The 54,630-nt window shown below is 38.1% G+C and carries 51 protein-coding genes; 19 read left to right on the top strand and 32 right to left on the bottom strand.

Annotation, left to right across the window (positions count from 1 at the left end; translation table 11 throughout):
* Positions 1-286: 286 nt before the first annotated feature.
* From MTCD1_RS13605 to MTCD1_RS13570, 7 genes are all read right to left on the bottom strand, one after another.
* On the bottom strand, positions 287-1,261 hold the full coding sequence (locus tag MTCD1_RS13605) for a transposase (RefSeq protein ID WP_057181416.1): 975 nt from the start codon (positions 1,259-1,261) through the stop codon (positions 287-289).
* A 631-nt stretch (positions 1,262-1,892) separates the two neighbouring features.
* Positions 1,893-2,660, bottom strand: a complete 768-nt coding sequence (locus MTCD1_RS13595; RefSeq protein WP_057181418.1) for a hypothetical protein — start codon at positions 2,658-2,660, stop codon at positions 1,893-1,895.
* 417 nt (positions 2,661-3,077) lie between these two features.
* Positions 3,078-3,536 carry a hypothetical protein gene (locus tag MTCD1_RS13590; RefSeq protein ID WP_057181419.1) on the bottom strand — a complete coding sequence of 153 codons (459 nt, stop codon included), beginning with the start codon at positions 3,534-3,536 and terminating at the stop codon, positions 3,078-3,080.
* Positions 3,537-4,181: 645 nt separating this feature from the next.
* Entirely contained in the window at positions 4,182-4,478 is a 297-nt protein-coding gene (locus MTCD1_RS13585; RefSeq protein ID WP_057181420.1) for an ArsR/SmtB family transcription factor, read from the bottom strand.
* A 12-nt stretch (positions 4,479-4,490) separates the two neighbouring features.
* On the bottom strand, positions 4,491-4,916 hold the full coding sequence (locus tag MTCD1_RS13580; RefSeq protein WP_057181421.1) for a YeeE/YedE family protein: 426 nt from the start codon (positions 4,914-4,916) through the stop codon (positions 4,491-4,493).
* Positions 4,917-4,919: 3 nt separating this feature from the next.
* Complete coding sequence (locus MTCD1_RS13575) at positions 4,920-5,342, bottom strand: YeeE/YedE family protein (protein WP_057181422.1); 423 nt, start codon at positions 5,340-5,342, stop codon at positions 4,920-4,922.
* Between the two features lie 59 nt (positions 5,343-5,401).
* Complete coding sequence (locus MTCD1_RS13570) at positions 5,402-6,292, bottom strand: MBL fold metallo-hydrolase (RefSeq protein WP_057181423.1); 891 nt, start codon at positions 6,290-6,292, stop codon at positions 5,402-5,404.
* A 90-nt stretch (positions 6,293-6,382) separates the two neighbouring features.
* On the opposite strand from MTCD1_RS13570, the gene MTCD1_RS13565 reads away from it, so the two are divergent.
* From MTCD1_RS13565 to hspQ, 3 genes are all read left to right on the top strand, one after another.
* Positions 6,383-7,132 carry a sulfite exporter TauE/SafE family protein gene (locus MTCD1_RS13565; protein WP_082606531.1) on the top strand — a complete coding sequence of 250 codons (750 nt, stop codon included), beginning with the start codon at positions 6,383-6,385 and terminating at the stop codon, positions 7,130-7,132.
* Positions 7,133-7,158: 26 nt separating this feature from the next.
* On the top strand, positions 7,159-7,545 hold the full coding sequence (locus MTCD1_RS13560; protein WP_057181425.1) for a rhodanese-like domain-containing protein: 387 nt from the start codon (positions 7,159-7,161) through the stop codon (positions 7,543-7,545).
* A 158-nt stretch (positions 7,546-7,703) separates the two neighbouring features.
* The gene (hspQ, locus tag MTCD1_RS13555) at positions 7,704-8,033 is read left to right on the top strand and encodes a heat shock protein HspQ (RefSeq protein WP_057181426.1); all 330 of its coding nucleotides are present in this window, start codon (positions 7,704-7,706) and stop codon (positions 8,031-8,033) included.
* 44 nt (positions 8,034-8,077) lie between these two features.
* Here hspQ and MTCD1_RS13550 read toward each other — a convergent pair whose 3' ends face one another.
* The 6 genes from MTCD1_RS13550 to MTCD1_RS13525 all read right to left on the bottom strand — a co-directional run bounded on the left by MTCD1_RS13550 (position 8,078) and on the right by MTCD1_RS13525 (position 11,286).
* On the bottom strand, positions 8,078-8,737 hold the full coding sequence (locus MTCD1_RS13550; protein ID WP_057181427.1) for a LiaF domain-containing protein: 660 nt from the start codon (positions 8,735-8,737) through the stop codon (positions 8,078-8,080).
* A 455-nt stretch (positions 8,738-9,192) separates the two neighbouring features.
* On the bottom strand, positions 9,193-9,609 hold the full coding sequence (locus MTCD1_RS13545; RefSeq protein WP_057181701.1) for a hypothetical protein: 417 nt from the start codon (positions 9,607-9,609) through the stop codon (positions 9,193-9,195).
* Positions 9,610-9,628: 19 nt separating this feature from the next.
* Entirely contained in the window at positions 9,629-9,991 is a 363-nt protein-coding gene (locus MTCD1_RS13540) for a hypothetical protein (protein ID WP_057181428.1), read from the bottom strand.
* Between the two features lie 130 nt (positions 9,992-10,121).
* Complete coding sequence (locus tag MTCD1_RS13535; protein WP_057181429.1) at positions 10,122-10,571, bottom strand: GyrI-like domain-containing protein; 450 nt, start codon at positions 10,569-10,571, stop codon at positions 10,122-10,124.
* A gap of 71 nt (positions 10,572-10,642) precedes the next feature.
* Positions 10,643-10,903: a DUF6868 family protein gene (locus tag MTCD1_RS13530; protein WP_235013370.1), complete on the bottom strand. Its 261-nt coding sequence runs from the start codon at positions 10,901-10,903 to the stop codon at positions 10,643-10,645.
* 137 nt (positions 10,904-11,040) lie between these two features.
* Entirely contained in the window at positions 11,041-11,286 is a 246-nt protein-coding gene (locus MTCD1_RS13525) for a hypothetical protein (protein WP_057181430.1), read from the bottom strand.
* Positions 11,287-11,895: 609 nt separating this feature from the next.
* On the opposite strand from MTCD1_RS13525, the gene MTCD1_RS13520 reads away from it, so the two are divergent.
* Positions 11,896-12,552, top strand: a complete 657-nt coding sequence (locus tag MTCD1_RS13520) for a Qnr family pentapeptide repeat protein (RefSeq protein WP_057181431.1) — start codon at positions 11,896-11,898, stop codon at positions 12,550-12,552.
* Between the two features lie 354 nt (positions 12,553-12,906).
* Here MTCD1_RS13520 and MTCD1_RS13515 read toward each other — a convergent pair whose 3' ends face one another.
* Both MTCD1_RS13515 and MTCD1_RS13510 read right to left on the bottom strand, forming a co-directional pair.
* Positions 12,907-13,479: a tRNA-(ms[2]io[6]A)-hydroxylase gene (locus MTCD1_RS13515; protein WP_057181432.1), complete on the bottom strand. Its 573-nt coding sequence runs from the start codon at positions 13,477-13,479 to the stop codon at positions 12,907-12,909.
* Between the two features lie 191 nt (positions 13,480-13,670).
* A complete protein-coding gene (locus MTCD1_RS13510; RefSeq protein WP_438819288.1) occupies positions 13,671-14,240 on the bottom strand; it encodes a sulfotransferase in 570 nt (189 codons plus the stop codon).
* A 304-nt stretch (positions 14,241-14,544) separates the two neighbouring features.
* On the opposite strand from MTCD1_RS13510, the gene MTCD1_RS13505 reads away from it, so the two are divergent.
* Both MTCD1_RS13505 and MTCD1_RS13500 read left to right on the top strand, forming a co-directional pair.
* Entirely contained in the window at positions 14,545-16,398 is a 1,854-nt protein-coding gene (locus tag MTCD1_RS13505; protein ID WP_057181434.1) for a GNAT family N-acetyltransferase, read from the top strand.
* 192 nt (positions 16,399-16,590) lie between these two features.
* The gene (locus MTCD1_RS13500) at positions 16,591-17,550 is read left to right on the top strand and encodes a histone deacetylase family protein (RefSeq protein WP_057181435.1); all 960 of its coding nucleotides are present in this window, start codon (positions 16,591-16,593) and stop codon (positions 17,548-17,550) included.
* Positions 17,551-17,707: 157 nt separating this feature from the next.
* Here MTCD1_RS13500 and MTCD1_RS13495 read toward each other — a convergent pair whose 3' ends face one another.
* On the bottom strand, positions 17,708-18,061 hold the full coding sequence (locus MTCD1_RS13495; protein WP_057181436.1) for a hypothetical protein: 354 nt from the start codon (positions 18,059-18,061) through the stop codon (positions 17,708-17,710).
* Between the two features lie 239 nt (positions 18,062-18,300).
* Between MTCD1_RS13495 and MTCD1_RS13490 the strand changes: the two genes are divergently transcribed.
* A complete protein-coding gene (locus tag MTCD1_RS13490) occupies positions 18,301-18,483 on the top strand; it encodes a hypothetical protein (protein ID WP_057181437.1) in 183 nt (60 codons plus the stop codon).
* A gap of 179 nt (positions 18,484-18,662) precedes the next feature.
* Here the strand turns inward: MTCD1_RS13490 and MTCD1_RS13485 are convergent, their stop codons facing one another.
* Positions 18,663-18,881 carry an NRDE family protein gene (locus tag MTCD1_RS13485; RefSeq protein WP_231733046.1) on the bottom strand — a complete coding sequence of 73 codons (219 nt, stop codon included), beginning with the start codon at positions 18,879-18,881 and terminating at the stop codon, positions 18,663-18,665.
* A gap of 124 nt (positions 18,882-19,005) precedes the next feature.
* On the opposite strand from MTCD1_RS13485, the gene MTCD1_RS13480 reads away from it, so the two are divergent.
* On the top strand, positions 19,006-19,980 hold the full coding sequence (locus tag MTCD1_RS13480; RefSeq protein ID WP_057181439.1) for a hypothetical protein: 975 nt from the start codon (positions 19,006-19,008) through the stop codon (positions 19,978-19,980).
* Positions 19,981-20,245: 265 nt separating this feature from the next.
* Positions 20,246-20,515 (top strand): hypothetical protein, encoded by a 270-nt coding sequence (locus tag MTCD1_RS13475; RefSeq protein ID WP_057181440.1) that lies wholly within the window; start codon positions 20,246-20,248, stop codon positions 20,513-20,515.
* Positions 20,516-20,943: 428 nt separating this feature from the next.
* Here MTCD1_RS13475 and MTCD1_RS13470 read toward each other — a convergent pair whose 3' ends face one another.
* The 8 genes from MTCD1_RS13470 to MTCD1_RS13435 form a co-directional block, all read right to left on the bottom strand.
* Positions 20,944-21,888: an FAD:protein FMN transferase gene (locus MTCD1_RS13470; RefSeq protein WP_057181441.1), complete on the bottom strand. Its 945-nt coding sequence runs from the start codon at positions 21,886-21,888 to the stop codon at positions 20,944-20,946.
* Positions 21,889-22,005: 117 nt separating this feature from the next.
* Positions 22,006-23,862, bottom strand: a complete 1,857-nt coding sequence (locus tag MTCD1_RS13465; RefSeq protein ID WP_057181442.1) for a protein-disulfide reductase DsbD — start codon at positions 23,860-23,862, stop codon at positions 22,006-22,008.
* Between the two features lie 103 nt (positions 23,863-23,965).
* Complete coding sequence (locus tag MTCD1_RS13460) at positions 23,966-25,930, bottom strand: WD40 repeat domain-containing protein (RefSeq protein ID WP_057181443.1); 1,965 nt, start codon at positions 25,928-25,930, stop codon at positions 23,966-23,968.
* An 11-nt stretch (positions 25,931-25,941) separates the two neighbouring features.
* A complete protein-coding gene (locus MTCD1_RS13455; protein WP_057181444.1) occupies positions 25,942-27,216 on the bottom strand; it encodes a DUF3570 domain-containing protein in 1,275 nt (424 codons plus the stop codon).
* A gap of 41 nt (positions 27,217-27,257) precedes the next feature.
* Positions 27,258-27,497, bottom strand: coding sequence for a DUF4266 domain-containing protein (locus tag MTCD1_RS13450; RefSeq protein WP_057181445.1), 240 nt, complete (start codon positions 27,495-27,497; stop codon positions 27,258-27,260).
* Positions 27,497-27,964 carry a TlpA family protein disulfide reductase gene (locus MTCD1_RS13445; protein WP_057181446.1) on the bottom strand — a complete coding sequence of 156 codons (468 nt, stop codon included), beginning with the start codon at positions 27,962-27,964 and terminating at the stop codon, positions 27,497-27,499. Before MTCD1_RS13445 ends, MTCD1_RS13450 begins: the two co-directional genes overlap by 1 nt.
* Positions 27,965-28,064: 100 nt before the next feature.
* The gene (locus MTCD1_RS13440) at positions 28,065-31,154 is read right to left on the bottom strand and encodes an immunoglobulin-like domain-containing protein (protein WP_057181447.1); all 3,090 of its coding nucleotides are present in this window, start codon (positions 31,152-31,154) and stop codon (positions 28,065-28,067) included.
* A gap of 731 nt (positions 31,155-31,885) precedes the next feature.
* A complete protein-coding gene (locus MTCD1_RS13435) occupies positions 31,886-32,566 on the bottom strand; it encodes a substrate-binding periplasmic protein (protein ID WP_057181448.1) in 681 nt (226 codons plus the stop codon).
* 332 nt (positions 32,567-32,898) lie between these two features.
* On the opposite strand from MTCD1_RS13435, the gene MTCD1_RS13430 reads away from it, so the two are divergent.
* Both MTCD1_RS13430 and MTCD1_RS13425 read left to right on the top strand, forming a co-directional pair.
* The gene (locus MTCD1_RS13430) at positions 32,899-33,510 is read left to right on the top strand and encodes a methyltransferase (RefSeq protein ID WP_057181449.1); all 612 of its coding nucleotides are present in this window, start codon (positions 32,899-32,901) and stop codon (positions 33,508-33,510) included.
* A gap of 585 nt (positions 33,511-34,095) precedes the next feature.
* A complete protein-coding gene (locus MTCD1_RS13425; RefSeq protein ID WP_057181703.1) occupies positions 34,096-35,400 on the top strand; it encodes an inosine/guanosine kinase in 1,305 nt (434 codons plus the stop codon).
* A 347-nt stretch (positions 35,401-35,747) separates the two neighbouring features.
* Here the strand turns inward: MTCD1_RS13425 and MTCD1_RS13420 are convergent, their stop codons facing one another.
* Positions 35,748-36,122, bottom strand: coding sequence for an RNA-binding S4 domain-containing protein (locus MTCD1_RS13420; RefSeq protein WP_057181450.1), 375 nt, complete (start codon positions 36,120-36,122; stop codon positions 35,748-35,750).
* Positions 36,123-36,355: 233 nt separating this feature from the next.
* Here MTCD1_RS13420 and MTCD1_RS21250 point away from each other — a divergent pair, with 233 nt between their 5' ends.
* Complete coding sequence (locus tag MTCD1_RS21250; RefSeq protein ID WP_157447808.1) at positions 36,356-36,514, top strand: hypothetical protein; 159 nt, start codon at positions 36,356-36,358, stop codon at positions 36,512-36,514.
* Positions 36,515-36,568: 54 nt separating this feature from the next.
* On the opposite strand, the gene MTCD1_RS13415 is transcribed toward MTCD1_RS21250, so the two are convergent.
* Positions 36,569-37,468 carry a JmjC domain-containing protein gene (locus MTCD1_RS13415; RefSeq protein WP_057181451.1) on the bottom strand — a complete coding sequence of 300 codons (900 nt, stop codon included), beginning with the start codon at positions 37,466-37,468 and terminating at the stop codon, positions 36,569-36,571.
* Positions 37,469-37,763: 295 nt separating this feature from the next.
* On the opposite strand from MTCD1_RS13415, the gene MTCD1_RS13410 reads away from it, so the two are divergent.
* The 6 genes from MTCD1_RS13410 to MTCD1_RS13385 all read left to right on the top strand — a co-directional run bounded on the left by MTCD1_RS13410 (position 37,764) and on the right by MTCD1_RS13385 (position 44,343).
* Positions 37,764-38,636, top strand: a complete 873-nt coding sequence (locus tag MTCD1_RS13410; RefSeq protein WP_057181452.1) for an NAD-dependent epimerase/dehydratase family protein — start codon at positions 37,764-37,766, stop codon at positions 38,634-38,636.
* Positions 38,637-39,127: 491 nt separating this feature from the next.
* Positions 39,128-39,745 (top strand): PH domain-containing protein, encoded by a 618-nt coding sequence (locus MTCD1_RS13405; protein ID WP_231733047.1) that lies wholly within the window; start codon positions 39,128-39,130, stop codon positions 39,743-39,745.
* Positions 39,738-41,297 carry a PH domain-containing protein gene (locus tag MTCD1_RS13400; protein ID WP_057181454.1) on the top strand — a complete coding sequence of 520 codons (1,560 nt, stop codon included), beginning with the start codon at positions 39,738-39,740 and terminating at the stop codon, positions 41,295-41,297. The genes MTCD1_RS13405 and MTCD1_RS13400 overlap by 8 nt, the downstream gene beginning before the upstream one ends.
* 180 nt (positions 41,298-41,477) lie before the next feature.
* Positions 41,478-41,759: a helix-turn-helix domain-containing protein gene (locus tag MTCD1_RS13395; RefSeq protein WP_057181455.1), complete on the top strand. Its 282-nt coding sequence runs from the start codon at positions 41,478-41,480 to the stop codon at positions 41,757-41,759.
* Positions 41,760-41,762: 3 nt separating this feature from the next.
* Complete coding sequence (locus MTCD1_RS13390; protein WP_057181456.1) at positions 41,763-43,139, top strand: HipA domain-containing protein; 1,377 nt, start codon at positions 41,763-41,765, stop codon at positions 43,137-43,139.
* A gap of 814 nt (positions 43,140-43,953) precedes the next feature.
* Positions 43,954-44,343, top strand: coding sequence for a helix-turn-helix domain-containing protein (locus MTCD1_RS13385; RefSeq protein WP_082606535.1), 390 nt, complete (start codon positions 43,954-43,956; stop codon positions 44,341-44,343).
* A gap of 126 nt (positions 44,344-44,469) precedes the next feature.
* On the opposite strand, the gene MTCD1_RS13380 is transcribed toward MTCD1_RS13385, so the two are convergent.
* A complete protein-coding gene (locus tag MTCD1_RS13380) occupies positions 44,470-45,657 on the bottom strand; it encodes an MFS transporter (RefSeq protein ID WP_057181457.1) in 1,188 nt (395 codons plus the stop codon).
* Between the two features lie 367 nt (positions 45,658-46,024).
* Here MTCD1_RS13380 and MTCD1_RS13375 point away from each other — a divergent pair, with 367 nt between their 5' ends.
* Positions 46,025-49,246: a DUF3427 domain-containing protein gene (locus MTCD1_RS13375; protein ID WP_057181458.1), complete on the top strand. Its 3,222-nt coding sequence runs from the start codon at positions 46,025-46,027 to the stop codon at positions 49,244-49,246.
* A 340-nt stretch (positions 49,247-49,586) separates the two neighbouring features.
* Here MTCD1_RS13375 and MTCD1_RS13370 read toward each other — a convergent pair whose 3' ends face one another.
* The 4 genes from MTCD1_RS13370 to MTCD1_RS13355 form a co-directional block, all read right to left on the bottom strand.
* Entirely contained in the window at positions 49,587-51,773 is a 2,187-nt protein-coding gene (locus MTCD1_RS13370; RefSeq protein WP_057181459.1) for a ThiF family adenylyltransferase, read from the bottom strand.
* Positions 51,770-52,828 carry a ComEC/Rec2 family competence protein gene (locus tag MTCD1_RS13365; RefSeq protein ID WP_057181460.1) on the bottom strand — a complete coding sequence of 353 codons (1,059 nt, stop codon included), beginning with the start codon at positions 52,826-52,828 and terminating at the stop codon, positions 51,770-51,772. The genes MTCD1_RS13370 and MTCD1_RS13365 overlap by 4 nt, the downstream gene beginning before the upstream one ends.
* A 112-nt stretch (positions 52,829-52,940) precedes the next feature.
* Positions 52,941-53,567 (bottom strand): hypothetical protein, encoded by a 627-nt coding sequence (locus MTCD1_RS13360; RefSeq protein WP_057181461.1) that lies wholly within the window; start codon positions 53,565-53,567, stop codon positions 52,941-52,943.
* 200 nt (positions 53,568-53,767) lie between these two features.
* Positions 53,768-54,109, bottom strand: coding sequence for a hypothetical protein (locus tag MTCD1_RS13355; protein WP_057181462.1), 342 nt, complete (start codon positions 54,107-54,109; stop codon positions 53,768-53,770).
* Between the last annotated feature and the right edge of the window lie 521 nt (positions 54,110-54,630).

Genomic DNA, 54,630 nt, shown 5'->3' with positions numbered 1-54,630 from the left:
GTTAAACCGCCCAAACAGCAAGTAATTCAAGCGGTATTATCACTTAACGAAGTGGCGGCGATTATCAATACCACCCGAAAACAGAAGACACCCCTCTCTAAATAATCACCATAGGCTATCACAAACCCGTTATTTTTTTATCATTAAATCTACCTGACACTTGGCTTTTTTAGGTAAAATAAAATGAATGATTTGGCAGTTATAAGAAATATCAACTTTGGTTGATTTCAGGCGTGTTTAAGCTTTAATACTCAATTAACAGGATAAATTTGTTATGAAGTGGTCGCTAAGCGAATAGCTTGTGACAAACAGATACAGAGGCACGTTTTTTAAGGTGTTGATGTTGGCAAAATTCAGTTAAGGCTTCAGGCTTGCCTACCGCGCCATGAAATACCTTTCTAAATTGTGTGGTTAATATTAACCAGTTTTCTGAACTTATGTTTAATCGCGTTAATATGCTGGGCAAATTATTATCAATATAACCTCGTTTATCTTCTCTAATGCAACGACCGGTTAAGTCTACCAACTCAATATAATCTTTTAGCTCAAACGCTAAGCCTTCAGGCGAATTTTGTCGGGGGTTACCGACAAAGGGGCAAAGTAAGGTGGGTTGTTCTGCTTTTTTAGCGGCTCTTATACGCTGTTGAATACTGGTGTGATTCGAGCTCTCAGGGGTTTCTGCTATTTTGGCTCTTATTGGATTTAAATCAACATACGCCATGCAAGCAATAACGGCGGCTTCATCTAATAAGGCTTGAGATTTAAAACGCCCTTCCCAGAACCTACCTGTGCATTTATCTTCTTTATTGGCTTGTATGGCAATGCTTTCATTTAGAATTCGCATAAACCAACTAATGTCGGTTAACCGTGCTCGATACACTTGTGCGGTTTCTGCCAATATTTGTTGCAGTGGTTTAATCAGTTTATCGCCACGTAGGTATTGTTGGGTAACGAGTGTTCCTTTAAATAATTGATGCCAACGGGTAACAACTTCATGCAGTGACCATGTTTTGGCTTGTTCAACATCAACACACAACACAATATGGGTATGATTACTCATTACCGCATAAGCACATACCTCAATAGCAAACGTTTGGCTTAACGCTAATAATTTTTCTTCAACCCAACCGCGCCTATGCTCAAAGCTTTGTCCTGTGACTTTATCTTCGCCACATAAAAAAGCACGACGAACACAACGGGAAATACAGTGATAATAAGGCGTATCAATTAAACTGACTTGCTGTTTTCTTGCCGTTGCCATAGTAACCTCCACTAGTTTATTTGCTGATTAAATAAGCATAGTTGAGGTGACTATTTATTTCCATTGAGAGGGGTGTCTGCTATTTTTTTATTTAAAGTCGATTCGAATTAGATTCTGTATGGATAAAAATTAATAAATAAAGCGCGACACTATCCATTTATTAATTCATTTTTTTATCTATTTTTAGACTTAATATTCGAATGACGTCTTATGTAATAGTTTCTTTCTAAATAAAGACTCACTAAAAACCAAAGAGAAGTCAAAAGCACCATAAATACTCGTCCCCAGTATACAATGACATCCTGTTCCCAATACATAAATATATTATTATTGATACTTTCAAAATCTGTTGAGAAAAAAATGTAAATTGCACCGAGTATAGGGTACAAAAACTTTAAATTTTTGTAGAATGATGCCAAGCAATACTGCTCCCTACGTAATCTCAATGCTTGATTCATAATATTTCTAGTTTTAAGGGATTTCATTATCTTAAACAATTACTTTATTCCTTATTAAATTGGTTATAACGGCTATTACCACAAAGAAAATATAAGCTATTACAGCTAATTGGACAGGTTAGATTAGGTTTTGTAGTAATTAAATATGGTTTAAATTATCACCTATCAAAACTTCAATCTTCCGCATGTTTCCAGTCAACTTTTTGAGAGCATTTCTTATTCAATTTTATAGACCACAATTTTTGCGCTCTTAATAATTCTGCTTTCATTACTTTGTGTTGAGAATCGCTTGTCCCCCTTCCTCTGGGCACTAAGAAGTCTGGTGAATCTCCTATCACCAATGAAACGTTAGTAATATCAGCTTTTGACACTATAACTGGTACCATATCTTTATAACGCCAAATAAAAAGTGAACTGGATGCTCCTGAGATTATCGAGACGCAATCATAATTTACTGAATTTGATTTTGTTTTTACATTAAAACGAGGCCCAAAACCATCAATTAAATTATTAGCCTTTATTTTTGTTGGGTAATACACAGCCCAAGCTAAGGCAATAAGAATTAAGGAAATCACCAAGGTCATGATTGATGTTTTTGGTACTTTAGAGTTATTAGGAATGTTAAAAAATTTATAAACGCGATTGAGTAAGGTAGGCTCTTCTTTACCACTTGTTAAACTTTCATCTTCCCGCATAAAACCAACAGAAACAATTCTTACTAACCCTATGGAAATTAATGCCATAAAATACAGAGGTATCAATATGCCATTAGCTAAAGCAACACCATAAGAATCGGCTGTAGTGGCAAATATATAAAAATTCAACCCGAAAAAACTAAAATAAATAGAGCTAAAAGCTAAACAAAGCCCTGTAAAAATAATAACTGACATAGAAATTATGAGTGTGTAATGCGCTTTAATTGTATTAAAAAAACTTAACATATCGATCTCTTTTTCCTTAAAAAGATAGTTACTATCATGAATTACTGAGAATAATGTAATAATACGCTAAAAACATTCATTAGAAAATATAAGGAAAAAGATTAATTGCTAGTGTCCGCAAAGCGCACCAAGTTGTCGTTAGGATACTTCTGCAATATTGAGTTTCTAAAGTAAAACTTAAAATGTATGTACCGGACTTCTCAAAGGGCAGTAGCTACCACTTAGAAGACATTAGGCTTGAACAGTAAAAACATATTTTGGATTATATTTTTATCAATAGCCTTGTTAATTGGCGATAAATAATTGGTTAAAATATGCTATGAACAAACGCTAGTCAAATTATGTGGACTTTTGAATGATTTGTTAGACTAGCTATTTCAATGAATTTACCCACCGTATTAATACGGTGGATTAGTATTAATTCAATTCACGTTCTGAGTAATACTCTTTTACAGTATAATTTTTATCAAAGGTGATTCTAAGAGTTGTTATTCGGCTCATAGTTTCAGTATTTATATTTGAGGCACTGACTACACTACTTGAAAATAAACCTCCATTTACATTTGTGGCACTTTTTGCATCTGTACTGATGATTGCTGATCTTGCTTGATATGCCCATATAATATCACCATCTTTATTTTTGTCTGCGAATGTAGCCTCACCAAACTTCATACCAATACTCATTACGGTATCTGTTCCAATAGTAATATTTTGGTCAGCATACTTCTTAGAATATTTATCATGAAGTGAGCCTGCTCTCTGTCCGCCACCATATACAATATTAGAATTAAGGCCTGACGGTAAATATGCTTGTGGGGCACAACCAGAAACTAAAAAACCCAAGGATAATGGTAATAAAACAATAAGTTTTTTCATTTTTATACTCCACGTCCTGTGATTTATGAAGTGCTAGACTTGGACGCATAAAAGCCTATCAATATATTATGGATACGTCTCATTAATCTTATATAGTATCAATATATTAGGAACCATAACCAGTGGTTTTTTTATAAATAGTTAGATATTACTAAGAGGCATCAGTAATTAGCCAAAGTAAAAGTCGATTAATTAGCATAAATTCCAATAGTCGTATAAATACCATACTGGTTGAGAGGGATTACGAAGACTTCTTAGTAACATGACAAAAATTATGCATTAGAAAATATATGGCAAAAAATCTTAGGCTAATGTCAGGAATGCGCACCAAGAAGTCCTTAGCGGCGACCTGTTTTTATTGGTCATTGATTACCAGCTAAGGCTCACTGTTACCACAAAGTTGCCATTATTTTCTAGCGATTTGTGAAGTATTTTGTGATTTTATCACGACTCTTGACGAAAAATCTTCAATAAAATTATCCCAATTTGACTACAGCTCATAAAACCATTGAACAAGAATTCTCATTATTTATGACGATCCTCATATGACTTAAAAAGCCAGAATAGTTCCCCTTGAGTTAGGCTTAGCCAAGGCAACGTTCGTGCAGTGTCTGGTAAAAATAGAGTAATGAAGATCTATTTTACTTAGTCACAATATAGCTTATGTAAAACGCTAATAATTTCGATCACGGCTTGACTATCTAAAGCATAATAAATCGTTTGCGCGTCTCGACGGGTTTTTACATAACTTTCGCGGCGCAACCAAGCTAGGTGTTGTGATAGTGTTGATTGAGCAATGGGGAATAACTCGTTTAATTGACTGACCGATAATTCACCTTGCTGTAATGCACATAAAATCATTAATCTATGCTGGTTGCTCATTGTTTTTAATAGCTTGGTTGCTTTTTCAGCATTGGCTTCTAATTGGCTATAATCGGTCATTGTCTTCTCATGTTATTCGTTAGCAATGGTATTAGATATTTTTTGGGCGACTTGCATGCCAATGAGCATTGCAATGAAAAATCCGAAAAACTTGATGTTACCTGTCAGTAAAGTAGCTAGAGCGGGTCCAGGACAAATTCCTATTAAGCCCCAACCTAAGCCGAATATGGTAGCACCAACGATTAAAGGTTTATCTATTTTATTGTTGTTTGAGACAATAAATTCTTTATCGAGCAAAGGTTTGTCTTTAGTTCGTACCAGTAAAAAATAGCCACTGCCAAAAATGGTTAAAGCACTGGCCATCACCAAGGCCAAACTGGCATCCCATTGACCGGTTATATCTAAAAAATTAAGTACTTTTTCTGGATTAACCATTTGTGCAATGGTCAAGCCAGCACCAAATAATACCCCAGAGATTAACGCTATAATTAATTTCATCGTTTAAGCTCCAATAATATGACGAGTAATAAATACCGTTAATCCGGCGGTGATCATAAAGATTATTGTCGCAACAATAGCACGAGGTGATAACCGGCCAAGTCCACAGATAGCATGGCCACTAGTACAACCATTGCCCATTTTGCTACCAAAGCCAACCAATAAACCGGCAATGATAATCAGTGGCCAGCTTGCCTCTATATCAGTAGGTAACGGTGTTGCTGGCGCCATTGCAAAATATACTCCAAGCATTAAGCCCAGCAAAAATAGCCAGCGCCATAATCGATCATTATCTGTAGCTTGTATGGCACTGTGTAATATGCCGGATATTCCGGCTATTCGGCCATTAAAAATTAATAGCAATAGTGCCGAAACACCAATTAATGCACCACCAAACAAGGCGGTTAAGGGGGTAAATTCTGTCATATGTCTCTCTTTAGTAGGTTAAATAACGCTGTTTAGTCAATAATGGTAGGTATAACACCTCAACTTTTTCCGCTTTTCTCTGGGTAGAATAAGCTCTGCTCAATGGGGATTTTTAAAAATACTTGTTCACCCTGTTCCGCACTAGGTAATTTTCCACCACGAATATTTACCTGAATAGCAGGGTAAAGCAGCTTGGGTACTGCTAAGCTTTTATCACGCTTTTGGCGTAGCTGAATAAAGTCTGCTTTTGAAATTTTGTCATTGATATGAATATTATCACGCTTACTCTCGGCCACTGTGGTGGTATATTTTAATACTCGACCATTGGGTTGATAATCATGACATAGCCATAATTTAGTCCCTTCTGCTAGGCTATGAATCCGCTTAATACTGTCAAATAAAGTGCCAGCATCACCGCCGGGAAAGTCACAACGTGCGGTGCCGCCATCGGGCATAAATAAGGTGTCGCCAACAAAAGCATTATCTTCAACTAAGTACGTTAGGCTGTCATTGGTATGTCCAGGCGTTGCTAGCACTAAAACCCTTAGATGGCCAAATTTAATTACTTGCTCGCTAACCAGTAGCACATCAAAAACATCACCCGTTGCCAAGAGTTCTTGGTCTGAAATATTGAAGACTTGTTTAAAGGTTTGCTGAACAATAGTGATACCAGCGCTAACTGCTGTTTGACCGCCAAGTTGAGACTTTAGATAATGTGCCGCACTGAGATGATCAGCATGGGCATGAGTTTCTAAAATCCAATCGACGGTGAGTTGATTATCTTTGATAAAGGCAATTTGTTTATCTGCAAATTCACTGCCTATTTTACCCGAAGGTAATGAGAAGTCTAAAACACTATCAATAATAATGGCATGGCCGCCCAGCTGATCGAAAACGATATAGCTGATTGTTGAACTGCACGAATGATAAAAAGCTTCTATATTGACCATTAAATTATTTCTCTTGTATTTCTACCTCTATATATCGTATATTAGCAATATACGATATTAAAAGGCAAGAATTAAAAGGCAAGAATTAAAATGTTCATTATTATTGCAGCTTTGTTGATTGGTTTGAGTTTAGGCGTTCTGGGCTCGGGTGGCGCCATCCTAACCATACCTGTGCTCATCTATGGCTTAGAGCAAAGCGAAATTATAGCAATTACTAGCTCTTTGGTTATTGTTGGCACTATTAGTTTGGTTACCGTGATAGTGAACTTGGCCAAGAAACAGATTAATTGGTCGATGGTATTGCTGTTTGGCTTGCCTAGTATGATAGCTACCTATATGGGCGCTTGGCTGGCTTCATATACCGAGCAATCGATACAAATGCTGGTCTTTGCCTTAGTGATGATGACGGCGGCTTGGCGGATGCATAAAGCTAAAGCAGTGGCTAATACCGCTAATATTGCTCCCGTTAAATCGGTTTTCCTGGGTGGCTTAGTTGGTACCTTAACTGGTTTTGTTGGTGTTGGCGGTGGTTTTTTAATTGTTCCCGCCTTAATGACTTTTGCTCGACTTAAGATGAGCGCTGCTGTGGCCACCAGTTTGATGATAATTAGCCTAAATTCTGTGGTTGGTTTTTTAAAATATCAGCAAGTACTTATCGATATTGAGCTAACACTTGATTGGCAAGTTATCGGCTTGATCAGTGTCATTGGTTCAATTGGCAGCTTAATCGGTCAAAAAATAGCAACTAAGTTACCACAACAAAAAATTCGTCAGCTGTTTGCATTAATACTACTACTTATGTCGAGTTTTATTTTAATACAAACCTTACTCAATTTTTAACTGGTTTTAACCTTTAGGAAATAACAATGCTTATTAATGTTAAAGAGCTAGTACGTCTAGCAAAAAAAGAGATAATGGAAATAACGTGTGAGGGGCTGTATCAACAGTTACCAACTCAACCCCTGATTATTGACTTACGAGAAGCAGTTGAATTGGAAAATGGTCTGTTACCCGGTGCCGTCCATATACCAAGAGGTGTATTAGAAATGCGTATCACTAGCTTAGTTAGGGTCGCTGATACTAAGGAGCCATTACTTACACTTGCTCAGCAAAATATTTATTTATATTGCCAAAGTGGCGCACGTTCGGCCTTAGCAGCCCAATCATTAGCTAAAATGGGCTTTGATAAAGTATATTCTCTCACTGGCGGAGCTAGCGAATGGCGTAATAAAGATTTACCTTTTAGCCAATAACAACCAAACAATAAGCGAATAAATGTTGGCTATACTTATAAATGCGTGAACTTATCCGTATGGAAATTATTTTGCTGTGGTAAAGGTTATATTTCATATAGATTAATTACCTTAAAGGTTGGCATAAGCCGACTTAACTCATTCATGGAGAAGAGTGTATGGGAAAAGTAACAAATATAACCAAGGTAAAGTTTTCCGTGGGCGACTTAATTCAACACCGACTTTTTGCATATCGTGGCGTTATAGTCGATGTTGATGTGAATTTTCAACTCACTGATGATTGGTATGATCAAGTAGCTAAGTCTCGACCGCCAAAAGATAAGCCTTGGTATAGTGTATTAGTTCATGGCAGTTCACATTCAACGTATGTAGCCGAACAAAACTTAGCCCCTGATGATATTTTGACCGACATCAGCCATCCAAAACTAACACACTATTTTTCTACGTTAGAAAATGGCCGATATATTCGCAATAAACCGATGAATTAAGGCAGTAACCACATTAATGCTCACTCGTTTAACCAGTTAGCTAATTACGAAAACATTTTTTTAAAACTGTCCGCCATCTTGATGAACTTTTCTTTCATCGAGCGCTTTAAATCGATATTAACACTACTAAATATCGAAAAGCCTTCAATAATAATGGTGGGGGTTGGTGTCGTTGACCTTACCTGGCTAACGCCATTATTAGGCGCTGAGTTATCAATACTGGCAAAAATACAAAAGGCTTTAGCAGCAACATTAATATTTTCCGGCACATAAATAGTATCACTACTAAAGAGGCTAAACATTTTTATACGCACTTCTTGCTGACTAAATACTGCATCAGTAAAGTCGATTTCAGTGCTACTAAAAAGACTAAAATAACGTATCTCATTAGCAACTCGAAACGCACCACCACGATTGCTGCTACTAAATATATTTATCATGGTATCCACTTCTTCTGCTTCACCAGCAACAAAATTAGGCGCTAGGTCTTGCTTTTTGCTTTCAACAAAGGCTTTATCAACAGCAAGTGGTAAATCACTGGTCAGTTCAACAAGTGCTTGATGATTAGCCAACTCCATCGCTTGGTCTAAACGACGATCAAACGCTTCATAAGAGATTTCACCATGACTATAATTCATGATTAATTGATCAATCACTTCACTGCGAACAGTTTCAATGGGTCTATCTTCAAGATTTACTGACATATCTCTTCCTTGTTTTAACTAAGCTTGAACCTAAACGTAAGCTAAAGGTAATTAGTTAACGAGTTATAATTAACTATCAAATAAAGCAAATGTTACGCCACAAATATAAAGCAATAAATTCAATAGCTTACAAAAAAACAAAAGGTAGCTTAGTGTTAAGAAAACTAGATGTTAGTTTATTTGACCACAGTTTTGTAAAAAAACGTGCCTACATCACCCCCCTAAGTTTATACTGATCCTGCTATTTTTAGCCCTATTTATTCACTTGTAGGTGGTATTTACACCACCAGCTGAGCATATATTAAGACTTGCATCATCTAATGGGTGAACTCATTAAACTGAAAAATTAGCCTTAGGGATCTAAATTAATAAGCAGGGATTGATGTATTTCACTTGCTGTAGGGAGTCATACCAACACAGCAATAAGTAGAATTAATAGATAGCTGAATTTTTTGTTATCTGTCATTGCCTAAAAGTTTTAGTTGAGCCTGTACTTTCTTGTTTTCTTGCTCATTAATTACTTTATATCCCCGAGGGTAAGGCCAACCATATCCCCAACGAAATTTAGTCGGAAGATAAGGCGTGCCACCGACACGTACCCCCGCCAACATAAGCTTGGCAATGACAGGTTCTCCTACGTTTGTCACACACTGACGCAGCGATTCATCTGCCTCAACACAATCTTGATAAGTACCTCCCACCCAATAGGAAAAATCATGAGCTGTACAGCAAGAAAGCCATAAGTCTTTATCTTCGAGAGTGCCATCTGGAAAGGAACTACAGCCATCAGATATGAATGGTTTAATCTCATCTGCTGAATATACAGTCGTTGAGGTAATTGCCAATAATATGATGACTAGCCAGGTTTTCATGATGACACTTGACCGCTTATTATATAAATTTAACTTCAAATCGCTCATCATAGTTATGCAGAATTAGAGATTTTTCTATATTCTTTAATTCTTCCTTGTCAATTTTAACCAAGTCTATTTCGTGGTAACTAAATCGAGCCTTTATCTTTATTACACTGCCATCAAAGGTAATACATTCTAAGCTATTAATATGTTCCTTTGATAAATCACTCCCTTCAAGGCTGACATTAGTGCCACGTTCCTCGTCTGGCAATATAAATTCATAAAATAATGTTCGGTGAAGAAGAAGTGTTTTAATGTAACCCTCTCCAATATCGAGCGCAAAAGAAATAATTAAATCCTTTTCAGTCTCCTCGATATTCATAAAGCTAACGACATCCATTAGTATGACTCCAACTGGTCGAATAAATACCAACGCCCAAATAATAGGCTAAGTTATTGTTGGCTAACATTAGCGACGAAGGAGCAAAAGCCAACCATTTTTTGTCCTTGTTTAACTGCCGGTAATGTAACTATTTAACCGCTATATGAACTTCAATTTCATTTCCGTGTGGATAATACTCGAAATCCGTTGAATAAAGCCTTTTATGCTCTTCTTTACCCTTAGAAAAATAATTCCAAACGTCAGTCCAAGCATCAATAGCTATTTGAGGCATTTCTCCCTTATGCGTAAATACTAGGTATTTTGCTGCAGGAATAGTTACCTGCGCTAAGCTTATTTTTGGCGGCATAGACAAGCCATCAAAACCAGCATGAACGGTAAATTTACCGGTGTGATCTGATTCATAGTCAGAATATACACCGTATACTCTTTCACCATTTTTATAATCTACCGAAACTGTTTCATCAAATGCTTGCCATAAAGATGAAATTTTTCCTTTATTCGGATCCATTTCAGTTTCATTATCCGTTCTGATACTCAAGCCATTAATCGTTTTTTCTGAAACAAACCTTAATTCCATCTTAATATTCTCCTAGTTACCAATGCGCCAATAGTGGGCAAATAATGCCGGTTTGTCTGATGAAATAACCACTAAATCATTAGTTTTAATGCTAGGTACGGCACCAAATTAAAAATGATAACAGCTATTTTGTAATTTGCCATGTATGAAAAATATAAGGTAGGTAACTCTGCAGCACTTACACCAGTCAATTTACTGTGAATATTGATAGTGAAGCCATTAAATAAAAAAAGAAATATTGCTGCAAAAGCTAAAAAACACACATTAAGCGCAGTACACCAGCCTAAAAAAGTTGTAATTTCATTAATATCCATAGTGGCTTCTATCTCCATACCTTTACTTCAACATAACGCTATAGAGTAGCAACGATCCTACAAGCGTAAAAATCGAAAAATTTCTGTTGGCTAAAATGTTGAACTGAGTGAAAACAGCCAACAGTATTTTTTTATTTGAACTTCTGGTGTATTTTTTAATTACTCAAGACTGTTTTACTTTTTTTATTAAACCATTTTGTGATACTTTTAAGCATATTATCAAAAGTATATAAGCAAATTGAAAGCAGAATTAATATTGAAAATGAAAATTTATCGAATGAAAAAACATTCGCTTTTGCTGCATCTACACCAGAAAGCTCAAGCAATGCTATTGATAAAGATACTGAGATTAAATACTTTATAAACCGCCAATAAATATTTTCAGTTTTCGACTCATCCATAATTTAAACGCCTTAATTTGATAAAAACATAACAGCTTATTCGTGAGAATTTCAGGGTGATACAATTTAACCTGACTAATTACTATCGGTAACTAGTGCACTTTCATTAATAATTTTAATACGTTACCAGTAATTATTAGTATTATCAAATACAGCATTAACCCCCTCATCTTTTTATACTTATATATACTAGTTAAAGACATAAAGGACCGATAGACCATATTCCTTCATTATTTAAAATCGCCTATATAGCGCACAAAAGGGCACAAAATGGCAACAGTAATTGTCACGGCATAGCTTTATTTTCACCATTTTATTTAGGCCGATTAATAACCTGATACCAACAGTTTAGACGTTAATACTTTTACTCAGCTAAGGTAATTAACGGACGTACACGTTTTAGCTCCTAGAGCTTTATTTTCATCGGTAAACTTTCTTCATCCATCACGCATCTCTGAAAATAATTTTACCGCACTAAAAATGGCATTTTACCCCCTTTAAGAGGCTATTTCAGCGTCTTTTAACTCATTGTTTTTACTAGTATTTAATTGATGGCTATTTTAACTACCTAGGTGGTAATCTTCACGCACTATCACTTGGAGGGCTATAATGCCGACAACTAAAAAAGACTTTATTGAGCACGACTTCTCTAACCAAGACTTGCAAGGCATGCGCTTTGAACAATGTAATTTCTATCGATGTAATTTTAATAGGTCTGATTTAAGCGATGTTGAATTTATTGAATGTAGCTTTATCGAACAAGGTAGCATTGAGGGCTGCCGATTTGATTATGCGAACCTACGTGATACTAGCTTTAAGCAGTGTCGATTGTCTATGGCTAGCTTTATCGGAGCGAGTTGTTTAGGCATAGAGTTTAGGTCTTGTGACTTGAAAGGGGCTAACTTTGTTAAAGCGAGTTTTGAAAATCAAATTTCACGTCAGTCATACTTTTGTAAGGCCTATATCACCGGATGTAATTTATCTTATGCAAACTTTTCTGGTGTGCGTATTGAGAAGTGTGACTTATTTGAAAATCGCTGGCATGGCGCTAACTTGCAAAGTGCTTCACTGAAAAATTCAGATTTAAGCCGCAGTGAATTTTCAGAAGATGCTTGGGAGCAGTTCCAAATGCAAGGTTGCGACTTAACACATACAGAATTAAATGGTCTCAACATCAGGCGAGTTGACCTTGATGGCGTAAAAATTTGTCATTGGCAACAAGAGCAATTACTAGAGAGCTTAGGGATCCTAGTATTACCCGATTAAAACGGATAATAGCTATTAAGACCGCTCAAATTGTCTTATCAGCAAGCTATTCTTTTATCGCTAATATCAAGTTAATTATGGAAGTTTCCCTTATTATCATTCACTTCCTTTTAGTGCACTTAGTTACCCGTAGCCAATTTTATTTAACCAAAAGAAACGGTAATCTAATAAACATATATAGTGGCGTAGCTTAAAAGTGTATTGCTCAATTAAAAGGAAAATGCACGGAGTTGACGTGAGTCAATGAGTATCTAATACCCGTAATCAATCAAGATGCAAGTTTCAGAGTGCACTTTGAATGGTTACGGGTATAGCTGCCTTTATCGGGCGATACACGAATAAGATAAAATACTATTAGTGGAGAATTGCGCGAATAGGTAGAGCCGCACAAATTTTAGCTTCAGCAATTAAAATTTCTTCTAAGCGCTGGTCAACTTCGGCTTTATCACAATACTCGTACGCCAGCTCAACAAATAAGTTTTTATGTTTTTCTTCTGACTTAGCAATGGCGACATAAAAATCTTTATCTTTACCTTCAGGAAGTGCTTGTGAAACTAACCAGAACTTCTCATAACCACGCGCTTCAATAACGGCGGCAACCAGTAATCTATCCATCATAAAATAACTGGTGCCATTACGGAACAAGGCGCGGAGCTGGTTAATGTAAGGGTCTTTTTTATCTTGACCTAAGGTGACATCGCGGGCGACAAGTAACTTTAATACTTGTTTAAAATGAATAAGCTCTTCAATGGCTAAATCAGTCATAGCGCGAACCAATTTAGCTTTGTCTGGATAATGAGACAGCATTGCCATTGCCATACCTGAAGCTTTCTTCTCGGCTGCAGCATGGTCTTGCAAAAACAAGTTAAAGTCAGCCATAACGGCATCAACCCAATCTTGGCCAGTGTGGTGTTTTAATTCAAACATATTTACTACTCTCTAAGACAATATTTACTTAATGGAAATTACTCAATACAATTGGCGTGATTTTACCTGTGAACTTTTCACTCTACAATAGCTAAGCTAACTTGGCTGAATAAAATATTTTATCAAAAAGGTTTAATAAAAAACTTTACCTATAAAACCTTTATAAATCCCGCGTTAGTCATTACCTTTTACTAGTAAAGCAGCTTATCAATTTTGCCTTTATTAGTAGATTCTACTTTTAACGTGTTATTAAGGCCTTGCCAGGCTTTTACTTTACCGCCAAGGTTGATTTTTTTAAAACCGCCCTCTCTGGCCTTGTCACTATCAATATTAACAAAAGCTAACATTTTCATATAACTGTTTTTATCACTGACATCTATGGTCAATAGGTCTTGAGATCTGTCTTTAAAGTAATCGTCAATTCCCTGTTGATGACGGCTATAACAGCTAAGAAAGAATTCATCACTGTTAATATTATTGGCCGTTAATGGTGCAAAAACTTCATTATAACAACGTTTTAAATGCGGATTAAAGCCGCCATCGGTGCGCTGCAAATTCACTATCATGCGCTGTAATAACTGCTTGATTGATGGCAACCATTGTTCTGGTGACCGAGTGAGGTAAATAAACTTACTATTAGGAAAGTGTTTATCCAGTTTTTGATAATCACAAAATATCGGCGTATCGGCAAGTACCTGCGCTTCTACAAAGGCATTTTGGGTATAGACATTATGCGCGGTTTTAAAGCCTTGCTCTAACATGGCTAAACAAACACTGGTCGTTGCTGTTCTGGGTAAACCTATGATAAAAATTTTTCCGTCAAACACTAAACTAAACCCTTAAAATATGAAAAGACATAAAACTGATACATCAGCGAAACAGCAGTAAAATCACACTAAATCACGTTAAAAACAGCTAATTATAACTTATTTCATCATTTAACAAACGCACAATTGACAGTGATCAATAAATACCTTATTGATGAGAGCATACTAGGTAAATACCTAAACAAAGACTAAGCAATGCCTAGTCTATTTATAGCAAAGAAGTAGCCAAGGAAATTTCATGACAGCACAAGATGAGCAACGTGATAGTGTCAACTGGAGTGATTACTTAAAGTCCGGTAATCGTATCTTTATCGGCTCCAATGCCGCGGTACCGAATGCCTTGATAGATGACTTAATAGCCAATAGCCAAGGTTTGCATGATATTGAGACCGTCCATATTCTAACCCTTTCTGAAAATGTTTGGGCCAAGCGCGAACATAAAGATTTATTTAAAGTAAATAGTTTATTTATTGGTGGTAAAAATATTCGCGAAGCTATTGCCGAAGGGCGTGGTGACTATACCCCGTGTTTTATTTCCGATGTGCCACGCTTATTTCTTGAAAATATTTTACCCCTCGACGTAGCACTTATTATGGTCAGCCCGCCAGATGAATATGGTTACTGTTCATTAGGTGTCAGTGTTGATATCGTTTCTTCCGCAGTAAAAGCAGCTAAATATGTTATTGCCCAGATAAACCCGAAAATGCCACGCACTAACGGTCATAGCTTTGTTCATGTAAATCAAATTCATGCCTGGATAAACGTTGCACAAGACCTACCACAAATAAAACCACCGGAAGTGGATCGCCGCAACGAGCAAATAGGTCAATATGTTGCTATGTTGGTTGAAAATGGCGCTACCTTACAAATAGGCATAGGTAAAATTCCCGAAGCGGTATTGCGTTATTTAGGTAATCACAAAGACTTAGGTATTCACAGTGAGATGATATCTGATGGTGTGGTTGATTTGATGTTAAAAGGCGTGATTAATAACCGCAAAAAAACCTACCATAAAGGTAAAGCGGTAGCGACTTTTTGTATTGGCACGCAAAAAGTTTATGATTATGTTGATGGCAACCCACACATAGAATTTTATCCGTCAGAGCATATCAACTCACCGGTAAAAATCGCTAAAAATGACAATATGGTGTCTATTAATAGTGCCATTGAAGTCGATTTAACCGGTCAGGTAGTTTCAGACTCTATTGGTTATCAATTTTACAGCGGCATTGGTGGACAAGTTGATTTTATTCGTGGCGCATCACTGAGTAAAGGCGGTATGCCTATTATTGCCCTGCCCTCAACTACCCGAGATGGCAAAATATCTCGCATTGTTGCCCATATCACTGAAGGTGGCGGCGTAGTAACTTCGCGCGGCCATGTGTCCTATGTGGTGACCGAGTTTGGTATTGCCTCCTTGCGCGGTAAGAGTATTAGAGAGCGTGCCTTAGAGCTGATCAGAATTGCTCACCCTAAATTTAGAGATAAATTACTTGCCGATGTGCGTAAACATTATTGGGTACCAGAATATCAAGAAAGCTCTCCGAGTTCGGTACCTGAACTAGGCTCAATTGAAATGAAGCGCTTTAATTTTGCCGATATTAATTATATCTTAAGGCCACTTGCGCCGGCAGATGAGCGAAAGTTACAAGAGTTTTTCTATTCCCATAATAAAGAAACCTTGATGATGCGCTACAACCATCACATTACCCAGATGACCAGGGAGAAGTCCTGTAACTTGGTCAGCGTTAACCAACATGTAGATCTTGCCTTGTGCTTTACCAAGAAAGATTCTTTAGGTGAAGCGATTGAGGCCGTGGCTCGATATTATTACATTGAAAGTATTAATAGTGGTGAGGTGGCCTTTGTTATTAAAGAAAGTTTGCGTGGCCGCGGTATGGCAACTACCTTACTCGGTGAAATTATTACCATCGCCAAGATGCGTAAACTAGATAGCCTAGTGGCTTGTGTTCGCAGTGATAATGGCTCTATGTTAAAAGTCTTCGAACGTTCCGGTTTTGTCCGTCAAGCCAGTGATGATTACGATGAAGTGAGTTTAAAGCTGACCCTGAATGAAGAAAGTACACCTTAAAGTTTACTTATAAATACTTACGATTAATTAACAAATAAATTGAATACCCAGTGACTGTTCAGCTTTAAGCACTATGGTGCAAGTAAAAGGAAAAGGCACGGAGTTGACGTTAGTCAATGAGTACTTTTGACGCCTTAATTGAACTTTAACGAGACAAGCTGAATATTCACTCGCTAAAAAAAGAGAATAACTATGCCAGTTGGAATAATAGGCCACTATAGATGTGGCGAACATGACATGGGTGAGCACCACCCTGAAAATGCTAAACGCTTAACCGCTATTTCAGACCAATTAATTCGTAGTGGCTTAGATTACGTCGTCCGTCAATTTGACTCAAAGCCTATTGATAAAAGCTTGCTAACCCTAGCGCATACACAAGAGTATATTGATTTTGTTTTTGATAATGCGCCCAATGAAGCGAAAGGCGAAGAACACTTTATCGTCGGTGCCGACGCAGTAATGAATACAAAATCACTGACCGCTATTTTGTATTCCGCCGGGGCTGCGGTTGATGCGGTTGATCTCGTCATGGATGGCACCCTAAGCGCGGCATTTTGTGCCACTAGGCCGCCAGGTCATCACGCAGAACATGATAAAGGCATGGGTTTTTGCTTTTTTAATAATGTTGCCATCGCTGCCGCTTACGCTAAACAAAAGTATGCTTTAAAACGCGTCGCCATAGTCGATTTTGATGTCCATCACGGTAATGGCACCGAAGATATTATTAAGAATCACTTTATGGCCACAGCCAAGGATGACAAAGGTTACCTGTTTTGCTCAAGCTACCAAGACCCACTGTACCCCTTTGAAGTTGAAGAAAGTAATACCGCACCTATTATCAATACCCCGTTAGCGGCAACAACAAAGGGTGAGCAGTTCCGCGAAAAGTTAACTGCACACTGGTTACCGGCATTACACCAGTTTAAACCCGAGCTAATCATTATCTCGGCGGGCTTTGATGCCCACATCGAAGATGATATCTCCCAGGTGAGTTTAACTGAAGGTGATTATCGTTGGATAACCGATGAACTTAAAGTTATCGCCAATAAGTATGGTCAAGGCAGAATTGTTTCGGTGCTTGAAGGTGGTTATGCTCCCAGTGCACTAGGGCGAAGTGTTGTTGCTCATATTAATGGCTTGATTGGTAATTAATCGTGATTAAATATTAAGCAACCGCGCGATTAAAATCCCGCCTACCGTAGGCGGGAATTCATTCGCGCTTTTCGTTAAGGAATTTATTCGCGCTTTCCGTTAAGGATAAAGCGAGGCTTAGAAATACCACGCCACAGATACTTGCACATGGTCATCATTACTTAAGGCTATAAAGTAAGTCGTTTTCATCATTACTGTGTAGCAGTCTGACATCAACACTGACAATAACATTAGCACCAAAGCGACGGTTTGCTTCAATAAGGAAACTAAAGGCATTGTGGTCTAAATCACTGCCTATGCCCATTAATAACTCGCTACTTTGCATATCATTAAAAGCTAATCTTGCTCCTAAAAACAAGTCATTTTGCAGCAATGAACCTTCCGCGCTTAGAGCAACTTCACCGCGTGAATCCCAACTGTGTTCCATCAATAAACCTAAGTCGATATTCGAGGTAAATACACCAATAAAACTGTATTCAAAACCCGCTGGTGTTGCCCAAAAATCTTCCAAGCTGGTGCTGCGATGTATGCCCTCAAATCCCCATAATCAGCATTAACACTGCCCTGCTGTAATAAGTTGTCATCTAATCGATTGCAACTTATTACAGCAGGGCGACGATGTTTGACAGTTTAGTTTTTATATAGTGGTTACAATGAATTTAAGTTGAGTTGTCAGTTTATGTTTTTGATGTGTAGGTAATACTTTAAATGCTCTGCCCCCCTCGGTTTTAATACAAAAAGGAAAAACAAGTGATAAAAACAACAAAAGAATGGTGTGAAATATACGATAAGAACAAGTGTGACTATCCTGACTGGTTAAAAGAAGCGGTTAAAAATAAAAGTGGAAGTTTAGACTCTTGCTTAGAAGAAGATCGTAGAGAGGGAAATTCAAACGGTGAAGCTGTTTTACTTGGCGACGGCATTTATATGTAGCTGACCATTTTGAAGTAAAAATTTTATTTATAATTGAGGCGACAACAATCCTGACACAGTAGGAGACAAATTAATAATAAGTTCGTTGGTTGCGATTTATCCTACGGGATTAAATTTCAGAAAAAAACTAAAACCCAAAAAAGTGATTACTTAAAGATAATTCCGATGGAGTTACCTTCCTACAAACGAAATTGTTGCTTTGCTACACATTGACCTGAAGGTGCATAACTTTGCTCATATACTTCAACACGTCCTTCAATGTCTTGCGTAATAATAGAGGTTGTTCGTGTGCCATATGTTGGGGATACTATAAAAATAGCACTGAGTAACTGCTCCCATTCTTCAGTAAGCCCTGTTTCAGGAAGTAAATTTGGCAACGCTTGTTTATCATTGGTCATTAAATCAAATAATGCATAACTATTAACTAGCAACTATTAACTAGGACAGCCACCGTTATGGCAAAATTATCGGTCTGAACTAAGGTTAAATCATCACTTGATATTATATTTAATCGAGGCTTACATGGCTGTGGCAAGAAAAAGACAAATAAGTTTAATTGATACCCCCTACTATCACTGTATTTCTCGCTGTGTACGTCGGGCTTTTTTATGTGGCAAAGATAAGGTTACTGGTCGGAGTTTTGAACATCGACGTGCTTGGGTTGAAGATAAACTGCTCTCTTTAGCTGATGTTTTTGCCATTGACGTTTGTGCCTATGCGGTAATGAGTAACCATAGCCATTTGGTACTCTTTGTTGATGAAGAAAAGGCCAAGTCGTGGTCAACTGTAGAGGTTATTAATCGTTGGCACCAACTATTCAAGGGCACACTACTGACTCAGCAATATTCACGCGGTGATGAATTAATAGCGCCCTTGCAAGCCATGGTTGAACAAACCGCTCAAGTATATCGGCAGCGATTAACGGATATTAGCTGGTTTATGCGGGTGCTTAATGAGGATATAGCAAGACGGGCCAATCGTGAAGATAACTGCACTGGCTGTTTCTGGGAAGGCCGTTTTAAATCTCAAGCCTTGCTTGATGAAGCCGCGATTATTGCCTGTATGGCCTATGTTGATTTAAATCCCATTAGGGCAAAAATAGCGACTACGCCTGAGCAATCAAACTACACCAGTATTAAGCAACGTATTAAAGCGGCCCTACATGGTAAGCAAGCAGAAAAGTTACTACCTTTCATAGGTAATGAGCATAAAAATAAACCTAAAGGGCTTACCTTTACTATTGAAGATTACCTTGAGCTAATTGATTTAACTGGGCGCTGTATTCGCGCAGATAAATGCGGTTATATTGAAAAAAAGCAACTTAAAATCCTGAATCGCTTAAACATCAGCGCAGAAAACTGGTTAACCTTAACCACACAATTCACCCGAAGGTTTCATGGCGCAGTGGGGCATGCTGAGGTGCTCAGTGATTTTTGTCAACACCAAGCACTACACAGGCGAACGACATTAGCAGTCTGTAATAAACTGCTCGCTTAGCACTCGTATTCAAAGCGTATAGGCATTATATTCTTTTGATATTGGCAGACGCTAAGGCATAACGACAATCTCAATTCAGCCAATATGCAGTAAAATACATTTTTAGCACCCAAACCGTAATCAGTCGCTTTTAAAATGAATTACCCTTTACGTTTTCGGCACTATGTAGCAACCCATATGCTTAAAATTAAAGATAATTAAAGATGGCTGTCTTTGTTGTTTTCTATGTAGCAATCCATATGCTTAAAATTAAAGATGGCTGTCTTTGTTGTTATTCTTAAAATTAAAGATAATTAAAGATGGCTGTCTTTGTTGTTTTGTTCGCGCAGATAAATGCGGTTATATTGAAAAAAAGCAACTTAAAATCCTGAATCGCTTAAACATCAGCGCAGAAAACTGGTTAACCTTAACCACACAATTCACCCGAAGGTTTCATGGCGCAGTGGGGCATGCTGAGGTGCTCAGTGATTTTTGTCAACACCAAGCACTACACAGGCGAACGACATTAGCAGTCTGTAATAAACTGCTCGCTTAGCACTCGTATTCAAAGCGTATAGGCATTATATTCTTTTGATATTGGCAGACGCTAAGGCATAACGACAATCTCAATTCAGCCAATATGCAGTAAAATACATTTTTAGCACCCAAACCGTAATCAGTCGCTTTTAAAATGAATTATCCTTTACGTTTTCGGCACTATGTAGCAACCCATATGCTTAAAATTAAAGATGGCTGTCTTTGTTATTCTGTTTTTGTTGTTTTTGTTTCTTAAAATTAAAGATGGCTGTCTTTGTTGTTTGTTTTTAAAGATGGCTGTCTTTGTTGTTCGTCGTTGTTTGTTGTTTTTGTTGTTTGTTTTTTGTCTTTGTTGTTTTTTGTTGATGTGTTGCTATTGTTCACATTAAATGAGGCGGCTAATTTCCGCAGTGCAATAAAGCTTTGATCTTAAATGATAGTAAATAACTAATTGAAAATATTTTGATGCAACCTTAACTGTTCATCAATTAACACCACCTGAATTTCTGGGTCTATAGCTAAATTAGCATTGAGCATTAACGCCGTTGAATATATACCACTGGTTAATACTGACGATGAAATAACCGTAGCGGACAGCATTTTTGCGTTATTATCGGCATTACTTGCGGTACTGCTTGCTTCGCTGCTGTTATCGCTGTCTTTCTTGTTACTTTCATTACTAATAATATGAGAATAGCTTTTTCCTTCAACAACCCTGCTCCGTTCATAATGTGCTGACGTGGTTAAACCTTGATCGGTTAAGGTTAACATGGCGATATTCTGTTGTGGATTTTTGGGGTTTTTAATAGCGACAGTAAACGCTGTGTTATCGGGTTTTTTACCATTAACATAAATATCGCCACCAAAATTAATTAACGCTGACAAGCCTGCTTTTTTAGCAATGGCCCCGGCTTGGTCAACGGCATATTCTTTTATTACCCCACCGAGATCAATTTTCACATAGCGATTATCAAAATGAATTTCACCGGGAGTTAACCACCATTTATCCGCGCCAATATAAGGTATTAAACGTTTTCTACAGTGTTCTATTTCGTCAATGCTGGCTAATTTGGCACATTGTTTTAAGGTACCTGTGGTGATATCAAAAATATTATTGGTGTTCGCTGATAGGGCTTTTACTAAGGTTAATACCTGATGAGTTTCCGCATCTATTTTAACTACGGCGACGCTTCTATTATTGATGGTACTGATAAAGGAATCTTCACTAAAAAAGTTATATTTCTGTTCTAATCGACGGGTGTTTTTTTCAATTAAATACGCAACCTTTTTGGCATCTTTGCCACGTTTTGCATAAAGTATAATTTCACAAGGTGTGGTCATGCAGGTAAATTGATGACAATGTTTTTTCGGCTGCTTATCGGTTGTTAACATGTGATTATTTATCTTGTTAGGAGCTGGGTGTTATTATTTTTAACGTTACCAATACAAAAGGTTATCACAGTAATATACCGCGATAACCTTTTTTGACTATAACATTATTATTCAAAGCTAGTTGTTATTAACTGCTTTTAAAACATGGGCATAAAATTTATCTGCTGCGGTATACCCCACAGTACGGTAACCCTTCTGCTCTTCGCCTTTGTCATTAAAAAACAATATTGCTGGCGGCCCTAAAATATTGAAATGTGCTAATAACGCGGCATCTATCTCATCATTTTCGGTCACATCAGCTTGTAAGGTGATGGTGTTGTTTAAGGCCTTTTTCACCTTGCTATCAGTAAAGGTTGTTTCTTCCATTTCAATACAAGCAATACACCAGTCCGCATAAAAATCTAACATAACCGTTTGATTATTCTGACTTGCTGTTGCTAGCGCTATATCCAGATCGTCAAGACTTTTTATGGTAGTAAAGTTAATGCCTTTATGGCTAATATTTTGCGCTACATTACCGCCGCCAGTGAAGGCTTTAAGTGGCGCTAACAGGTTATTAGTACCACTAGCTACCCCAATAATAAGTAAAGAACCCACTAAGATGAAGACAAAACCACAGCTTTTCCAGAATAGCTGCCAAGGGGAGGTTTCTTTACTATGCTGCAAACATGCACCAAGATAAATACCTGAGAATATTAATAACAAGGCCCATAAAAACTGCGTCACTAGCGGCGGTAATATTCTAGCCAATAACCATATTGCCACCGCAATCATCATCACACCAAAAGCTGACTTTACCGCCACCATCCATGCGCCTGCTTTTGGCATAATTTTACCGGCTGAGGTACCTATAACTAATAATGGCGCGCCCATACCTAAACCTAAGGCAAATAAAGCCGAGCCGCCCAACAAGACATTACCGGTTTGTCCTATATATATTAAGGCACCTATCAGTGGCGCGGTAACACAAGGGCCGACAATTAATGCGGACAGTATGCCCATAATGCCGGCACTGGCCAGCTTGCCACTTTCTTGTTTATTACTGATATTATTTAATTTCTCCTGTATTGACGCCGGCATTTGTAATTCATAAAAACCAAACATAGACAATGACAACAAGACAAAAACAGCGGCAAAACTACTTAATATCCACGGGTTTTGAAACCATATTTGTAGATTGGTGCCGAACAATGCCGCTAAAATGCCAACAACCGTATAGGTTAATGCCATCGCTAATACATAGGTAAGTGATAGACTAAAGGCACGGCGAGTTGACAGCACCTTGCCTTGACCAATAATTATCCCCGATAAAATAGGGATCATAGGAAATACACAAGGGGTAAACGCTAATAATAAGCCGAAGCCAAAAAAGCTCAATAAGGTTAAGAAGTAATTATCTGCTGATAAACTTGCTGCGATAGTATCTTGCTCAGATAATAAAATAGCTGGCTTGCCCGACGAACTGTTAATGTTTTTAACTTCTAACTCTTTTTCATCGCTAACTTGGCCAAGCTCACTCAGTAAATCCTTAATAGCTATGTGACTTTTAATCGGTGTATAACAGACACCCACATCAGCACAGCCTTGATAACGCACCTTAAGCCGCGCATGTTCAATATCACTCGGCTTACCTATCATAGGAAACTGCACGGTGATTTTATTTCTAAAAACCTCAACATCACCATAGGAAGCATCAGTTAACCGAGTACTTTCAGGAAATACTCCGGCAGCAACCGTTACTGCTGATAGCGATGATGATGTTTTATCTGCGCTTATTTTTATACGCTTTTTATAAAGATAATAGCCATCTGCTATATCCCACTGAGCGATTAAAATATTCGGCGCTTTAAATGACGTTGAAAATTTAAAGGCCTTATTGGCCGGTAATAAATCTGCCTCATTCACCGCTAGTGTTATATGAGTGACGAATATCAGACATAAAAACAAACTGCTTTGAATTATGTTTTTTAACATGAAAAACCTCTTTAAAAACGAAAATATAGGCGATAAAAGACGGCACTTGCTAAATACTCCAAGTGCCATCTTTATATTTTATTGACTAACAAAAGTTGAGGGACTATGGTTTCCGATGAAGTTCAAACCAGGTTTGCACATCTATTTCATCGGTCACCGATGAAATATCAAGCACTTGCACACCATTTTTTATCGAGATAACCAGCTTGTTATTATCAACAAAAGCAATACTATTGATGGGTTTATTAACCAATGAATCACTGTCGACTTCCGTTTGGTAAACATCAATAAGTTTGGCTTCACCCTCAATGGCATACAACTCAAGACGACCATCCACCATAGCGATAGCGGCTAAAGTGCCATCAGCAGATATTTTAAAATCTTTAATACTTTTCACCACCGCCCATGATTTTTTCAACAACGGTTGAGCACGGGTGCTAATATCGTATATTGATAACACTTTACTATCACGTAAATACCAAGCAATGGTATTACCATCAGCTAAGACATTATATGACCGTGGGTAAACACTGCCCGTAGCGAAAAAACCAAGCTCTGCACCTGTGTTTATATCAACAATAGCAACGCCAACACGTGAGCCATATAAACTAGCAAATAAAGTATTTCCTAAGTTATCTAGCGCAACAGCGCGTACTTTTGAGTCAAAGGTTACGGTTTGCACCACACTAAAATCAGCGACATTTAATACCTTTGCTTGTTTATCTTCACCCGATAAGGCGATATACGTGCCATCATAAGAAATAGCACTATGATTTAAGCCAGAAAAACTAAAAAAGTCGGTGGTATTTTTAGAGTCTTCGGCAAAACGTTTATCGGTAATTAAGTGAGGGTTTGATAAGTCAGCGCGGTACAAACCAACACCAAGTTCACTACTGTCGCCTGAATATTTTTCAACACTCACCAGTACGTTTAAGGCATCAGGTGTGACCAGCAGCTGATTTACACTTTGTTCACTGGCCCCGGTAAAGGCATCAATGTCATAACGCTCAGTTGGTGAGCCGGCAAAAAGGTTTAATGACAATGTTTCTGGCTTATCTTCACTCATATCCAAAACAATTAAGCGGTTATGATATTTTGATGCCACCACAGCTAAATTCTGCTGCACATGAACATCAACACTGCTTTCATCATCATGGGCTAAACCCCAAACTATGGCCGTAGCAGAGAGTGACGCGGTGACCTTATTATCCAAATAGCTTTGTGCCTCTATATCAGCTTCAGTCACCACCACTTGATAACTATTGTTTTGTACCATGTTATCTAATACTGCGGCCGTTGCTTTGTAATGGCTAAGGTAGTTACTGCTACCAGCAAGCTCCTGCGCCAATAATAAACTGGCACTAATACTATTGGCTTGAATGCTAAGTTCACTATCCGCAAGCTCAATATAGTCTTGTCCTAGCAATAGTTCATCATTACCAAAAACCAAACTACTGGCTAACAGTTGCGCACGAGCGAACTCTGCTGAGCTTAAGCTATTAGGATTAAAGACCATTTCGTTCATGGTTAGAGTGGTGAAGACCGAAATATTGATATTGTGATCAGTGCTGTTATCCGGAGCGGGGGCATATAAGGCCAGGGGCTGAGAGACTTGTTCACTATCGTCCTCATGTTGGACACTTAATGCCAATAATGGCGCTTTGTTGGCAATACTGCTGGCAAGTAGCGATGAATCAAAACTATATTGACCATTTTCATCGCTATACTCAATCGGTTCAATACCTTCATCACAAAGACCATTTCTATTAAGGTCAAAACACACTTGCGCGTTAGCCCAATAGCTGCTGGCAAAAATCCGCCCTGATACACCACCTTTATCTTGGTATGTGATTATCGGTGTTACCTCAGTAGCATCTTTTTCATTGATTGTGCCATCGGCTGAAAACGCAGTACCATCCGGTGTTGCACAGCTAATAGTGCTCGATATTTCTCCCGTACTTTCGAGCAAACAGTTTTGTGCTTGGTATTCACTTTCGGTACAGCCTGAAAGTAATAACACCTTGGATATCATGAGTGTTATGACACTCAATTTAAATGATTTTTTCATTCATATATTCTCTAATAATGATACTGTGCGCCAAAATTAACCCAAGCAAAGGTTAAGCCACTTGACTGCTGCTGATAGCCGGTAACAATATTCCAGGTGAGTTTATCGGTAGGTAAATATTCAACAGCAAATTGCACGGTCAAAGAGTCAAAATTACCTAATCGATGATCGGCAGAAGCGTAACCTGTTTCGTCAAAGACATAGTCGGTCGCGTCATGTGCTTTAAAGAAATTTGCCGCGCCTTGTCGGTAATAACGTAAAGCCGGCGACAAGCGAATTTTATCCGTCACGCGATGATAACTCTTCGACTCAATGGTATGAGAATCCACATCCCAACTGTCTTGATAAAATCGATAAGATATATGCCACTGGGTGTAATCATTAAGCTGGCTAACCGTTTGCGCCGAGATACCACCGGCTTTACGTTGCTCAGGTCGAGATTCTCTGGCTAAATAGTATTTAAAGTTAACCGGCGAACCTAAAGTAACTAATTCACCCTGGGTGACATTGATACGTCTAACGACATTAAAATAGGGATTCGATAAATGACCCTCTTCTGCCATATAGAAAACATTAAATTTACCAACCATGTGACTATTAAATACCTGGGTAATACCCACTTGATAATTGATTAACGAAAAATCATGCCATTTATCTATTGCATAGTCATACACTTCATTAGCCATGTAGGAAACACCAACCGTAATCGCCCGGTTTTTGCTAGTATCGGTATACATCATATATTCAGCCGAGATACCGGTATTGATAAAGTCACTTTCTTTTGAATAACTTACGCCAACACTTATCTCGTTGCGCATTTTCCGTGTTCGATAGGTATATAATAAAGCCGCTGAATTTCGGTGATCCTCTAACTCGACGTTACTGTAGGAAAAGTCATCTAAGTTGCTTGAACCATCGCCAATAATACCCGCTATGGCTCTGGTATCTCGACATAAGGTGTAATAATTACCCTCTTCATCAATACAAGATGATGCGCCAGTACTGGCATCAGAGGTTGCTGTTTGTGAAGCGCCTGAGACAGTATCCCAGGTAGGTGATGCACCTGAAATGGAATCCCAATCAAATTCGACATTTAAAGTATGATCCAGACCAAAGTCGTGCTCTATACTCATTTTTCCGTCTTGTACCTTAATACGATCATCATTTTCTTGATAAGTCTGCATTTGAATAGCGACTTTATTTTCGGCAACACTCGTTAACGGTATTACCGCACTAACGACTGAACTTACGATAAGCAAACTCAGTTTGGTATTATTTTTTTTCACGTTTTCAACTCCGTAGCACACGTTTTGCTAAGATGATGGTTTTAGTTACAGCCACAGCCGCCACCAGATACACCACCACCACCTTTAGTGGCCTCTTTAGAGGTGTAAATATGCTCATCAAATTTTTTAATCATCGGATTGGGTCCACCAAAACGCATGGTTTCCTGAGCCAAGGTGGCTTTTTGCCAAGGTTTTACTGCTTCGATGGTTGAACAGGCGGTACAAACAAAACACGCCAAGATAATGGCTAAGTTTTTAGTGGCTTTTATCGACGACAACATTAAATTATCACCTTGAGTTTTGCTAAATCATCTTTAATCTTTTCATCGATATTATCGACCGCGCCAATGCGCTTACCGACAATTTTATTGTCGATAACATAATACAAAGCCGGCATACCAATAGGAGAAAACTCGGCAATAAGGCTTTGGTCAGTGTCATTAATTACCGGGAAGTCGATAGCAAGTTCTTGCTGGAAAGCTAAACCCTCCTCCAGCTCTTCATCGACATCAATGCCGATAACATACGTTTTTTGTTCGGTATCTGCTTTAATAAATTTTTTCATGTCGGGAATTTCTTTCGCACAGGAAGCACACCAAGAAGCAAAAAAGTCAACGACACCCACTTTACCAGCGGGAATGTTAAGTATTTGTTGTGCTTTTTTACTGATGGTATCGCCAATTTCATGGCTGACTGCGAAGTTAATAGGTAGTAGTGATAACATCAAAACAAGGGGGATAGTTTTCATTTTACTCGCCTTTCAATGGAGACTGTTAATAAGGGATTTATAACGAAGAAATAAAAAGCAGAGTTAGTGAAGTCACTTACTCTGCTTTATCTGGGTTAAATTATTCCGTAGGAATGACTACTGCACTTAACCATCGACCTTTATTATCGCCACTTCTAATACGGTTACTGTAGATCACCGTATCACCATCACCAGAGACTGCCATTCGGTTTGGTCCGTCACCTTCAGTAGTCAGCGAAAATGCCACTTCGGTTAAGCTACCATCAGCCGCTATCTCTAGTTGGTAAACACCGGTTAACGCCGCGTCTTTTGTCCTTTGCACTGGTAGGAAAAGGTAGTTGCTACCATTTAATTCTCTACCTACTGCGCCGTAGATCCGACCTCCGGTGCCGGTGTAAAACATTTGTCGAGAAGATTCATCAAGGCTTTCATTAAAGCTAACCACATTGCCATCATAATCAGTAATAAAGACAAAACCATTGAAGTACCAAACTCTCGCAATTTCCTCAACTGTGGCTGAGGCACTAGACCCGTCAGCAGCCGACATAATTATTTTATTTTCACTATCACGTTGGTAAACACGACTAGCGTCATCATTAATTGCCGGCGGACCATATGTTTTATAGTCAGCTGCTGCCATCTCAATGGTATGGCTTAACTCGATTTCACCCGTGTCTCCTAAGCTATAAATTTCAGCGATATAACTACCGTCTGCTTTTTCAATCATAACGGCAGCGATGGATTGCTCACTATTGAAGCCAGCTTTCAGCGGTGTACCCGTAGTAATATCAATACTAGTCGTTACCGTATCCGCTAACACACCAGCATCATCAAGGGCTACGGTAAATATTCTCGCTTGTCCGTCAGTATCATCAAGCGCGGCACTAATACCTACAGCATAACTTTTGTGTATTCCTACACCGACCAAAGATTCAAAATCTGCATAGATTCTTGGCGCTGAAGGTGTGCCAGAAACAAGGCTTAGTTCGCTATTGATTAATTTTAAGCTAACAAAACCATAGACATCGTCATCATTTTTAACCGGTGAAATACTGATGTCACCATCGTAGTTAACGGCCATATATTGTGAACTGTGATCTGCCATAAAGACTGAGTGTGCCGCGGGTAAGCTCGCGGGTGTTTGACGAATACTGACAGCAAAATCTTTGCTAGCTGATTCAGAGAGATTACGGAAATTAAAGCTAAGACTAGCGGTTAATATACCGGTTTCATCGCCTGAACCATTGTGAGGACGAGTTACTGCGCCAATTTCTGGGCTGTCATCATTTATTGCATCAGCAGTATTAATACTGGTTGTGGTTGAAGACCAAGCAATAGCAGAGCCTGCACCGCCATCAATTTCAGCGGTTAAGCTAAGATCAGAGACAATAGCCGTTAACGAACCACCACGATAAAGATTACCGGCAATAATGGCGGCTTTATCCAGTGCTATTGCAGCTGTTGGTGAGATAACGTCGCCAACAGCATATTTAGTTATCTGGTTAAAACCACGACCAGCCGCAAAAATATTGCCATATTGATCGACGCTTGCCACACGAAGGCGCTCATCGGCAACAAATTTTGCCGAGACACCTAAGTCGATAGCATTTAAGTCAAAGACCCACACTTCATAACTGTCTGAAGCAAATATTGCGTATTGATTATCCGCGCTAACCTCACCATAAAAGACATCACTGGCTAAGGGTAGTTCATCGGTTAACACCATGTTTTCTAGATCAATTAACGTCGCATAATCATCTAAATAACCCAGTGCTTTAGTACCGTCATGATAAAATTTCAACTGACTAAACGAGGTCGTTAATTCAAAAGAAGCTTCAATTTCATTAGTGCTGACATTTATTTTGTAAAAGCTACTTGCTACCGCGACGACCACAGGATCAGCCGTATCATCAGCGGCAATACTTTCAGTGATTGCGTAAATGTAAGTGCCGTCAGGTGAAAAGAACTGGCTATCAATATTGCTTAAACCACCCGCGTCTGCAGCCGCTACCGTTGCACCGGTATCAGTTAAATCTAAATTTAATATTAAGGTAACGTCTCTATCTCGGTCTTCAACATAAATTTTATCGCCAACGATTTCAAAATCACCAATAAAAGCACTGGCATAGCGTAAAACAGATGAATCGTTGTAATCAGCAAAGCTGCCATCATCATTTATTTGTACACGGAATAAACCGTATTTATCATCATTGTCGTTACCGATTGCGTCCTCATTACGTGGACGAATATTAATATAAACATATTGCCCATCAGTAGATGCCACTGCACCACGTAACCTATGTTCACTTGCTCCGGTAACACCATCAATTTCGTAACGTTCACCATCTACCGCGGCAAAAAGACCATTAGCCGCAATAACAGGGGTATCACCACTAGTATCAATTATCATTAAGCCATTATGGTAATGCATGGTCATAGCCGTTAAATTACGACCCGCTAATGGAATGATGAAATCAGGTGTTTCATCACCATCAGATTGTTGCCAAGTAAGTTCGGTTCCGCTTAATTGGTTATCCCGTTTAGCAATAGACTCAGCATTAATTTGATCTGCAGTGACGGTAACCTCAAAAGTTTCGCTCGCGACAACTTCATCAATAACGGCAGCAATAGCTTTAGCTGTGTGTGCTGTCGGCGCTACAACGAGTGCCGCTTTAATTGAAGCTTGTAGTTGGCTTGCTTGGTCTACAGCAAAACTGCCATCGGTTTCAAGGCTCAATTTTTCTTGGATATAGCTCGCCGCTAAATTAGTATCACCTGCAACCGTTGGGTTAAACAATATTTCATTACTAATTATCGTACCGTAAGCCGTAATGATGGTAGTAGTGGGCGCCGCGATAAATAAACTGCCATCGTTAAGCTCAAGTAAGCGTGAATATTCATCAGAATAAAAATCTTCCGGTATTTCGCCAGCAGAAAAATCTGCTTTACTTGGCTCATTGCTATCACATTGACCATTATTATTTTCATCAATACAAAGTAAACCACTTGCTAATGTTGGGTTTAAATCCACCTCAACAACAGCACTCTTAACCACAGTATTCTTAACATCAGGGTTTTCAGTACTGCTGCCACAACCGCTAAGTACTAAGGTACTGGTAGCTAAAATAATTGATATTTGTACTGAGATTTTATTTTTTTTTATCCTTGATAACACACTTATTTTTCCCATTACTGCCTTCTCCATATGTTGTTTTTAATAGTTTTAACTATAAATCCATGTTTATTTTTGCAGTAGCATACCTACTAATTACCACTAGATCAAATAAGAATCATTATCATTTTCATTTGCTTTAGGAAAGGTTGGCAATTAACTTTTTAAATATAAATCATGCGATAAAGGAATTAGTCTAAAAATATGATGGTGATAAAAGGTGAAGTAATTCGGATTATATTTTGTATTGATAAAATGCTGGCTAAGGGTAAGCGACACATTCGGGGCTAAGATTATGCCATTTATACTAGAGCATACGTTAAAAGATCATCCATGGGGTTGGACAAAAATACTTCAACTTAACTTAGCGCTCATGAATATAACTTAAGGAGTTAACTAGGACACCCTCCGTTATGGCAACATTAGCGGTAGCCGAATTAATGAGCGAATTCATGAGCGAATTCAACCTGCAAATTGAATTCGCCTCATGTGCTGTCAACAAGTGACTAGCTAATGGTTAAACGAAAGCGAAGTTATAACGGAGGTTGAATAAAGCCTAGATATTTATTTATTAGAGTTAACTAGGACAGCCACCGTTATGACAACATTAGCGCATGTTGAATTCATGAGCGAATTCATGAGCGAATTCAACATGAAAATTGAATTCGCTCATGTGCTGTCAACAAGTGACTAGCTAATGGTTAAACGAAAGTGAAGTTAAACGAAAGTGAAGTTAAACGAAAGTGACGTTATAACGGAGGTTGAATAAAGCCTAGATATTTATTTATTACTGCCCTATCTTTTCCCTGACTTTGGTAAAGCAAAAATTGTTTATCAAACTCACCTCTTAGTTTTTGATCATGAAAACCGACATGGGCTTTAACTTCGGAGAATAATAGAAAATTATCAATTCCTGCAACAGTAAAATCTTCTGTCGGGTTTTTCTTAAGATATTCTTGTAAATAATAATAAAAAATATAGTAATCCAAAACCACAACGTCACACCTTGCTTTGATTAACATTTCTGGAAATTTTGACATGTCATGCAGTTCAAGATAGCTTTTAAACGTTGAAATTTTGACAAACTCGTCGCCAAAATAACCGGCCGCACCTTGAAAAGTAACTAACCTTACACCAGCTAAATCCGAAATTTTATTAAAGTTAAAATGACTCTTCTTTAAACTAAAAGCTATCGGACGATAATTTATAATAGGTACAGAAAAAAACAACTTGGCGGTATCTTTCTGAAAAAATGTTGGCAAAAACAAATCAGCTTTCTTATGCTCAACTTGACGCATTGTTCGCTTTAAGGGGGCAAAACCAAGCTTAACCGTATGGCCCATTATTTGTAAGACCTCCCGAGCAATATCAACATCGATGCCGCTATTTGTGGCGGCAATCATATGCGGCGGTCCATCATCAGTTAACATCAACAACTCTTTAGCGACTAATGGTATGGATAAAATTGTCAATATTAATAGAGCAATAAGGCTACTGAACTTTAAGGTATTTTTAAACATTTGATTTTAATTTAACAGGACAAAATTAAGTTTACGACTTGGCAGTAATTATAACTCAATTTTTATCCTTTAGTGGTTAGCGCTGCAATATCTAGCCATTAATTTAATCAAGATTTAGCATGGTATGAAAGCAGCTTAGTCAGAGGTAAGGTACGCCATTATCACTACGGACAAATAGCTGTTTTTGCTTTAACATACTAGTTAGTCTGGTCGGTAAACGTCATAAAAAATGAGGGATAGCAATGAAAAGCAAACAAGAGCACTGGGATGAGATTTTTTCAGCAAAACAAGATACTGAGCTCGGCTGGTATGAAGACGACTTATCCCAAACGCTGAATTTGCTAAATAATATAGCTATTTCTGCCAGCTCAACATTGTTCTTAGCCGGTGCGGGCACTTCCAAGCTAGTGGATGAACTACTAAAAACCAAGGCGAAATTACTGGTCAATGATATTAGCGCCAAGGCTTTAGAACAGTTATCTCAAAGGCTGGATACAAGTCAATGCCAATATTTACACCATGATTTAAGCCAAAGTTTTGATGAAAGTTTTGCTGTCGATGTTTGGATTGATCGCGCTGTATTGCACTTTCTCCTCACTGAAGAGCAAATTACCCACTACTTTGACAACCTGAAAAACACCGTCAAATGTGGCGGCTATGTGTTATTGGCAGAATTCTCCAGTACAGGCGCAACCCATTGCGCCGGATTAACTGTGCACAGATACTCTACAGATGAAATGCAAAAAAGACTAGGAGACAAGTTTGAGCTCATCGAAAGCAATGAATATGTCTTTGTTAATCCTTTCCAGCAAGAAATGCCTTATATATATGCACTATTTAAACGTACTATTTAAAAGTAACTCACCTTATCTTGGCGTTAACTCGTGAACATTGCCTCGTTGATAAACGCCATATTATAAAATGTAGGATACACGTATATAGTACTTAGCTAATGATAGGCAAAAAGATAAAGCAAGTATGCCGTAGTTAAAATGATTGTTCATAATATAACGTCCGATAACTTTTATTTAATCTATCTTATCTTTCATTCCTTACTTTGCTATTTTGATATCCATTATTACTGAACACACGACGCTGCTCTTTATAAAATATTGTTAGCGCTATTAGCGCGGGTAAAGCATTTCCGCGGTGCAATTAAAGCTTTAATCTTAAATTATAGTAAAAAATAACCTATATCTATAAGGGTTACTTTAAAGTTGATAATTGACAAAGAGCAAGGCTATGCCAATAGTGAGGTGACTTGCAGGGTTTTATTAAAGATATGAATATTAATTAGCCCGTTTGTGGATGTGCCCTTTCTTTTTACCTTTCTACCCTCTTCTACCTATCTTCTTTGTTAGCTTTCTTGTTTTTTTATTGGTAGTTGCTTCGCTTGTTAAGTTATAATCCCCCTTCCCGAACTCATGAATACTATTGCAATGAAATTTCCAGGCCGTCGCCAACATAAACATTATTTTCCGGTTGAGAATAAAACCCCACTTACCAATAAAGTTAACTCTGAGCCTAAATTAGCGCGTAGCTATATTGTTGGTATAGATCAAATACTTGTTGATATTGAGGCCAAAGTTGATGATGAATTCTTAACTGAATTTTCCCTTAAACGGGGGATGTCCCAGGTTATCACTGACGAAGTTACTCATCGTTTATACCAAAGGTTAAAAGACGAGCAATTAATCAACTATGAGTTTGCCGGCGGTACCATAGGCAATACTATGCATAATTACTCAGTACTAGCTGATGACAGGTCGGTGTTGTTGGGTGTGATGTCAAAAAACATGCAAGTGGGCGACTATGCCTATCGCTTTGTCAGCAATACCTCTTCTCGTGTCGATTTAAATTACTTGCAACCCGTAGATGGCCCAATCGGCCGTTGCTTTACCTTAATCGATGATACCGGTGAAAGAACCTTCGCGATTAATGCCGGCTTAATAAATAAGCTAAAACCTGAATCAATTGATGAATCCTTAATTAGTAATGCCGCTGCTTTGGTTATTAGTTCGTATTTAATGCGTACTGAAGAAGGCGATACCATGACACAAGCGACCCTTAAAGCAGTAGAGTGTGCCAATAAGGCCGGTGTGCCGGTAGTTTTAACCCTAGGCACCAAGTTCCTTATTGAAAAAGAACCTGAGTTCTGGCGAAAATTTGTCAAAGACCATGTCAATATTCTTGCCATGAATGAAGATGAAGCGCAAGCCATAACCGGTATTACCGACCCATTAAAAGCCGCGGATGCTTGTTTAGACTGGGTAGATTTAGTAATTTGTACCGCAGGCCCAGAAGGTTTATTTATGGCGGGCTATGTCGATGAGCAGCATAAAAGAGCCACTGAATACCCGCTACTATCTGGCGCTATAGCTGACTTTAATCGCTATGAGTATTCACGACCAATGCTATTAAAGGATTGTGTTAATCCGGTGAGAATATATACCCATACTGCACCTTATATGGGTGGACCAGATAATATTAAAAATACCAATGGTGCCGGTGATGCGGCCCTTGCTGCCGTGTTACACGACCTAAGTGCTAATGTTTATCATAAAATGAATGTTGATGATTCCAGCAAACATTTGCAGCCAGCAATGACATATTCATCGTTATCACAAATCAGCAAGTATGCTAATCGCGTTAGTTTTGAAATACTGATGCAGCACTCACCTCGGTTATCACGAGGCTTACCTGAACGAGAAGATAGCCTAGAGCAGGCATATTGGGCATTGTAAGTATTTATTCTCCGTGCAACTGGGGTTTTACTGTTAGCCTAGCAAAGCCCTGCCCTCAAATAACTTCAAAGACAATCCTATGGTATTTTATTGCACAAATTAGTTATCGCTCTATTCATCACTTTGTTTAGCTCTGTTGAGATTTTTTACCGAGATAATAAAGAGGGAGAAGCAATCCTCAGCAACCGCCTATAATTTAGCTGGTTATACACTTAAAGAGTTGCGGGATTATTGGTTTTCATTATTCACCGGTGAGTCAGATTGTCGTAAAAGACAGGACCTGACCCTCATGTGCGATTAATTTTAAATGACGGTAAAAATTTAACGACTAATTAAAGTGAAATAGACTATTTTTTCGAGCGTTCGTTCGATGCTTCAGTAACAGCTTTTGATGAAATAACCCGCGCTTCGCTTTTAGCTTTGTTTTTAGCTCTTTGTTTCTTTTTTGAATTTTTACTTACTGAAACTACAGTACTAATAAACTCTGCTGATTTGTTGGTGGGATTATAAGCGACCTCAATAATTTGACCGTTATATTTGATAATATCGCCGTGGCGAATTTTTTTACGCTTTTGAACTTCAACTTCATTATTGACTAAAACCTTACCTTCACTGATCATGGTTTTAGCTTCGCCGTCACCGCCAACCATTTTGGCAATTTTGAGTAATTTACAAAGTTCTATCGGTTGAACACAAATGTCGAAAATTGAGTGTGCAGACATGAAATACGCCTAATAATTTTAAATAATAATATTGTTAAATTCTAACATATATTACGGTTATTGAATAAAACTAAAACGTTAAGCGACTGTCCTTATTAATTGTTAATTATTAGCCAAGGTATGGCTGTGCCCTTTTTCCTTTTTTCCTTGGTAGAAAAAACATGGATCTTCGATCAGACACTCGAAGATGACGGCTAAGTTGTAGTAGTTGTGCATAAACCCATCAGCCATCATTGACGAAGTGGCTAACACCGAACATCATCATTGCCGAAAGGGCGAACCTCGTCATTGCCGAAGTGGCAAACAGCATCAATGCCGAAGTGGCGAACAGCATCATTGCCGAAGTGTCTGATCGGGAATCCAGAAATAAAGTTGTAGGCAACAAAAAATAACCTTAAGCAATCACCTAAGTTACTGATAAAAACCAGTAACTTTCAATTTTTTAGTTATAGCTCTTGATGCTCAGTAATGTCTAAGAAATCAACCGCATTCCAATTCTTAACATCGGCACTTAAACCATTGAGAAGTTTGTTGAATTCACTGTTGTGAGTACCCTTGTCATCGATAATTACCGTCTCCCGCCACTGCTCAGAATGAGAGAGTTTTTCTCTTAAGGCCGTCATCGCAATATCAATCCAAGTCGGCGGTGTAAAAGTAAAATTAAACGAAACAGCATCGGTCACGGCTTCAGTCATATGCCAAACTCCTCGTGGTACAAAGAGAATTGAGCCTGGTTCTAATATATATTCAGTACAATCTGCGGGGAATGATTGTGGAAATTCTTTAGCGCTATAACGTCCTAGTTCATCATCAACAGGATGCCCGATCACATGACGAGTCATTGGATTGTTAATGGTGTTATTTTCTGCTAACCACCATTTTTTTGTTCCTTCTAATTGAAGAACAAAATTAAAATTCTGATCGAAATGAGGAGCATTTCCTTTCCCCGCTGGTGTTGCGTAGACTAAGTTTCTAACATAGGTCAACTCAGAGAAGCCAATGTCTCTTCTAATTTGCTGATTCCACAGATCAAACTCAGGAATTATTCTATTGACGTCATTAAAGAGAATGCAGCTGCCATTCTTATATTCATGGAGAGCGTCTTCAGGAGGGATTGAGGTCTTTGAAATTTCATCGGCAATCTTTGGGTGAAATACATCAACAGTGTCGCGCCAACAGGCGGCAAGGCTTTCAACAGAATCAAGAAATGGCAAACTCATTAAATCTTTAAGGGCTTCGGAATTACCATGGGATATAAAAGGTGTTTTAGACTTGAGTAACTTTAAAAATTCTTCTCTGGTATTATCGCCAATAAGTGACTTTAGATTGATTTCGGTATTGCTCATATTTAATTTACGTAATTTAATGCTCGATGAGGTGAATTATCTCATGAAATAAACACGATGAATATCTCTACTCGATCAAAACAAGTTTGAAGAAAGAGACAATTTAGCGAGTGCTAGGCAAGTAACTTTTTACCCGCATATAGCTTCGTTCGCAAAAAACAACAGACACCCACCCCAAAAACAATAAATTAACATTATCCATTATTGTCAATTTTAAAGTGGTGCCTCGTTTTTCTATCAATGATGATATAATACATTCATTTAAAAGCTAGATTTAGAGGGTTGAAAAACTTAAATGAAAATATTAATTTTGGGTGGAAGTCAGTTTTTTGGCAGAAAACTTGTGCAGCTTCTCTTAGAGAATAACGATGAAGTGACCCTATTAAATCGAGGCAATCACGCTGATGGCTTCGGAGAAAAAATTAAGCGGATTATTTGTGACCGTACTGACAAAACAGCCTTCGAAGAGGCCATCAAGCAGGACTATGATCTAGTTTTTGATCTATCATGTTTTGATTTTGAGCAAGCAAAACACGCCTGCGAAGTCTTCAACGGTAGAGTGAAAAAATATCTTTTTACTTCCAGCATTTCTGCTTATGTAGAACGCAATGATCATTTATCTGAAGAGCAATTTAATCCTTTGGATTTTGAACTTGCCAATAAAGTGGGTAGAAAGGAGCACTACGGCGAGGCAAAACGACAGGCGGAAATTTCATTTATCAAATTTGCCACTTTTCCAGTTACCAGCATCAGGCTTCCCGTTATTGTAGATGCAGAGGATTATTCCCTAAGGCTGCAGCGCCATGTCAACAGTATAAAAAATGGACTGCCGCTCTACTTTGATAATCTTCAAGGTAAAATTTCTTTTATCTCCGCCGATGATGCCGCTAAAACGCTTTTTGAATTAGCCGGAAAAGATTTCTCAGGAACGATCAATGCAGCAAGCGCTAAGCCCATAACGCTGCAACGATTTATTGAGATTATTGAGAAAATTACCAATTCAAAATTTATTCTGGCAAAGCAGAAATTAGATAACAATGTCTCACCTTATAATAATACCGGAGACTGGTGTCTACATTGTGCAAAATTACAAAGTCTTGGCATAAAACTCCAAGAGATTGAAGATTACTTACCTGGGATGGTAGAGAGTATCCATAGAACGGGTTAATTTCACTGACCGCTGTTAGAAATGACAGCCATAAATTAAGATTTATTAAAAATCGCGGATAAACCACTAATATATACGCTGAATTGGCGAACAACATCATTGCCGAAGTGGCGAATATCGTCATTCCCGAAGTGTCTGATCGGGAATCCAGAAATCAAGTTGTACGCAGCAAAAAACAATCTTAAGCAATCACCTAAGTTACTGATAAAAATCTGTAACTTTCCATATTGGTGAGCGTTCACTAAAAATATCTTCATATTATTAGGGTCAGAGTAAATTAAAAGACTCAACGCTCCCTCAACCGCTACTTTTCGGTTATTTGCCAAACCGCCACAGAGCCTGATATTTCATTGCCTACCACTAATAATGCGGCTCCAGTTGGGCTGTCTGCTGCGTTGATAAACTTCATGCCTTCTGGCCCCAAATCACCAGTAGTATCAGCGCCGGCAACCAAACCACGATTATAAGAATATTCAACAAAGGTAACTAATTTGTTTTTATCGAAGGGGGATTTCGCGGTACACTACACTAAAATAACAGGCGATAAAATTAAGGATTTTAATCATATGCAAGGAACAGCTTTCACTAATACTTCATTAACGGCTGAATCTTTACCCAGTTTAGTTGAACTTGAGTTTCAACCCATATCGGCTATTTATCGGCAAAGCAATCTCATTATCAATGTAGCATTTACCCTATTTTTAGTGACACTATTATTTGTTATCCAACAGCAAAACATCTGGCCATTATCTAATGATGTTGCTGACTTATTTAATTGGTTAATGCTGGTTTTGTTTATGTTAGGTGGTTTTAATACTCTCTATGCAGCATTTGCGGATAAACAAAAATTTTATGCTCTGAGGCAACAAGACTTAAGTTATCGCAGTGGTTTACTGTTTCGAAAAACCGTTAGCCAGCCAATGTTGCGTATTCAGCATGTTGAATTAAAACGTGGACCTATCGATCGCAAAGTCGGTTTAGCAAAGTTACAAGTATTTAGTGCCGGCGGAGCTATGCATACTTTTGAAATACCAGGTTTACCACTAGCGTCAGCTGAAAGTATTCGTCAATTTATTTTAGATCACAAAGATGTTAATCGTCATGGATAAGTCAGTTGCAGCACTTACCCCGGTAGTTGAAAATAGCAAAGACTGGCAGCGAATTTCGCCGATAGCGCTGTTATTTTTTACTGAACGGTTAATTAAATTCTTTGTCAGTAATTTGGTGGCCTTTTTACCTGCGCTTTATTTTGGCTATGACGGGTTAAAAGAAAATCCGCAATTAGGTCTAGCTATTATTGTTGGTATCTTACTGTTCATCTGTTTAACAACATTCTTAAACTATTACTTTTTCCAATACCGTTTAACCCAAGATCACATAGAAATTCGTTCGGGGGTATTTTCAAAAAAACACATCAATTTACCTTTTAGTAAAATTCAAAATGTAAAACTTGAACAGCCTATCTATTATCGCCCTTTTAATTATACCTGCTTACAGTTAGATACCGCGGGCTCTGCTAAACAAGAAGCACAAATTGTCGCTTTAAAAGTTGATTTTGCCGAGCAATTGAAAAAAGAAATTCTTGCTCAATATTCAATAACTCACCATGCCGAAAGCCCTGATGACTCTGCAGAATTAACACCAGAGGCGGTAGAAAATGAAATTATACTGAATACTCGCTCAATCGCCGATTTAGTTATTCACGGTATAACCAATAATCGTATTTGGATTTTCCTTGGCGGCTTAGCGCCGTTTTTTGATAAAATCGCTAGCTATATTGTCAGTACCTTCAGTGATTTTGGTATCAATATAGAGCAATTATTAACTTTCTCCGACAAACCCATGTGGCAAATAACGCTTTATGCGGTAACACTGACTTTTTTAATTTTATTGCCCTTTATATTTTTTTCCATTGCTGGATCGGTTGTAACCTTTTATCACTATACCTTGAGCAAAGTAGGCGATCGTTACATTCGTCGTAGTGGTTTGTTAACTAAATATGAAGTCAGTATGCGTTTATCACGCTTACAAATGGTGATCAGACAACAAGACTGGCTTGATCTACTACTTAAGCGTATTAATTTAAAATTTGAACAAGCCAATAATGTGCTTACTCAACATCAAGCCGGTGCGCAAAATAACCGAATTATCGTGCCTTCTATTTTTGCCCATCAATGTGCCGCTTTAGTGGATGATGTTTATCCTAATAATCAAATGATGACCATTGCTTATCAGCGCATTAGTAAAAGGTTTTTACTGCGTAATTTAGTTTTTATTTTGTTGCCGTTATATTCTTTAGTTACAGTATTTTTAACCGTAACAGGTAAAACGCAGCTCTTATGGGGTATTACTCCATTGGCAATTTTTGCGGCTTTGCTTATTTTTATGCGCTGGTATCGTTGGGGATATGCCAGTGATGATAACTATATTTATATTCGTCGAGGCTTTTTTGGTGTTGACTATCTCTGTTTTGAACATTACAAAGTGCAACAAGTGAAGTTTAAACAAAGTTGGTTTCAACAGCGTCACCAACTTTGCTCTATCTCTGTAGTGTTAGCCGCAGGAGCCATTAACTTACCCTTTATTAAGGCAGATAAAGGCAGCGCCATGTTAGATGAAATACTATATCAAGTAGAAAGCTCAGGCAAATCTTGGATGTAATCTGTTTAGGGTTAGAGTAAAAGACTTAAAACGCTTGCCCAGATATAATCACCACTAATGGTGAATAATAATTTAAACAAACACAGCCAAGCAATTAATCACCACTAATGGTGATTAATCATTGTATTCTGCAATCACCTTACTATAATCACCACTTATAGTGATTAATTGGTGTAAATTATGGGTAAAAAAGTTAAACCGTCTAAAATGCCTGAAGCTCGCTTTATTGATAACGCCATTACCTTAGGTGAGCTAATCAAAGCAAAGCGAACTGCTATGGGGGTTAAATTGAGTGACTGCGCCGCATTATGTGGTATTGGTATAAATACCTTATCTCGCATCGAAAATGGCAATCAAAATTGCACATTATTCGCAATGTTTGCAGTACTCAATGGGCTTGGTATCAAGCTTAGCGCTCAAGAATTAACATCAATAGCATCATCAACCGATGAATGGGTGTGATCAGTGACAACGACAAAAAATGATGAGGCCTACACCTTAATAGTCAGCTTTGCTGGCAAAAAAATTGGCACTTTAGTACAGGACAAAAACACCAATTTACTGCACTTACACTATGATAAAAACTGGCAATTACATGGTTTTCCAATTACGCCAGCATTACCATTAACTAATCAGCATTCACCAGAGGTTAGTTACAATTATCTTGATAATGCCCTGCCCGAAGGTGAAGCAAGAAAACTACTCGCTCAAAACTTAGGTATTTCTGAAAAAAATGTTTATTCGCAAGTTAGAGCGTTAGGAAACGATTTAGCTGGAGCGATTACCTTCAATCATGCTAGTGCTGAACAAAATGAAAATAGCCAGCCTTGTGGGCCTATTTTTAGACCACTAGCAGCGGCGGAGCTGATTGCTAGATTAGATCACAAAGAAGACATTGGATTATTGATTTGGGATGACAAACCTCGCCTGAGTGTTGCCGGTGTTCAAGATAAGTTAAATGTCTTTATTAATCCCCCTGATAAAACCGATGATGACACGGATATGAAAATTGGCTTTGGTGACGGCTCTTTATGCTCAACTCACCTACTAAAATTTGAGAAGGCGAACTGCCCTAATTTAGTGATCAACGAATATTTTTGTATGAAGCTATCACACGAGGTTGGTTTACCTACCGCAGAAGTAAGCTTCACACGCTTTGGCGAGCACCCAGCACTTATTGTAAAACGATTTGATCGTAAATATGAAGCTGAAAATAAAATAGTGAGAAGACGTCACGTTATCGACGGTTGCCAAGCATTAAACCTGCCTAGAGATAACAAATATGAGCGGAATTTAGGTGATGGCCGAGACGTGAAACATATACGTGACGGCGCCAGTTTAAAAAAGCTTTTTGATTTTTGCAAAACCATGAACTCACCCGTAGCAAGTACTCAATGGTTAATTAACTGGCAGCTATTTAATTTAATGATTAATAATTTTGATAGCCATGGAAAAAATGTATCGTTATTTTTTGATAAAAACAATAATCAATTTACCCCTGCTTATGATCTCGTTAATGTTGCTATGTTTTCATCGTTTAAGCATGTATTAGCAATGGCGATGGGCGATGAATTTGAACCAGTTGATATACATGCTTACCAACTGGCAGACTTTGCTGAAACCTGTAATATTGACAAAAAATTACTCTCGCGCTTATTAGTCGCATTAGCTAAAAAAGTGATATCAACACTTAACAGTAACATTATCTTAAAGTCTTTTTCCGAAAATAAATACGTCACTAAAGAAGATATTAACTACCTAACGGCTGTATCTGAAAATATAAAATTAAGAGCCGAACATTTACTCTCTCAAGCAGCGGATATTCCATCAATAGAAGTGTAATTTTTTTACATGCCTATGTAGTTTACTCAGGAACTCTTTGTAAACGTCAGGACAATATGCTCCTGCATTGTCTAATCAACTACATCCATGTAGCGTATCTTCGAAGTTTCTGATCGAAGTTCTATTGTCTTTTAGAAATGGCTCCAGGACAATAAGCTCAGGAGAATATGCTCCTGCATTCTCTAATAAGGTACTTCCTGTACCGTCTGCATTGTCTTCTAAGTAACATAAAATTAAGTTGTTGATTTGTAAGCAATGAACAAAAATATAAAGTCGTCATCTTCGAAGTCTCTGATCGAAGATCCATTGTATTTTAGAAACTGGATCCCCGATTAAGACACCACGGGGATGACGAACAAAGGTTTGCTGTACTTGCGGGTAAAAATGTTACTGGTAGATGGTTGGGGCGCAGCCGCTGATTTGCTAATAAGTGCCATCCATGGCACGTCCGATTAAAACACTACGGGGATGACGATCCTGAGCCAAGTGCATAGGCATGTTTTTTTTAAAAGTAACTGACTAAAAATAATAGAAGGGATTTTCATGAAGAAGTCACTTTGGGTAAATGTTACCGACCCCTTTTTATGGCCTATTTATGTTAAAAATTAGCACTGCTCAATGCATATTCTGCTATTTACCTCCTAAAAACAGACTTTATTTGTAATTCATTCCAGATACATAAGTCAATAACCTGTAATCATATTAAGATACATATATATATTTAACGTAATCTAAATTGGTATCACATATATTTAAAGTGTAACCCAATAAGGTTACACTAAAACCAGATGAACACAGATATTTAGGTGAAATCATGGTTAGTTTTAGAATAACAAAGCCAAAAAACACAGTGCGCTCAATGGTGCGAGAACAATACAAAGAGATCGCCAATTCAGCAGCCAGCTTTAAAAATGCAGCGGCTATCCCTGCAGAAGGCTGGGTTAGAACTATCCGTAAAGCACTGGATATGTCTGGCGCACAATTGGCCGAGCGATTAAATTTAAGCCGAAATCGAATTTCAATTCTTGAGCGCCGTGAAGTAGAAGGTGAAATAACCATTAATCAGTTAAAAGCGTTAGCTGACAAATTAGGTTGTGATTTCACTTACGCTTTGGTGCCAAAGAAAGAGGCAAATCTTGGATGTAATATGTTTAGGGTTAGAGAAAAAGACTTAAAACGCTTACCCACATGTGACTGGGTATAATAATTGAGATTGCCCCATTTACGATTGTTTGTTTTAAAAAGGCTTCCGCCAAATTGATTTTTTGAAAGACGTATTTTCAATCAGATAAACCGATAAAATCAAAAATAAGAACAACCGCGATTAATTTTATTTTGTTAATGAACAAGCATGGCGATGTAAGCGCCAACATAATAGGTAAATTAAGCCATATAATACCATGCCACCTGCAAGCACCCCATACCAAGCGCCATATTGCCAGCAGGCAATTAAGTAAAAACCACCTAAGCTGCCACCAATGTAATAGTGCACAAGGTATAACGCCGTCGCGGTTGCTTTCGCTACTTTCGCTTTCTGACTTACCCAGGCATAGGCAAGTGAGTGCGTGAAAAAAGCGCCTGAGCCAATAAGTAATAGACCAACAACCATTGCATACAATGAATCATAAACGGCTATCCACATACCTATTGCACTTACGGTTGTACCTAACACCATGCCCTTGATTGGGCTGTAATGTTGGCTCCAACGACCACTTAGTTTTGCTGAAATAGTACCGCTTAAATAGCACAGAAAAATCATCGACGTTAAGCTGATAGACAGTGAATACGGTGGCGCGATAAGACGAAACCCCATTACCGTATAAAGATTAACAATTAACGCAAAGTTTAAACCGCCAATAAGCATAGCAAGCCATAATTCACGCTGTTTTAAATGACCAATGACACGCTTATTATGGTTACGAAACTGCCCTCTTTTAGGGGTAAAACATTGTTGTTCAGGCAATAGTCGGCTCACTAATAGCGCGCCAACTAAACTGGCAATAGCCATACCAATAACGGCTATATCCCATCCCCAATATTCGGTGGCAAAACCGCCGTATAAACGCCCGGCAATACCGCCTAATGAATTTGCACTAATATAACCACCAACGGCAATCATAAATGCTTTTGGGGTGAACTCTTCAGCCATATATGCCACAGCAACGGCAACAAACCCCGCAAGCGCAATACCCATTACCCCTCGCGTTAACGTTAACATTATTAATGAATCGGTTAGCAACATGGCCATGCCGGTAAATGGCAATAAGAAAAGACTCAGCATCATCACTTTACGACGGCCAATAATTTCTGAGCCTACAGCCCACGGAACAAGAGTAAGCGCTAACATTAATGTGCATGACGCAAGCAACCAATTAATTTCAATCGCACTGGCGTTAAATTTTTCAGCCATCAATGGCAACATGGGTTGGAACATGTACAAATTACAAAATACAAGGAAAGAGCCTAACGCTAATGCAAAACTAGCACGGCGGTAAGCAGCTGTTTTTACTTCAATCATGATGATGATGACACTCTGAGGCTGGCTTTCAATTACACCTACTATTTTATCAATTGATAAAGCAGCAATAAAACTAAATTAATAATGAGATATTATAGTGACTATCGCCTTGATAATAAAAGTATTGTTACGAATAACTATTATTGACTCAGGATCGTCATCCCCGTGGTGTTTTAATCGGGGATCCAGTGTATAAAGAGCAATGGATCTTCGATCAGAGACTTCGAAGATGACGTTTGCAAAGAGTTCCTGAGCAACCTACATAGGCATATTAACTAATGAGCTAAGCCACTGATAAAAAGGTGTAAATTCAATTCTATTTTAGCTATTCTAGTGGCAAATAACGTTAATAAATTTAAGAGCCTTCATGAACACTACGGGTATTTATGAGCAGCTAATTACCCAATTAGTTGAACAAAACTTAGACCGAGAAACATTCCATGTTGGTGAGCGCTCACTTGAAGCTGGCGAAGCGGCAACGTGGTTATCTCGTTTCTTAACCCGACTGATTGAAATTGCCATGGACTCAGTGCCACATGGTGATAATAGAATTCATGAGCAAATCAACTTAGCAAACACCATAGTGCAGTGGCTTAGTACCCATATTAAAGATGAACAGTTAATCAGTGAAAACTTAATTGATAGCCGAGGTAAAATTCTTACCGCACTGTTTGATAAATCCAACCCTATCGCGGCTGACCTGCCCAAGTATGTTGAGTCCATCATGCCATTAACCGGCTTAACGCAGAGTGAATTGTTCTGTGGTAGCAATGTTGGTGTGTCGCTAGAAACTGAGATTAAAAGAGAAATTCAATCTTCTGATGAAATATATTGGCTAGTGTCCTTTATCAAATGGACAGGTATTCGAATATTTAAAAAGGAATTAGAGGCTTTCACCCGTAGCGGTAAACAATTAAAAATAATCACCACCTCTTATATGGGCGCTACCGATGCCAAAGCGGTTGAGTTTTTAGCCGCACTGCCCAACACTGAAGTTAAACTTAGCTACAATACCAACCGTGAACGCCTGCACGCAAAATCGTATTTATTCATGCGTAATACCGGTTTTCACACTGGCTATATTGGTTCCTCTAATTTATCTCATTCAGCCTTAACCAGTGGTTTAGAGTGGAACCTTAAAATTACTGCGCAAGAAATCCCTCATATCATTAAAAAATCGCTAAGCACTTTTGAAACCTATTGGCAGTCACCTGACTTTGAACACTTTGATGGCAAAGCACCAAGCCGTGAAAAACTAAACACTGCCCTGCGCGAGGCCAAAGGCAGCTTCAGTAGCTCAACACCTAGTTTCTATTTTGATATCAAACCGCATTCCCATCAGCAAACCATCTTAGACAAGTTACAGGTTGAACGGGATCTGCATAAGCGTTATCGCAACTTAGTGGTGGCAGCAACGGGCACAGGTAAAACCATTATTTCTGCTTTTGATTTTGCTCGTTTCTATAAAGAAAATCCCGAAGCAAATTTTTTGTTTATTGCCCATCGTGAAGAAATACTAAAACAAGCGTTAGCTGCTTATCGTGGTGTATTAAAAAATAGCGCTTTTGGCGAGTTATGGGTCGGTAATCACAAGCCAAACAAATATCGACACCTCTTTGCCTCTATTCAAAGTTTAAACGCGCAACTTAGCACGGTAAATAACAACCAAACGGAAAAGTTAGCCTTAAGTGAAGATTATTTTGATTATATAGTTATTGATGAAGTGCATCATATTGCGGCCAGTAGTTATCGCGCGGTATTAGCGCACTTTAGCCCGAAAATTTTGCTCGGTTTAACCGCCACACCAGAGCGGCATGACGGCACAGATATACTCAGTGATTTTTGCAATGTTATTGCCGCAGAAATACGATTACCGGAAGCCATTAATCAACGACACCTTTCGCCCTTTCAATATTTTGGCATAGATGATGATACCGACTTAACTAAAATTTCGTGGTCTAAAGGCCGTTATGACATTGCCGAATTAACCCACCTTTATACCTATAATGACCAAAGGGTTTTACGCATTTTACAAAGCCTTGAAGAAGTGGTTACTGATATAGCTCAAATGCGCGCCTTAGCCTTTTGTGTCAGTAAAGAGCACGCAAAATTTATGGCGCAAAAGTTCACCTTGCATAATATTGCCTGTGGCGTATTAACCAGTGATAACAGTAAAGACCGTGAACTTATGCAGCAACAGCTAAGATCAAAACAAATTAATGTCTTGTTTGTTGTTGATATATTTAATGAAGGTGTCGATATCCCCGAATTAGATACCTTACTGTTTTTACGTCCTACCGAAAGTTTGACTATATTCCTGCAACAACTTGGTCGTGGCCTGCGATTAACGGAAAATAAAGAATGTTGCACCATTTTAGATTTTGTCGGTAATTCACGCCCTGAATACGACTTTTCACAGAAGTTCAGAGCCTTGGTCGGTAAAACCAATCAAGCGATAGCAAAAGAAGTCAAACAAGGTTTCCCGCACCTGCCCTTGGGTTGCCGCATTGAGTTACAAGAAAAAACCCAAGCGATGATCTTAAAAAACATTAGCCAAGCGACACTAAACAAAAACAAACTGTTGAGCTTAATTAATAACTTTCCGCATAATACCAACTTACCGTTAACGCTCACTAATTTTTTACAGCTCAACCCGAACCTCAGCCTAGAAGACATTTACAAGGTTAAATGTGGCAAGGTTGGCGGTTGGTCGGTATTACTTGCCGCCAGCAAAAACAAGGAAATAGCGGCAGAGGATAAAGCGCTTTATGCGGCTTATTATCGTGCTATTAATAATAGATTACTCAACTGTTCATCCATTTCATATTTACGCTTTATCAAAACACTGTGTGATAGCAACTTCTCGATATCAGCCCTGAATACCAATGTAAACTTACCCAAACACCAGCAACTCTTTGCTTTAATGACTCATTACGACTTTTGGGATAAAACAGGCAAACAGGCTGGCTTTGGTGATTTGGCGACAAGCTTATTAGCGCTAAGAAACACCACGCTGCTTGCGGAATTAACCGAAGTTATTGCCCTGCTTATTGAGCGACTTGAAGTGAGCGAGTTTGCTATGCCAAGGGTCAATAACTCGAAAGTAGATGCATCGCCCTTACAAATGCATGTACGCTACCCGAAAGAGCATATTCTCGTCGCCTTTGGCGATAGTACTTTCACTAAAAAATCATCGAGCCGTGAAGGTGTGTTAAATATAACCGATGCTAATACCGAGTTGCTCTTTGTCACCTTAGATAAATGTGAAAAGCAGTTTTCTGCAACAACCATGTACCATGATTATGCGATAAGCCCGACCTTGTTTCACTGGCAAACGCAAAATAGCGCCAGACCAAATTCAGGTCGTGGTTTAGCTTATATTACCCAGCAAGAAACTAACAAAATCTTCCTGCTATTTGTGCGTGAGCAAGGCAAAGATGAGAACGGCAGAACCATGGGTTTTGTCAATTTTGGCCCAGTAGATTTTGTGAAATATGAAGGCAGTCAGCCAATGAATATCACTTGGAAGTTAAAACATCCCATGCCAGCCTATTTGTGGCATGAGACGGCTAAGTTGGCGGTAGGATAGGTAATATATAGTAATGCTAATAGAACTAAAGCTGACTTAATAACGATAAAAGGTTTTTTTCTTATACATAACATCAAAACATGTATAGAAAATTGGCTTTTGTATACGCGTTTAGCTAGAAAATCAAGGTGTGTGTCTTTGATGATTTATTGTCAATTTTGGTCCCGTATATTTTGTTAAATATGAAAAAAATGGACACCAATATTTTATATTCTATATAGCCAGAAAATTAATTAGCCAATTTATGGATGTCCCAATCTTTATATTACTCACCCGAAAGTCATATTGTAGTAAAAGACAAGACCTGACCCTCATGTTCAAAGGTCATATATGACTAGGTCTAAATAGTCCTATTAATTCCTACCATCACTTTTAATTCTTCGTTGGCTTTAATAAGCATCACTGTAGGTATTATTCTTTCTTTACAACTTATTAATTCCGCAAAAGTCGTTTCATCTTTTCTAGAAGGGCTTGCAGAGTTGCCTGGGTGACTATGCCAAGTACCAAGAGGTAGCAGCATTTCATTAGTCGCTTGTAATATTTTCTGAGCTTTGCTGTCTTTATTAATGCTTTCAAGTGATACATTAATTCTTGATCCGTGAAATGTACCAATAGTAACATCAACAATACTAATCCGTCGTTCACTCAAATTATACAAACCAAAAATGTAACCCGATGACTCGTTAGGTAAGTACTGGTTTCTTGCATTCTCAATAATCAGGGATGATTTTTCATTTATACTTACAATCCATTTTTTACCATGTAAGTCATCAATATCAAACTTTATAAATTCAAAATCACTAGTTGAAGTATCGTAAATAGTTACCCCCTCAGGGTTTCCCTCTTTGTCTTGGCAATTCATTACTACTCTAACTTTCGGTTTCAATATTTGATTCAGCAAAGTCGGCATCAGAGCAGATACATGATTGTTAATTTTGAACCAAGGCATCTCTAATGTAGCGCTACTACAACTCAGCCCTAGCATTTTATTCGATAATGATGATTCTCGTTGAAGCCAATTCTGTATTTTTATATCGCTGATTGCAAAGCTGTAAATAGCAGCTTCTAAATCCAATATATCAATAGGTCCTGAGGGGAGCTGTGACATAAAAAAAGACAGCCTGCCTTCATCTGCAATAAATATTCGGCTATACGGTACTGATAATTTATTTAACCATGATGGCTCAATAATTTGACCAGTTGCATCAATTACTTGCCCTGAGTTTCTTAAGTTGATTAATTCATTAGTGTCGAAGTTACGACGAAAACATTTTATCTGAATATTACTATTTATTTTTTTTAGCCATCGTTCCATTTTCATTGATTTGAATTCATTGAAAATAACACTATTTTCCAACTTGTCTTGGGAAAGAACATGTCGTGCATTATTGTGAGCTTCAAACTGATCTTCATCCCATAGTGCTAATTTAGTATGGCCACTTCTCACCAAATAATCAGCTATAGCCCCCCCAACACTTCCACAACCAATTATAGAAATTTCTTTTCCTGTAGGTTTTAAACCTGAAACATTAGAGAGAAGCTCAGGAGTTACAGTCGACTTAACCACTAGCTGATGGAATTCAAATTTATTATTTTCGTGTGTAACAAGAATGGCGATTAATTCAACTTTTCTTGCTTGGGTGTCTAAAGATAAACCGGGAATACCTTCTATTAGTGACAATGGACGCCTTTGTACAATTAAAAAAATAGTAGCAGTTAAGCCTTTTCGCTTTTTTTCTTTCATTATGGATACTTTGACCTGAGCCAACATGGGGTTTGAGCTATAGCGAATGAGGCTATCAAAACTATTTATTGGAGTAGAGTTATGTTTTTCTTCAATAAAGTCGACATCCGAAATAATGTAATGGGTTTTAATATTATCAAATTCTGCATATTTAAAAGGTCTTAAAAATGGTGAGTTATTTGTTTTCACTTTTCCTTTTATTTCAGGGATACTGATACCAAATAAAAAGTTTGTTGTTTTTATTTTCTCAACGAGTACGTTTGTCTTAAATGTTAAAATTTTTCCACTATTTTTTGTTTTTATAGCTAACTCTTGCCATTCTGAAAGCTGGATGTTGAATGAAATCAAGCCAGTTCTTGGTGTTGGCTCCCACCCATCACACTGCAAACGTGAAATTGATGCATCTTTTAGCCACTCTCCCAACACATTGATGCACGCGGAAATACCTTTTTGAGTATATAGTCCCGAATTCCCCCCGTTACGCCATAGACAAATTGAAGCAGGATGACTTTCTGGTTCAGGATTAAGGTGAGGCAGATCTCTAGGAAAGCTACCTCTTCCTGATAAAAAAAGTGGAGACTCTGGTTCTGGTGTTATTTTATATTTAAGTAAGATAGGCTCTGGGTTAATGAGCCTTTCATCTTCAATTTGAGCATATTGATCATACTCAAAATCAAACCTGATTTCTGCGATCCCATCTTTATCTGTATAAATGAGATTTTCAATATTTGATAACCCTACAAGAATTCTGATGTCTTGTATTAACCAATCTGGATAATTCATGCTTTACCATATTTGGTTGTACGATTAAGCCCTGCACTTACGGAAGCAGTATTATGGGTTGTATTAACTTTTTTATTTTTTTTCAGCATTATTCCATCTTTATTTAATTCAAAAACAACTGGAGCTGCGTTACCATCATTATGGCTAGCAGTGCAGAAAAAACGCGATTTTATTTCTGTATCATCTATGATATTTAACCACTTATTTTTCGCTATATAATGTGGTGGATTTGGCTTACTACGCAGAACAGCTCGTGAAGAGGAAACAACAAAAGATTTTTTATTTATAGGATTCGATATTGCATTTATCGCGTCTTTATTATCCACATAATCACCACTTTCTTTATCTTTTTTAGCAAAAGGCGTTAAGCTGCAATGATGGTGCGCAGTGGTTAAATTCCAATTAAGTTTGTCAACCTCAGTTTCTACATGTAACCGTGCCCATACTTCACGCTCGGCATCACCTCCTAACATTATTTTACTTTTAATTGCTTCATTACCATCTTGATAAATCCACTGGATAACAATTGAAGTATTGTTTTTAGCATCATCTTGATCTTCTTTAGGAGCCGCATTATCTAATTCTGTTTTACTTGGCGATATAACCCGACCTGTAAGTCTTTCGTTGACTTTTATATTGTCATTAGCCTTTACTATTCGCAATTTATTGCCAGCTACATTTCGCTCTTTTTCAGGTAAATTATTTCTACGACGAATTTCGTTAACAAGATCTTTTGCTTCAGGAGATGGATTTGTAAGATCTATAACGTATTGCGAACAAATTATCTCTTCAACTAAAATCTTGTCATTCTGATTTTCTGGTTTACCACGATGAAATAACTCGTCAAAGCCTCTCACATGATCCCTATCAGTATGAGTAACAATAAAATAAGCCAGCTTATTCGAAGGGCAAGCATCTTCTATATCTACCTTAATATTGTAATGTTCATCTGATGAAGTTCGATAATGGATATCTGTTAAAACTGTTTTATTTCCCGCACGAATAAGAATTGAATCACCATTATCAACGGGTAAAAATTTAATGTAGTCAGTCATAGTACTATCTCTAGTTAAGAATAATTAAGTTGTCTGTGATTAGTAAATAATTTTAAAGTCCCCAATACTAACGTCATGAAAGTGGCGTTAGTCTCACTGGTATAAATTTCAATTAATCCAGCGCTGTAGCGACAGCATTCACGACAAAGCGATTACCTGAATTTCTTGCTGCTATTAATGAAAGTGCACTGAATATACCCAATACCCAGAAAACTTCTGGAACTATTTCACCAATCAATTCAGGATCACCTAATAAATGCCATACAAAGGCTGTGATAAACAACATCACTAAGCCAGAGAAAACGTCACGATAAAGAAGAAAACTACGGTGTGCTTGGCGGACTTCGTTGGTATCTTTTACTGGTTTATAAATATGACGATACCAAAGACTATTTCGCTCAAATGCGGGGGTAGCAGAGTCAAATACTTTTGACCAGCGCTCTTTCGCTGCTTGATAATCGATTCTTGAATCTTTACGACAGAGTTTATTAATTCTGCACGCGGGCATTTCGTTAGTGAACCTGGTAAATATGATTTTATGTTTAATATTGTGTGACAGGAGGTTTGTTAACATCACTAATACAGCTGAAAAAATAGTACTTGCTGTACCAGCTACTAAAGCTTCTGTTAAGTCAGGCAATCTATCAAACCCTAACTGAAAACCCGCACACAATAAGAGTGCCGCAGCAAGAATTGAGAAAATGGGTGTGTTGTTTTCTTTTTTTAAATTGGTAGTCATAGATTTATTAACCTTATATTTTTTTATAATATTCGTGATGGTAATGTTCGGTGTAAAGTACTGACTAGACCTCGCGCACCGGTGAGTTGTAATTAACACCCACCCTATAGCAATTAACTAGTCAATTAACTAGGACATCCATTGTTAATTGCCCAGATGAACGATACTAAGTAAACTAAAGATTACCACTCTCTCAATTGTTACATTTCTTTCAATCGTCCACGCTGCATCACCAAAGCTTCAAATAAGTCATCTACTGACGAGTTATCTGAATTCAACCCCGGCAAGGCAATGTTAGCCACAGCGAAAAAACGTTTATGGTTGTTTGCTAGTGAGGCTGAAGGTTCCACGGCTGATGGCTCATGAATAAAGAATCGGACACCCATACTTTTCGAACGGAACAGATTAAGTCTCATTTTTTGAGGGTTTACCATAATGGCAGGCAATAGTTGATGCCAGCTTTGATGTACCTGATCAAATGATGTTGATAGGTATTGCTGGGCTAGTGCTTCTGCATTTTCATTATAAAATTTGGCGGGCAAGCGCGTGATCCTTTCGCGGTGGTATTTTTATTCTGCTATTTTCTCTATGCTAACACGAAGACAATCACTTAATTGTTGTTCTTTGTCAATAAGTTGTACTTAAAACATAAATACCCTATCAGTTAAATTTTAGTGGTTTTAAGAGAATGGATTCCCGATCAGTAACTTCGGGAATGACGAAGGGGTAACTTCGGAAATAACGAGGTGTAACTTCAGAAATAACGAGGGTGTAACTTCGGAAATGACGGAGGGCGTACCTTCGGAAATGACGGAGGGTGTAACTTCGGGAATGACGGAAGGGGTAACTTCGGGAATGACGGAGGGGTAACTTCTGAAATGACGAAGGGGGTAACTTCGGGAATGACGGTGGGTGTAACTTCAGAAATGACGAAGGGTGAAACCTCGGTAATAACGGAGGGTGTAACTTCGAAAATGACGAAGGGGGTAACTTCGGGAATGACGAAGGGGTAACTTCGGAAATAACGAGGTGTAACTTCAGAAATAACGAGGGTGTAACTTCG

Source organism: Colwellia marinimaniae, from assembly GCF_002207865.1.
Classification (GTDB): Bacteria; Pseudomonadota; Gammaproteobacteria; order Enterobacterales; family Alteromonadaceae; genus Colwellia; species Colwellia marinimaniae.
Note: the sequence above shows the minus strand (reverse complement) of the source record. Positions and strands in the feature narration are given on the sequence as shown.

What these genes read in the sequence shown, in the direction of transcription:
- MTCD1_RS13605 (WP_057181416.1), bottom strand. Translation starts at nt 1,261, where the DNA reads ATGGCAACGGCAAGAAAACAGCAAGTCAGTTTAATTGATACGCCTTAT.
- MTCD1_RS13595 (WP_057181418.1), bottom strand. Translation starts at nt 2,660, where the DNA reads ATGTTAAGTTTTTTTAATACAATTAAAGCGCATTACACACTCATAATT.
- MTCD1_RS13590 (WP_057181419.1), bottom strand. Translation starts at nt 3,536, where the DNA reads ATGAAAAAACTTATTGTTTTATTACCATTATCCTTGGGTTTTTTAGTT.
- MTCD1_RS13585 (WP_057181420.1), bottom strand. Translation starts at nt 4,478, where the DNA reads ATGACCGATTATAGCCAATTAGAAGCCAATGCTGAAAAAGCAACCAAG.
- MTCD1_RS13580 (WP_057181421.1), bottom strand. Translation starts at nt 4,916, where the DNA reads ATGAAATTAATTATAGCGTTAATCTCTGGGGTATTATTTGGTGCTGGC.
- MTCD1_RS13575 (WP_057181422.1), bottom strand. Translation starts at nt 5,342, where the DNA reads ATGACAGAATTTACCCCCTTAACCGCCTTGTTTGGTGGTGCATTAATT.
- MTCD1_RS13570 (WP_057181423.1), bottom strand. Translation starts at nt 6,292, where the DNA reads ATGGTCAATATAGAAGCTTTTTATCATTCGTGCAGTTCAACAATCAGC.
- MTCD1_RS13565 (WP_082606531.1), top strand. Translation starts at nt 6,383, where the DNA reads ATGTTCATTATTATTGCAGCTTTGTTGATTGGTTTGAGTTTAGGCGTT.
- MTCD1_RS13560 (WP_057181425.1), top strand. Translation starts at nt 7,159, where the DNA reads ATGCTTATTAATGTTAAAGAGCTAGTACGTCTAGCAAAAAAAGAGATA.
- hspQ (WP_057181426.1), top strand. Translation starts at nt 7,704, where the DNA reads ATGGGAAAAGTAACAAATATAACCAAGGTAAAGTTTTCCGTGGGCGAC.
- MTCD1_RS13550 (WP_057181427.1), bottom strand. Translation starts at nt 8,737, where the DNA reads ATGTCAGTAAATCTTGAAGATAGACCCATTGAAACTGTTCGCAGTGAA.
- MTCD1_RS13545 (WP_057181701.1), bottom strand. Translation starts at nt 9,609, where the DNA reads ATGAAAACCTGGCTAGTCATCATATTATTGGCAATTACCTCAACGACT.
- MTCD1_RS13540 (WP_057181428.1), bottom strand. Translation starts at nt 9,991, where the DNA reads ATGGATGTCGTTAGCTTTATGAATATCGAGGAGACTGAAAAGGATTTA.
- MTCD1_RS13535 (WP_057181429.1), bottom strand. Translation starts at nt 10,571, where the DNA reads ATGGAATTAAGGTTTGTTTCAGAAAAAACGATTAATGGCTTGAGTATC.
- MTCD1_RS13530 (WP_235013370.1), bottom strand. Translation starts at nt 10,903, where the DNA reads ATGGAGATAGAAGCCACTATGGATATTAATGAAATTACAACTTTTTTA.
- MTCD1_RS13525 (WP_057181430.1), bottom strand. Translation starts at nt 11,286, where the DNA reads ATGGATGAGTCGAAAACTGAAAATATTTATTGGCGGTTTATAAAGTAT.
- MTCD1_RS13520 (WP_057181431.1), top strand. Translation starts at nt 11,896, where the DNA reads ATGCCGACAACTAAAAAAGACTTTATTGAGCACGACTTCTCTAACCAA.
- MTCD1_RS13515 (WP_057181432.1), bottom strand. Translation starts at nt 13,479, where the DNA reads ATGTTTGAATTAAAACACCACACTGGCCAAGATTGGGTTGATGCCGTT.
- MTCD1_RS13510 (WP_438819288.1), bottom strand. Translation starts at nt 14,240, where the DNA reads ATGTTAGAGCAAGGCTTTAAAACCGCGCATAATGTCTATACCCAAAAT.
- MTCD1_RS13505 (WP_057181434.1), top strand. Translation starts at nt 14,545, where the DNA reads ATGACAGCACAAGATGAGCAACGTGATAGTGTCAACTGGAGTGATTAC.
- MTCD1_RS13500 (WP_057181435.1), top strand. Translation starts at nt 16,591, where the DNA reads ATGCCAGTTGGAATAATAGGCCACTATAGATGTGGCGAACATGACATG.
- MTCD1_RS13485 (WP_231733046.1), bottom strand. Translation starts at nt 18,881, where the DNA reads ATGACCAATGATAAACAAGCGTTGCCAAATTTACTTCCTGAAACAGGG.
- MTCD1_RS13480 (WP_057181439.1), top strand. Translation starts at nt 19,006, where the DNA reads ATGGCTGTGGCAAGAAAAAGACAAATAAGTTTAATTGATACCCCCTAC.
- MTCD1_RS13470 (WP_057181441.1), bottom strand. Translation starts at nt 21,888, where the DNA reads ATGTTAACAACCGATAAGCAGCCGAAAAAACATTGTCATCAATTTACC.
- MTCD1_RS13465 (WP_057181442.1), bottom strand. Translation starts at nt 23,862, where the DNA reads ATGTTAAAAAACATAATTCAAAGCAGTTTGTTTTTATGTCTGATATTC.
- MTCD1_RS13460 (WP_057181443.1), bottom strand. Translation starts at nt 25,930, where the DNA reads ATGAAAAAATCATTTAAATTGAGTGTCATAACACTCATGATATCCAAG.
- MTCD1_RS13450 (WP_057181445.1), bottom strand. Translation starts at nt 27,497, where the DNA reads ATGTTGTCGTCGATAAAAGCCACTAAAAACTTAGCCATTATCTTGGCG.
- MTCD1_RS13445 (WP_057181446.1), bottom strand. Translation starts at nt 27,964, where the DNA reads ATGAAAACTATCCCCCTTGTTTTGATGTTATCACTACTACCTATTAAC.
- MTCD1_RS13440 (WP_057181447.1), bottom strand. Translation starts at nt 31,154, where the DNA reads ATGGGAAAAATAAGTGTGTTATCAAGGATAAAAAAAAATAAAATCTCA.
- MTCD1_RS13435 (WP_057181448.1), bottom strand. Translation starts at nt 32,566, where the DNA reads ATGTTAACTGATGATGGACCGCCGCATATGATTGCCGCCACAAATAGC.
- MTCD1_RS13430 (WP_057181449.1), top strand. Translation starts at nt 32,899, where the DNA reads ATGAAAAGCAAACAAGAGCACTGGGATGAGATTTTTTCAGCAAAACAA.
- MTCD1_RS13425 (WP_057181703.1), top strand. Translation starts at nt 34,096, where the DNA reads ATGAAATTTCCAGGCCGTCGCCAACATAAACATTATTTTCCGGTTGAG.
- MTCD1_RS13420 (WP_057181450.1), bottom strand. Translation starts at nt 36,122, where the DNA reads ATGTCTGCACACTCAATTTTCGACATTTGTGTTCAACCGATAGAACTT.
- MTCD1_RS13415 (WP_057181451.1), bottom strand. Translation starts at nt 37,468, where the DNA reads ATGAGCAATACCGAAATCAATCTAAAGTCACTTATTGGCGATAATACC.
- MTCD1_RS13410 (WP_057181452.1), top strand. Translation starts at nt 37,764, where the DNA reads ATGAAAATATTAATTTTGGGTGGAAGTCAGTTTTTTGGCAGAAAACTT.
- MTCD1_RS13400 (WP_057181454.1), top strand. Translation starts at nt 39,738, where the DNA reads ATGGATAAGTCAGTTGCAGCACTTACCCCGGTAGTTGAAAATAGCAAA.
- MTCD1_RS13395 (WP_057181455.1), top strand. Translation starts at nt 41,478, where the DNA reads ATGGGTAAAAAAGTTAAACCGTCTAAAATGCCTGAAGCTCGCTTTATT.
- MTCD1_RS13385 (WP_082606535.1), top strand. Translation starts at nt 43,954, where the DNA reads ATGGTTAGTTTTAGAATAACAAAGCCAAAAAACACAGTGCGCTCAATG.
- MTCD1_RS13380 (WP_057181457.1), bottom strand. Translation starts at nt 45,657, where the DNA reads ATGATTGAAGTAAAAACAGCTGCTTACCGCCGTGCTAGTTTTGCATTA.
- MTCD1_RS13375 (WP_057181458.1), top strand. Translation starts at nt 46,025, where the DNA reads ATGAACACTACGGGTATTTATGAGCAGCTAATTACCCAATTAGTTGAA.
- MTCD1_RS13370 (WP_057181459.1), bottom strand. Translation starts at nt 51,773, where the DNA reads ATGAATTATCCAGATTGGTTAATACAAGACATCAGAATTCTTGTAGGG.
- MTCD1_RS13365 (WP_057181460.1), bottom strand. Translation starts at nt 52,828, where the DNA reads ATGACTGACTACATTAAATTTTTACCCGTTGATAATGGTGATTCAATT.
- MTCD1_RS13360 (WP_057181461.1), bottom strand. Translation starts at nt 53,567, where the DNA reads ATGACTACCAATTTAAAAAAAGAAAACAACACACCCATTTTCTCAATT.